The organism is Nostoc sp. NZL (assembly GCF_015714705.1).
Taxonomy (GTDB): Bacteria; Cyanobacteriota; Cyanobacteriia; order Cyanobacteriales; family Nostocaceae; genus Nostoc; species Nostoc foliaceum_A.
In genome coordinates this window covers 1-57,671 of sequence record NZ_WBKL01000024.1, presented here as the reverse complement: position 1 = coordinate 57,671, position 57,671 = coordinate 1, and the positions used below count along the sequence as shown (strand labels likewise).

General features: G+C 42.2%; 50 protein-coding genes and 1 pseudogene (1 of these 51 running past the window's edge). 26 read left to right on the top strand and 25 right to left on the bottom strand.

Going from position 1 to position 57,671, the window contains the following annotated elements:
• Positions 1 to 1,004, bottom strand: the 5' portion of a protein-coding gene (locus F8R90_RS02940) for a hypothetical protein (protein WP_196509483.1). Its footprint begins 319 nt before the window's first position; the window shows 1,004 of its 1,323 coding nt (coding positions 1–1,004); its start codon is at positions 1,002 to 1,004; its stop codon lies off the left edge, out of view.
• 333 nt (positions 1,005 to 1,337) lie between these two features.
• On the opposite strand from F8R90_RS02940, the gene F8R90_RS02935 reads away from it, so the two are divergent.
• The 3 genes from F8R90_RS02935 (at position 1,338) to F8R90_RS02925 (ending at position 4,839) form a co-directional block, all read left to right on the top strand.
• Positions 1,338 to 2,060 carry a carbonic anhydrase gene (locus F8R90_RS02935; RefSeq protein WP_196509482.1) on the top strand — a complete coding sequence of 241 codons (723 nt, stop codon included), beginning with the start codon at positions 1,338 to 1,340 and terminating at the stop codon, positions 2,058 to 2,060.
• Positions 2,061 to 2,696: 636 nt separating this feature from the next.
• The gene (locus tag F8R90_RS02930) at positions 2,697 to 4,205 is read left to right on the top strand and encodes a UbiD family decarboxylase (protein ID WP_196509481.1); all 1,509 of its coding nucleotides are present in this window, start codon (positions 2,697 to 2,699) and stop codon (positions 4,203 to 4,205) included.
• Positions 4,206 to 4,311: 106 nt separating this feature from the next.
• Entirely contained in the window at positions 4,312 to 4,839 is a 528-nt protein-coding gene (locus F8R90_RS02925) for an SH3 domain-containing protein (RefSeq protein ID WP_196509480.1), read from the top strand.
• A 205-nt stretch (positions 4,840 to 5,044) separates the two neighbouring features.
• Here the strand turns inward: F8R90_RS02925 and F8R90_RS02920 are convergent, their stop codons facing one another.
• From F8R90_RS02920 to F8R90_RS02910, 3 genes and pseudogenes are all read right to left on the bottom strand, one after another.
• Complete coding sequence (locus F8R90_RS02920; RefSeq protein ID WP_196509478.1) at positions 5,045 to 6,400, bottom strand: (Fe-S)-binding protein; 1,356 nt, start codon at positions 6,398 to 6,400, stop codon at positions 5,045 to 5,047.
• An 80-nt stretch (positions 6,401 to 6,480) separates the two neighbouring features.
• Complete coding sequence (locus F8R90_RS02915; protein ID WP_196509476.1) at positions 6,481 to 7,818, bottom strand: FAD-binding oxidoreductase; 1,338 nt, start codon at positions 7,816 to 7,818, stop codon at positions 6,481 to 6,483.
• A gap of 59 nt (positions 7,819 to 7,877) precedes the next feature.
• Positions 7,878 to 8,601, bottom strand: a pseudogene (locus F8R90_RS02910) (LLM class flavin-dependent oxidoreductase); the annotation flags it as partial.
• Between the two features lie 338 nt (positions 8,602 to 8,939).
• Between F8R90_RS02910 and F8R90_RS02905 the strand changes: the two are divergent.
• Positions 8,940 to 9,470 carry an MgtC/SapB family protein gene (locus F8R90_RS02905; protein ID WP_196509474.1) on the top strand — a complete coding sequence of 177 codons (531 nt, stop codon included), beginning with the start codon at positions 8,940 to 8,942 and terminating at the stop codon, positions 9,468 to 9,470.
• A 292-nt stretch (positions 9,471 to 9,762) separates the two neighbouring features.
• Positions 9,763 to 10,257 carry a peptide-methionine (R)-S-oxide reductase MsrB gene (gene msrB / locus F8R90_RS02900; RefSeq protein WP_190896668.1) on the top strand — a complete coding sequence of 165 codons (495 nt, stop codon included), beginning with the start codon at positions 9,763 to 9,765 and terminating at the stop codon, positions 10,255 to 10,257.
• A gap of 539 nt (positions 10,258 to 10,796) precedes the next feature.
• On the opposite strand, the gene mreD is transcribed toward msrB, so the two are convergent.
• The 3 genes from mreD to F8R90_RS02885 form a co-directional block, all read right to left on the bottom strand.
• A complete protein-coding gene (gene mreD / locus F8R90_RS02895) occupies positions 10,797 to 11,411 on the bottom strand; it encodes a rod shape-determining protein MreD (RefSeq protein ID WP_196509472.1) in 615 nt (204 codons plus the stop codon).
• A gap of 25 nt (positions 11,412 to 11,436) precedes the next feature.
• Positions 11,437 to 12,246: a rod shape-determining protein MreC gene (gene mreC, locus F8R90_RS02890; RefSeq protein ID WP_196509470.1), complete on the bottom strand. Its 810-nt coding sequence runs from the start codon at positions 12,244 to 12,246 to the stop codon at positions 11,437 to 11,439.
• 101 nt (positions 12,247 to 12,347) lie between these two features.
• On the bottom strand, positions 12,348 to 13,355 hold the full coding sequence (locus F8R90_RS02885; RefSeq protein ID WP_190896662.1) for a rod shape-determining protein: 1,008 nt from the start codon (positions 13,353 to 13,355) through the stop codon (positions 12,348 to 12,350).
• Positions 13,356 to 13,717: 362 nt separating this feature from the next.
• Between F8R90_RS02885 and F8R90_RS02880 the strand changes: the two genes are divergently transcribed.
• A complete protein-coding gene (locus F8R90_RS02880; protein ID WP_100900435.1) occupies positions 13,718 to 14,080 on the top strand; it encodes a single-stranded DNA-binding protein in 363 nt (120 codons plus the stop codon).
• A gap of 51 nt (positions 14,081 to 14,131) precedes the next feature.
• Here the strand turns inward: F8R90_RS02880 and F8R90_RS02875 are convergent, their stop codons facing one another.
• Positions 14,132 to 14,875: an SIMPL domain-containing protein gene (locus F8R90_RS02875; protein ID WP_196509468.1), complete on the bottom strand. Its 744-nt coding sequence runs from the start codon at positions 14,873 to 14,875 to the stop codon at positions 14,132 to 14,134.
• Positions 14,876 to 15,335: 460 nt separating this feature from the next.
• On the opposite strand from F8R90_RS02875, the gene F8R90_RS02870 reads away from it, so the two are divergent.
• From F8R90_RS02870 to murI, 4 genes are all read left to right on the top strand, one after another.
• Positions 15,336 to 16,814: a cation:proton antiporter gene (locus tag F8R90_RS02870; RefSeq protein ID WP_196509467.1), complete on the top strand. Its 1,479-nt coding sequence runs from the start codon at positions 15,336 to 15,338 to the stop codon at positions 16,812 to 16,814.
• Positions 16,815 to 17,396: 582 nt separating this feature from the next.
• Entirely contained in the window at positions 17,397 to 19,295 is a 1,899-nt protein-coding gene (locus tag F8R90_RS02865; protein WP_196509465.1) for an N-acetylmuramoyl-L-alanine amidase, read from the top strand.
• 311 nt (positions 19,296 to 19,606) lie between these two features.
• Positions 19,607 to 21,529 (top strand): N-acetylmuramoyl-L-alanine amidase, encoded by a 1,923-nt coding sequence (locus F8R90_RS02860; RefSeq protein WP_196509463.1) that lies wholly within the window; start codon positions 19,607 to 19,609, stop codon positions 21,527 to 21,529.
• 129 nt (positions 21,530 to 21,658) lie between these two features.
• The gene (gene murI, locus F8R90_RS02855; RefSeq protein ID WP_196509461.1) at positions 21,659 to 22,525 is read left to right on the top strand and encodes a glutamate racemase; all 867 of its coding nucleotides are present in this window, start codon (positions 21,659 to 21,661) and stop codon (positions 22,523 to 22,525) included.
• A 167-nt stretch (positions 22,526 to 22,692) separates the two neighbouring features.
• Here murI and F8R90_RS02850 read toward each other — a convergent pair whose 3' ends face one another.
• Positions 22,693 to 22,890, bottom strand: coding sequence for a hypothetical protein (locus F8R90_RS02850; protein ID WP_196509460.1), 198 nt, complete (start codon positions 22,888 to 22,890; stop codon positions 22,693 to 22,695).
• A gap of 946 nt (positions 22,891 to 23,836) precedes the next feature.
• On the opposite strand from F8R90_RS02850, the gene sds reads away from it, so the two are divergent.
• Positions 23,837 to 24,808 carry a solanesyl diphosphate synthase gene (sds, locus tag F8R90_RS02845; RefSeq protein ID WP_190896647.1) on the top strand — a complete coding sequence of 324 codons (972 nt, stop codon included), beginning with the start codon at positions 23,837 to 23,839 and terminating at the stop codon, positions 24,806 to 24,808.
• A gap of 303 nt (positions 24,809 to 25,111) precedes the next feature.
• Here the strand turns inward: sds and F8R90_RS02840 are convergent, their stop codons facing one another.
• A complete protein-coding gene (locus F8R90_RS02840; RefSeq protein ID WP_196509458.1) occupies positions 25,112 to 25,585 on the bottom strand; it encodes a hypothetical protein in 474 nt (157 codons plus the stop codon).
• Positions 25,586 to 25,789: 204 nt separating this feature from the next.
• Here F8R90_RS02840 and hetZ point away from each other — a divergent pair, with 204 nt between their 5' ends.
• From hetZ to F8R90_RS02825, 3 genes are all read left to right on the top strand, one after another.
• The gene (hetZ, locus tag F8R90_RS02835) at positions 25,790 to 26,995 is read left to right on the top strand and encodes a heterocyst differentiation protein HetZ (protein WP_196509456.1); all 1,206 of its coding nucleotides are present in this window, start codon (positions 25,790 to 25,792) and stop codon (positions 26,993 to 26,995) included.
• Complete coding sequence (locus F8R90_RS02830; protein WP_196509455.1) at positions 26,988 to 27,965, top strand: PatU; 978 nt, start codon at positions 26,988 to 26,990, stop codon at positions 27,963 to 27,965. The genes hetZ and F8R90_RS02830 overlap by 8 nt, the downstream gene beginning before the upstream one ends.
• 985 nt (positions 27,966 to 28,950) lie before the next feature.
• Positions 28,951 to 31,254, top strand: a complete 2,304-nt coding sequence (locus F8R90_RS02825) for a DUF3488 and transglutaminase-like domain-containing protein (protein ID WP_196509493.1) — start codon at positions 28,951 to 28,953, stop codon at positions 31,252 to 31,254.
• Positions 31,255 to 31,296: 42 nt separating this feature from the next.
• Here the strand turns inward: F8R90_RS02825 and F8R90_RS02820 are convergent, their stop codons facing one another.
• Together F8R90_RS02820 and F8R90_RS02815 are read right to left on the bottom strand one after the other, a co-directional pair.
• Positions 31,297 to 31,626 (bottom strand): DUF433 domain-containing protein, encoded by a 330-nt coding sequence (locus F8R90_RS02820; protein WP_196509453.1) that lies wholly within the window; start codon positions 31,624 to 31,626, stop codon positions 31,297 to 31,299.
• Positions 31,627 to 31,771: 145 nt separating this feature from the next.
• Entirely contained in the window at positions 31,772 to 32,452 is a 681-nt protein-coding gene (locus tag F8R90_RS02815) for a uracil-DNA glycosylase (RefSeq protein ID WP_196509452.1), read from the bottom strand.
• Positions 32,453 to 32,644: 192 nt separating this feature from the next.
• Here F8R90_RS02815 and F8R90_RS02810 point away from each other — a divergent pair, with 192 nt between their 5' ends.
• Positions 32,645 to 33,343 carry a phosphoribosyltransferase gene (locus F8R90_RS02810; protein ID WP_196509450.1) on the top strand — a complete coding sequence of 233 codons (699 nt, stop codon included), beginning with the start codon at positions 32,645 to 32,647 and terminating at the stop codon, positions 33,341 to 33,343.
• A gap of 27 nt (positions 33,344 to 33,370) precedes the next feature.
• On the opposite strand, the gene F8R90_RS02805 is transcribed toward F8R90_RS02810, so the two are convergent.
• From F8R90_RS02805 to F8R90_RS02790, 4 genes are all read right to left on the bottom strand, one after another.
• Entirely contained in the window at positions 33,371 to 34,471 is a 1,101-nt protein-coding gene (locus F8R90_RS02805) for a tetratricopeptide repeat protein (RefSeq protein WP_196509448.1), read from the bottom strand.
• Positions 34,472 to 34,951: 480 nt separating this feature from the next.
• Positions 34,952 to 35,422 (bottom strand): NADAR family protein, encoded by a 471-nt coding sequence (locus F8R90_RS02800; RefSeq protein WP_196509447.1) that lies wholly within the window; start codon positions 35,420 to 35,422, stop codon positions 34,952 to 34,954.
• A 349-nt stretch (positions 35,423 to 35,771) separates the two neighbouring features.
• Positions 35,772 to 36,614: a cyanophycinase gene (locus F8R90_RS02795; protein ID WP_196509445.1), complete on the bottom strand. Its 843-nt coding sequence runs from the start codon at positions 36,612 to 36,614 to the stop codon at positions 35,772 to 35,774.
• Positions 36,615 to 36,954: 340 nt separating this feature from the next.
• A complete protein-coding gene (locus F8R90_RS02790) occupies positions 36,955 to 37,158 on the bottom strand; it encodes a hypothetical protein (protein ID WP_196509443.1) in 204 nt (67 codons plus the stop codon).
• A gap of 306 nt (positions 37,159 to 37,464) precedes the next feature.
• On the opposite strand from F8R90_RS02790, the gene F8R90_RS02785 reads away from it, so the two are divergent.
• Positions 37,465 to 39,375 carry an ATP-binding protein gene (locus F8R90_RS02785; RefSeq protein ID WP_196509441.1) on the top strand — a complete coding sequence of 637 codons (1,911 nt, stop codon included), beginning with the start codon at positions 37,465 to 37,467 and terminating at the stop codon, positions 39,373 to 39,375.
• Between the two features lie 123 nt (positions 39,376 to 39,498).
• Positions 39,499 to 39,642 carry a hypothetical protein gene (locus tag F8R90_RS02780; protein WP_196509439.1) on the top strand — a complete coding sequence of 48 codons (144 nt, stop codon included), beginning with the start codon at positions 39,499 to 39,501 and terminating at the stop codon, positions 39,640 to 39,642.
• 185 nt (positions 39,643 to 39,827) lie between these two features.
• Here F8R90_RS02780 and F8R90_RS02775 read toward each other — a convergent pair whose 3' ends face one another.
• From F8R90_RS02775 to F8R90_RS02740, 8 genes are all read right to left on the bottom strand, one after another.
• Entirely contained in the window at positions 39,828 to 41,669 is a 1,842-nt protein-coding gene (locus F8R90_RS02775) for a tetratricopeptide repeat protein (protein WP_196509437.1), read from the bottom strand.
• A gap of 139 nt (positions 41,670 to 41,808) precedes the next feature.
• Positions 41,809 to 42,816, bottom strand: a complete 1,008-nt coding sequence (locus tag F8R90_RS02770) for a phycobilisome rod-core linker polypeptide (RefSeq protein ID WP_196509435.1) — start codon at positions 42,814 to 42,816, stop codon at positions 41,809 to 41,811.
• 556 nt (positions 42,817 to 43,372) lie between these two features.
• A complete protein-coding gene (locus F8R90_RS02765) occupies positions 43,373 to 43,711 on the bottom strand; it encodes a CpeR family transcriptional regulator (protein ID WP_196509433.1) in 339 nt (112 codons plus the stop codon).
• Positions 43,705 to 44,334: a chromophore lyase CpcT/CpeT gene (locus tag F8R90_RS02760; protein WP_196509431.1), complete on the bottom strand. Its 630-nt coding sequence runs from the start codon at positions 44,332 to 44,334 to the stop codon at positions 43,705 to 43,707. The genes F8R90_RS02765 and F8R90_RS02760 overlap by 7 nt, the downstream gene beginning before the upstream one ends.
• A 59-nt stretch (positions 44,335 to 44,393) precedes the next feature.
• Positions 44,394 to 44,930, bottom strand: a complete 537-nt coding sequence (locus F8R90_RS02755; protein WP_196509429.1) for a phycobiliprotein lyase — start codon at positions 44,928 to 44,930, stop codon at positions 44,394 to 44,396.
• Positions 44,931 to 45,095: 165 nt separating this feature from the next.
• Positions 45,096 to 45,854, bottom strand: a complete 759-nt coding sequence (locus F8R90_RS02750; protein WP_196509427.1) for a phycobilisome rod-core linker polypeptide — start codon at positions 45,852 to 45,854, stop codon at positions 45,096 to 45,098.
• Positions 45,855 to 46,244: 390 nt separating this feature from the next.
• The gene (locus tag F8R90_RS02745) at positions 46,245 to 47,108 is read right to left on the bottom strand and encodes a phycobilisome linker polypeptide (RefSeq protein ID WP_190899874.1); all 864 of its coding nucleotides are present in this window, start codon (positions 47,106 to 47,108) and stop codon (positions 46,245 to 46,247) included.
• A 445-nt stretch (positions 47,109 to 47,553) separates the two neighbouring features.
• The gene (locus F8R90_RS02740) at positions 47,554 to 48,174 is read right to left on the bottom strand and encodes a phycobilisome protein (protein ID WP_230966061.1); all 621 of its coding nucleotides are present in this window, start codon (positions 48,172 to 48,174) and stop codon (positions 47,554 to 47,556) included.
• Between the two features lie 101 nt (positions 48,175 to 48,275).
• On the opposite strand from F8R90_RS02740, the gene F8R90_RS02735 reads away from it, so the two are divergent.
• Together F8R90_RS02735 and F8R90_RS02730 are read left to right on the top strand one after the other, a co-directional pair.
• The gene (locus F8R90_RS02735; RefSeq protein WP_196509425.1) at positions 48,276 to 48,938 is read left to right on the top strand and encodes a HEAT repeat domain-containing protein; all 663 of its coding nucleotides are present in this window, start codon (positions 48,276 to 48,278) and stop codon (positions 48,936 to 48,938) included.
• A 146-nt stretch (positions 48,939 to 49,084) separates the two neighbouring features.
• Positions 49,085 to 49,285 carry a hypothetical protein gene (locus F8R90_RS02730; protein WP_196509424.1) on the top strand — a complete coding sequence of 67 codons (201 nt, stop codon included), beginning with the start codon at positions 49,085 to 49,087 and terminating at the stop codon, positions 49,283 to 49,285.
• Between the two features lie 120 nt (positions 49,286 to 49,405).
• Here F8R90_RS02730 and F8R90_RS02725 read toward each other — a convergent pair whose 3' ends face one another.
• The gene (locus F8R90_RS02725; protein WP_196509422.1) at positions 49,406 to 50,269 is read right to left on the bottom strand and encodes a pentapeptide repeat-containing protein; all 864 of its coding nucleotides are present in this window, start codon (positions 50,267 to 50,269) and stop codon (positions 49,406 to 49,408) included.
• A 117-nt stretch (positions 50,270 to 50,386) separates the two neighbouring features.
• On the opposite strand from F8R90_RS02725, the gene F8R90_RS02720 reads away from it, so the two are divergent.
• The 7 genes from F8R90_RS02720 to F8R90_RS02690 all read left to right on the top strand — a co-directional run bounded on the left by F8R90_RS02720 (position 50,387) and on the right by F8R90_RS02690 (position 57,601).
• The gene (locus tag F8R90_RS02720; RefSeq protein WP_196509419.1) at positions 50,387 to 50,962 is read left to right on the top strand and encodes a phycobiliprotein lyase; all 576 of its coding nucleotides are present in this window, start codon (positions 50,387 to 50,389) and stop codon (positions 50,960 to 50,962) included.
• A gap of 129 nt (positions 50,963 to 51,091) precedes the next feature.
• On the top strand, positions 51,092 to 51,826 hold the full coding sequence (locus tag F8R90_RS02715; protein ID WP_190899867.1) for a 15,16-dihydrobiliverdin:ferredoxin oxidoreductase: 735 nt from the start codon (positions 51,092 to 51,094) through the stop codon (positions 51,824 to 51,826).
• Positions 51,827 to 51,880: 54 nt separating this feature from the next.
• Positions 51,881 to 52,627: a phycoerythrobilin:ferredoxin oxidoreductase gene (locus F8R90_RS02710; protein WP_196509416.1), complete on the top strand. Its 747-nt coding sequence runs from the start codon at positions 51,881 to 51,883 to the stop codon at positions 52,625 to 52,627.
• 133 nt (positions 52,628 to 52,760) lie between these two features.
• Complete coding sequence (locus F8R90_RS02705) at positions 52,761 to 54,392, top strand: CocE/NonD family hydrolase (RefSeq protein ID WP_196509413.1); 1,632 nt, start codon at positions 52,761 to 52,763, stop codon at positions 54,390 to 54,392.
• A gap of 654 nt (positions 54,393 to 55,046) precedes the next feature.
• Entirely contained in the window at positions 55,047 to 55,193 is a 147-nt protein-coding gene (locus tag F8R90_RS02700) for a hypothetical protein (protein ID WP_196509409.1), read from the top strand.
• A 340-nt stretch (positions 55,194 to 55,533) separates the two neighbouring features.
• Entirely contained in the window at positions 55,534 to 56,763 is a 1,230-nt protein-coding gene (locus tag F8R90_RS02695; RefSeq protein WP_196509406.1) for a sedoheptulose 7-phosphate cyclase, read from the top strand.
• Between the two features lie 4 nt (positions 56,764 to 56,767).
• The gene (locus tag F8R90_RS02690) at positions 56,768 to 57,601 is read left to right on the top strand and encodes an O-methyltransferase (RefSeq protein ID WP_196509403.1); all 834 of its coding nucleotides are present in this window, start codon (positions 56,768 to 56,770) and stop codon (positions 57,599 to 57,601) included.
• The last annotated feature ends 70 nt before the right edge of the window (positions 57,602 to 57,671 follow it).

Genomic DNA, 57,671 nt, shown 5'->3' with positions numbered 1-57,671 from the left:
GGAATATATTTGAGCCGCTCAATTGCCTCTATCCACAAATTTTCTATCTGTCGCCATTCAGTTACAGTGTGCGGCGGATTTTGACCAGCTTTGGCAGCTTGCCAGGAAAATTGCCGCGCTGCGGTGATTAAGGCACTGATGCGATCGTTCCCAGCAGCCAATCCAACAACTTCCTGAAACTCACGTTTATAATTATCTAGTTGATTTTGTACAGTTTTTCCTGCCAGGGTTTGACCAGGAATCTGCTCGAATTGATTAAGCGCCGTTTGCCAAGCTGCTGTTGCAGTCTGTTTATCAGTTACTGTTGTAGCTCGTTCATATTGCTGTTTTGCATTTAAAAAGGTCTGCATATTATCGGTAAGCAAAGACTGAGCATTCTTTTCCTGAAAAACCTGAGCTTCTAGCTGCCCAACTTTAGTCCGAAATGCATTAAAACCGTAGATGCTAAAGCGCGAGTCATACCACCAATATCTGTATTGTGACCAATCGTTAACAAAGGAAGTTGGTAACTGATCTAGATGTTGTTGTGTTTCTTGTAGCTTCTGTTCTCCCAAAGCCAAATCAGCGGGACTAGTAGCTTTTTCAATCAACTGTTCAGCTTGCTCGACTGATACCAACGCCTGCCGATAGTGATTATCCATGCTGATGTAGCTGGGTAGCAACAAAAAAGGTGCATGGAGCATTACCGGACGGCGAATCACCGGATAAGGCTGGTTTGCAACCCAAATTACACCAACGGGAATGCCTATAAGTATTACTATCCAAATAAGTCTACTACCTGTACCCCACTTGGCTTTGCTATGCAGTTGCTGAGGGGATGTTTTGAGAACCCGCCTTTGTAACTCGATTTCATGCTCTAATTCAGCCAGGTTTTTGGGGGTTGATGGTGTTGCAGGTTTCTTCTGCACCACAGGTTGAAGGCTTGGAACAGACGGATCTATGCCAGAGCTATTTGGAGTATTTTTACGTAAGAAATTCCAGTTCATTTTGTTTAAAAAAGTCATATCTATAGCCAGTACTGAGTTAAGTATTCCCAAAAAACACAGTAAATACAAACAATAGATTTTTTTAGCTTTTGACACAAACTCTACTCTTTCGTAACCAGAATATTATGTATTGAAAAAGCTTCTTGGTTATGGCTAACCCTGGCTTTAAATTTTACAAATGACATCGAATTTACTTGAGGTACAGAATAGAGAATCTTTACAGATATAAGTTATAAATTATGATGAGAAGTGAAGATTAAATGACTCTTAAACCGTGTAATAAAATACTCTTGCATATTGCTCAAATCTGATATCTTCCTAAGAACAGCTTTGTTGTTGTTAGGTAGATTGATGAGCCGAATTAACGGATTTGTAGGGCGACGTGATTTCTTAAAATTTGCCAGTGTGGTAGGTATTGCGGCTACTGCTTTTGGTGATAGCTTTTGGAATCCAGAGCAAACTGCTGTTGCTGACATTCACCCAGTTAACCCTAATCCAATCAGTCCAAATGAAGCCGTCAGACGCTTGCTGGATGGTAATCAAAGATTTATCCATCAAAAACGCAAATATCCAGATCAATCATTAGAACGTCTACGATTAGTTGCTAAAGCTCAGTATCCCTTTGCCGCCATATTGGGCTGTGCAGATTCTAGAGTACCTGCGGAAATCGTCTTTGATCAAGGACTTGGAGATTTATTTGTCGTGCGAGTTGCTGGTAATGTCGTCAGTGATACGGTTATAGGTAGCCTCGAATATTCTACAGCAGTGTTGGGTTCGCAGTTGATTATGGTTTTGGGTCATAGAAGATGCGGTGCAGTCGCAGAAGCAATCAAAAACGAACCACTTCCTGGCAGAATTGGTTTGATTATTGAGGGCATCAAACCATCTGTAGAAAGGGTAAAATTAAGAACGGGTGATAATATGCAGAATGCAGTTATTGCCAATATTCAATATCAAGCTGAAAAATTGCAGGAAAGTTCAACAATTTTAGCTAAATTACTCCGTGAAGGTAAACTAAAAATTGTTGGTGCTTGTTACGATATTGATACTGGTAAAGTCAACATTATTACTTAAAAATCTCACACCTTTTAGGCGTAGGATTATTGTTTTAATGATGTTGCAAAAAAATATTAGTGATAAAATATTTTTTATTGATCATCTTGAAAATTAATCAAATTCATTGCTCAACTTCAAAAAATATTCCTTATACTATTTAACAAAATAACTGTTACATATACATTGTTAGGGGTGGCGATGCCTGTATTGGTCTACGCTAACGCTAACTTACAAAAATTTCGAAAAACTTGAAAGCAAGGCACAGTCCAAGCTTCTAACAAATAAACCCAGCAGGGGCCATATAACAAGGCCTCCTGCCAGGAAGGTATAGTATATTTTGGCCATGTTTGATTAGGTTAGCGCTTATTTATAAAAAATAATTGCGTATCCCTAGATACAATAACTAAATGCTTTGGAAAACACAGTTAAGAAAAGTTACTAAACAGGTTAATTTCCAATTAAAACTAACAATTTTCCGAATGGAGAGATAAGGGATAAGTAGGGAAGCAGGGACAAGAGAGAATTATTGAACAAGTTTTTTCTTTGTCTTGCTTGTCTCTTTGCAATGCCCAGTGCCCTGTTTGGCCAATACCCAATGCCCCATAATATAAGAAAGCGCTTCACACTTCTTAAATAATCAGCTTTATTAGAACAATGGCGAGAGACTTGCGGGGATTCATTAAAATTTTGGAAGACAAAGGACAATTACGGCGAATTTCAGCCTTAGTTGACCCAGATTTAGAAATTGCTGAGATTTCCAACCGGATGCTGCAAAAAGGTGGGCCAGGGTTGTTGTTTGAAAACGTCAAAGGCGCTTCCTTCCCGGTGGCGGTGAATTTGATGGGAACTGTGGAAAGGATTTGCTGGGCGATGAATATGCAGCATCCAGAAGAGTTAGAAACTCTGGGGAAAAAATTGAGTATGCTGCAACAGCCAAAACCGCCGAAGAAGATTTCCCAGGCGATAGATTTTGGGAAAGTGCTGTTTGATGTGGTGAAGGCGAAACCAGGGCGTGACTTTTTTCCTGCTTGTCAGCAAGTTGTGCTGCAAGGCAATGATTTAGATTTACATAAGTTGCCCTTGATACGTCCTTATACTGGTGATGCTGGCAAGATTATCACGCTGGGACTGGTAATTACCAAAGATTGTGAGACGGGTACACCAAATGTAGGCGTGTATCGTTTGCAACTGCAATCTAAGAATACGATGACGGTTCACTGGTTATCGGTGCGGGGTGGGGCGAGGCATTTGCGAAAAGCGGCCGAATGTGGGAAAAAATTAGAAGTTGCGATCGCACTTGGTGTAGATCCTCTAATTATCATGGCAGCTGCCACACCTATACCTGTAGATTTATCAGAATGGCTGTTTGCTGGACTGTACGGCGGTTCTGGTGTGCAGTTGGCAAAGTGTAAAACTGTAGATTTGGAAGTTCCCGCAGATTCAGAATTTGTTTTGGAAGGAACGATTACACCAGGAGAAGTTTTACCAGATGGGCCTTTTGGCGACCATATGGGTTATTACGGCGGTGTGGAAGATTCGCCGTTGGTACGCTTTGAGTGTATAACGCACCGGAAAAATCCGATTTACTTAACAACATTTAGCGGTCGTCCACCTAAAGAAGAAGCGATGATGGCGATCGCACTAAATCGCATTTATACGCCCATACTGCGGCAACAAGTATCAGAAATTGTCGATTTCTTCTTACCAATGGAAGCTTTGAGTTACAAAGCGGCGATTATTTCCATTGATAAAGCATATCCTGGACAAGCGCGACGGGCGGCTTTAGCGTTTTGGAGTGCTTTACCACAATTTACGTACACTAAATTTGTAATTGTTGTGGATAAAGACATAAATATTCGCGATCCGCGTCAAGTGGTCTGGGCGATTAGTTCCAAAGTTGATCCAGTGCGAGATGTATTTATTCTGCCGAATACACCTTTTGATACGTTGGATTTTGCCAGTGAGAAAATTGGCTTAGGTGGACGCATGGGAATTGATGCGACTACTAAAATTCCGCCGGAAACAGACCATGAATGGGGTTCGCCTTTGGAGTCTGACCCAGATGTGGCGGCGATGGTAGAAAGACGATGGGCGGAGTATGGTTTAGCAGAGTTGCAGTTAGGAGAAGTAGACCCAAATTTGTTTGGCTATGATATGAGGTAATACCATTTCACGAAATACTTGATAAAGATACATAGGTAGGGGCGTACAGCTAGCTGTACGCCCCTACATCTGATGCCATAAAATTGAAGAAATCATAACAAAAAAAGTGAAAAGTCCAGCATCAAAGTTAGTCATAGGATTGGCATTCAGTTGTATTAGTGCGATTTTCAATACTGGTATAGTTGATCAAATAGCTTTAGCTAAATCAACTAATCCAGAAAAGTGCGATATTCTTGCCTACGTCATTGATACAGATCCGCAAGGTTTAAATGTGCGGAGTAATGCAAGTACCAAAAGCACAATTTTGGGGCAAATACCCATCAACGAAACAGTTCAGGTTGTTGCTGCTGCTGGAAATTGGGTGCAGATTACTAATGCTAGTGATGGTTTTGAAGGAACTGGGTGGGTATTCGTGCCAAAGATAGGCTTAACAACGCAAGGCTACGGTACTAATGGCGTGGATTTATATGCTAATACCAGTGAACAAAGCCAAAAAGTGGGAAGAATTCCTGCTAATACGGCTGTCAAATTGTTAGGCTGTCAGGGAGATTGGGCGCAGGTGGAATATCAAGGTGTTAAGGGGTGGTTGGCAAGGGAAGATCAATGTGGTGCAGCCCTTACTAGTTGTTCTTAAAATTTCATATCTAAACACGAATCAAGGAAGGGGTATTAAGCAGCAGCCCAATGAAGTGCATTTCCAGCCTCAGGCTGGAAACGAGGTTTTAAAGGAGTTTTAGCTTAAGTTCGCACCAATGGACAATGCCGTGTCCCTAACTGTGTACCTCATTTAAATGAGATCGCTATAAAATAAATTTATGATTCATTGTCTAGAATCATGTCTACAATTCCAACTTTTCACCGCGAATCGAATAATCCAACAACTCCATCGGGTGAATAACTGAAATCTTCTTACCTTGCAACTGTAAATGCTTCGTAATTTGCAAAGTACACCCCGGATTAGCAGAAGCAATTAACTCAGCACCAGTATTCAACAAATTCTGCACTTTTTGCCGACCCAATTCCTCAGAAACTTCCGGTTGCAGCATATTATAAACCCCAGCGCTGCCACAACATAAAGCCGCGTCTATTGGTTCTCTCAACTTCACTCCTGGAATTTGTCGCAACACCTGACGCGGTTGCACGCTAATCTTTTGTCCATGCAATAAATGACAAGCATCTTGATAAACTAAACTCAAGGGTTTATCAGTCAGTGGCGAAAGTTTTGCTGTTAACCCAACAGTTGCCAAAAACTCTTGAGCATCTTTAACCTTAGTCGCAAAATTATTCGCTTTTTCCCGATACTCTGGGTCATCTTCTAAAATATGACCGTATTCCTTCAAAGTATGACCACAACCAGCAGCATTGATAATCACAAAATCTACATTAGTGTTAGCAAAACTATCAATCATCTGCCTTGCTAAAGCTTTCGCCTGTTCTGTTTGTCCTTGGTGTTCGGGAAGCGCTGCACAACATCCTTGAGATTTTGGAATCACAACTTCACAACCATTCGCTGTTAAAACCCGCACTGTTGCTTCATTCACAGGAGAGAAAAATAGCCGTTGCACGCATCCCAAAATTACCCCGACTCGGTAGCGCTTCTCACCTTGGGCCCGAATTACAGTAGGCAAATTATCTTGAAAGGATTTAAGTGTAATTTCTGGCAGAATTGATTCCATTGCTGCCAAACGAGGGGATATTTTATTGAGTAAACCTGTAGCCCGAAAGAATTTAGCAAATCCCAACTTTTGATAAACCAACAACGGAACTAATAAAACCCGTAAAAGGTTGGGATAAGGAAACAAAGAAAATATCAATTGACGAAAAAATTGATCTGGCAAACTGCGAGGATAATTTCGTTCAACTTGGTGACGAGTTGCAGAAATCAACTTGTCATACTGCACACCCGAAGGACAAGTACTCACACAAGCAAGACAGCCTAAACAAGAATCAAAATGTTCTACAGTTGCCGTATTTAAAGCAATCTCACCCTCATTAATTGCATCCATTAAATAGATGCGTCCTCTAGGTGAATCCATCTCCTTACCTAGCACCCGATAACTGGGACAAGTCGAAAGACAAAATCCACAATGTACACAACTATCAATCAACTTTGGGTCAGGCGGATGATTCTCATCAAACCCCTTCAAATTCTTTAAACTAGCCGTATTATTAACAGAATTTTCTGAAACTTGCATAATTTTTTCCCCTCTCTATCTCAGCGTCCTCAGTGTCTCTGCGGTAGCCTGCGGCAAGCCTCTGCGAGTCTACGTTAAAACTAAATCCCACCCAAAAACCTACCAGGACTTAAAATTTTCTTACTATCAAACTGTTCCTTAATACGGCGCATCAATGGCAAAGCATTCCCCGTGTAGCCCCAAACATCTATTTGTTCTTTAACCGCCACTGGTGCTTCCAGAATTGTTAAAAAACCTCTATTAGCTTGAGTGCGATTGCCTCCAGCGGAGCATAACTCATCGCGTATTTTCAATACTTGATTTTTATCCTCTAATTGTAACAAACCTAAACCACTACCAATATGAATTAAACCCAACTCTACCTGATTCAAAATCTCCATAGCAGCAGTAGGTAACACTCCTATTTTGCAGGTAATTACAGATTCTGTAGCAGTAGTATGGATTTGTTCTTGCAATCTCTGCCATAGATTGGCTTCATCATCATCTGCAAAAATTGCCCCATTTAAACCTAACTTTTGCCCTACTTCCAAAACTCGGTTTGACTGTTCTTTAACACTCTCACTAATACTTTGAAAACGGGCAATTAACCCCAATCCTTGACCCAAACCTAAACTAGACACCAATTTAGTTGATAGCAAATCAGCTTGGACTGGTGTTAACGCCGAACCTCGAAGAATATCAGCCGCTTGAGATACAGTCTCAGCTTTACCAGTTAGTACCACCGTCCCCGATGCCTCTGGTAGCGGATAAACCCTAAAAGTTAGTTGACTAATAAAGCCTAATGTGCCGTAAGACCCAGTAAACAACTTCATCAAGTCATATCCAGCGACATTTTTGACTACTCTTCCGCCAGCTTTGGCGATTTGTCCATCAGCACGCACAAAGGTAATACCTAGCAACTGGTCGCGCACACTACCATAACGTTGTCGCAGAGAACCTGTATCACCTGTGGCAACAATACCGCCAATAGTTGCCAATTCTGATGCTGTGGGGTCAAGGGCGAGAAATTGCCGCGACTTTGCCAAAAGTGCTTGCAGATCAGAGAATTTCATCCCAGCTTGTACAGTGACAGTTAGATCGCCAACGGCGTGTTCAATCACTTGGTTGATGCATTCTGTACTAACTACAATATCAACGCCCTTGGCTAAACCACCCCAGCTGAGTTTACTACCACTACCACAGGGGAGGACACGCCAGTTATTTGTGTGAGCTGTGGCAATGACTGCGGCTAGCTGTTCTTGGGTACGAGGATAGACAATACAACTGGGAAGCTTTCCAGAAGCTATAGCCTTTTGAATAAGTTTTTGCTGACCGAGTTCGATTTTTTCCCAAAGGCAAACAGCATTTTCTTCGCCGACGATAGATGCAAGTTCAGAAGCGCAGACGCCTTTCGGCCTGTCGTTAGACATCGCTTTCATTAAGTTTATTTTTTGACACCCTACATCTAATTTACTGGCTAACCTGACCAAAAAAGCGATTAATACACGGTGGCTTCAATATGGGGAGCGATGCCTACGGCGGGTTGCGCCAACGCCAGCTTGTAATCAGCTGCCACAATCTCGCCAAATGGACTCAAGACATGTTGCTTCTCCACTGTCGGCAGATTCTTTAAAGGCAAATGGGGAAATAGAAGTTCTGCGACTCGATAAGCTTCTTCTAGGTGGGGATAGCCAGAGAGGATAAAGGACTCAATGCCTAAATCTGCATATTCCAATATCCTGTCCGCTACGGTTTGAGGATCACCTACTAAGGCTGTTCCCGCACCACCCCGTACCAAACCGACTCCCGCCCACAGGTTCTGGCTTATCTCTAATGCCTCACGATTACCGTGGTTTAATTGAGTCATCCGGCGTTGTCCAACTGAATCCATCCGAGCATAAGCTTTTTGGGCTTTAGCGATCGCTTCGTCATCTACATACTTAATCAATTGATTCGCCGCATCCAAGCTTCACTCTCGGTTTCGCGCACAATCACATGTAGGCGAATGCCAAATCGCAAAGTCCGGCCTTCTGTTTCTGCAAGTCTCCGAACTGATGCAACCTTCTCACCTATTTGCACCGATGGTTCCCCCCAAGTTAGATAGACATCTACATGCTTGGCAGCAATTTTTTGAGCGATGGGAGAAGAACTGCCAAACCACAAGGGCGGATATGGCTTCTGAACGGTGGAAACAGCAGCTTACCATCCTGAATGTTGAGATAGTACCTTGGAGATTGGCTTGTTGACCACTAGCGTAGGCGTAGCCCGCCGTAGGCATCGCTCTACTGTTCATCTTCCCTACGGGACGCTACGCGTAGCGTCCCGTAGGGAAGGGAGCCGAAGTGCTGCTTCCTTCTATCTCTAGGAGGAATACAGCAATGGCAGCTTTGTGTATATTAGTTTACTTATCCATAACCTTCTGTTAAATTAATCTTAATATACGTCAAACCTATTGATTTGCTGTACTTAGGTTTAGGTTTTTGGCTACGAAGGTGGGTAACTATCCAGCCCACTGGCAATAAGTGCAAAATTCCGTTCTGTCTCTAGGAGAAATAAGGCAATGGGGCCGATGTTTATTACTGCCAACGATTGGCCACATATAGCATTGAGATTATCTTTGGCACTCCTGGTTGGTTGCTTGATTGGATTTAACCGTCAGCAAGGGGGTAGACCAGCAGGGATGAGAACATTCATGCTTGTGAGTATGGGAGCAGCACTATTCGTGATGATTCCTTTACAGGCTGAGGGAGGCAGTGTTTATGATGCCACCAATGCACTGAGTCGTACAATTCAAGGTGTAGCTACCGGGATAGGATTTCTCGGAGCCGGATTGATTTTACAAGAGTCTCCTAGAAAATCTGCTGCGCCAAAAGTAAAAAATTTAACTACTGCTGCCTGTGTCTGGACAGCGGCCGGGTTGGGGGCTGCGATCGGTTGTGGTCTATGGCAAATGGGATTATTGGGAGGGCTACTGACCCTGATTACCCTAAGTGGTGTAAAGCGTCTCAATCGCGCATTTGTATTTTTGACGAATCGGGGTAAACAGGGGACTACTCAGAATCTGACAACCACTGATGAAGATGATGATTAAGCATCACTACACTAGATCCATGAGTTAGCCAACACTTCTAATCAGAACCTGATCATTCTGCAATCTATGCAGAATATCTAGATGTACCGTCCAACATTAGGTCAATTTGATCTGAACATTGGATAATATTTTGTTGTTTCTTAGCTAATTTTAATGAGTTTATCAGGGCTAATGCAGAGCGTAGATGCAAAGCGGCTTGTCGTCAGACATCGCTGATTATAGTTATTGATGTAGGGAATCCCGTACTGGAGTTGATTGGCCAGTAAAGCAGAAAATAGAAAATAATAGATATATGGACAAACGGTATTTTTTACAGGCTAGTGCAGTAATAGTCGGCACAGCATTGTTATCAAGGTATATCAAATGGGGGCCAGAAGCGATGACAACTTCTAAGAGTGGATTTGAAATTACTAAACCTGAAGAAGAATGGCGCACGATTTTAACGCCAGAACAGTTTCGTGTATTGCGTAAACACGGAACTGAACGCCCTCACACCAGCCCATTGGATAAGGAATACAACAATGGTACTTATTATTGTGCTGCGTGTGAACAGCCACTGTTTACATCTGATACCAAATTTAACAGTGGTACTGGCTGGCCTAGCTTTTTTAACCCGATTGAAGGTGCGATCGCTATGACTGTAGATCGGTCGTTATTTATGACCAGAACTGAAGTGCATTGTAGTCGTTGTGGTGGTCATCTGGGTCACGTTTTTGATGACGGCCCTGCACCTACTGGCAAGCGCTATTGCATGAATGGGGTTTCGTTAAAGTTTACTCCTGCCTAATTTAGTTGCAATCGCACGTTCTAACCTAAATTATCAAATTTTGAGGCTTGACCAAGGGTGAATAAATTTTTGACAATAATTTCTCCTATTCAAGGCTACTGGACAAAGTATTGTCAATTTAAAGAAATGCAACTCTTGGTCTTCGCTAAAGGTATTTACCTAAATCGTCCTATTTGTTTGGGTCTTTTTTCTCCTTTTTGTCTTTGGGATCTTTTTTAGGTTTTTTAGCTTCTTTATTACTTTTTCTTTCCTTTGACATCAGCGTTCTCCAACTAGGTTAATCAGTGAAAGCTTCCATATTCTGCCATCAGGAAATCAAAAGATGACTTACCTGATATTTTTGAAGGCAAAAAAAGAAAGCATCAAACATAGATGCTACCAACTACCATGATACGGTGTTGTTTGATTCAATGTAGCTTGAATCTATATTGCTGGAGCCTGCCCAAATTCCATAAAAATTTAGATTACAGGGTAAAGAGGATAATTTTCTTTACTGTCACCTGTAACTTATCCCCTTCTTAACTCCTAACTCGCTTTTTTTATTGCTCCAACAATTTCATCCGCTGCCACCAACGATTTAGGGGATAATAGACTACTGGTGCCCACAGACTACTAAGAATGGCAGAAGCTAGGGCAACACGCTGGTAATATGTCCAAATATCTGTGACCTTGCGATCGCCTATCAAAGTTAATTGCAACCCAAAGATAGTTTCTGCCAAAACTGCCATACCAAAAACAATTACAGCAATCGAAATAAAATCTTCTTCGATAAAACGCTGCTTTTGGAGCAGACCAGTTAAGATTCCCACTATACCTAAACTGAGAGCATGAGTAGGATTAGGTGATGTCATTGAATCTTGAAGTAGCCCCAGAACTATACCTGCCAATGCTCCGGCAAACACCGTGCGCTTCACACTCCAAACTACCACCCAAATTAACAGCCAGTTAGGGCCAATTCCCAATAATTCCATACCTGGTAAGCGGGTTGGCAATAACAGTAAACATAACAGTACAGAACTAGCCGTTACTATCCAACCCAACAACTGACGGACACCGGGATGCCAACGAGAAAGCGGCTGGATTTGGAATTTCGATTTTCGCTCTGACGATTTTGGCTTTTTCTGCCTGCTACCACCAAATGCAGGAATCTTCATTTTTCTATGGATTTTCTCAAAGAATTTACTTAGACTTTTGCGGCACTTGATTTGCCGACTTTTGAGTTTCCAACTCTTGGTTGTCTAGCTTTGGATAAACAGCTACCCAATCCAGAGACCGGATTGGCGGAAAAAGCTCAATTTTCGCCACTGATGCGGGAAGTTTCTTTAAATCCAGTGACTTGATTCGTCCAACTGCCAAGCCAGATGGAAATTTCTGACTATAAGTAGATGTGGAAACTAAATCTCCTACTTTGACATTTGGGACTTTTTCATAAAACTCCAGCACAGCTTCCGCAGAAGAATCTCCTCGCAAAACACCTTTAGCTGCTGTGCGGCTAACTGATACACCCACTTGACTCTTGAGGTCACTGATTAACAACACGCGGCTAGTATTGGGAGTTACACTTTCCACCAGACCCACCAATCCGCCATCTGCCTTGACTATAAAGCCTTCCTGAATACCTGCATTTGCACCGCGATTCAGAGTAACTTGTTGCCACCACTGGTCAGCACTACGTCCTACCACCCGTGCTGGAATTGGCCGTGATGCCAGTGGTTCTTTTTCTACATAGCCTAATAAATCTTGTAGCTTTGTCTTTTGACTTTCCAAATCTACTATACGGGTTTGCAATTCCAATATTCGGGCATCTCTGAGACGTTCTTCTCGAGTTGGCCCTGACTGCAACATCTCTAAAGGACGGGTAATTGCATGGTATGTTTCAAGCACTAGTTCACCTTGAGTCTGTCGCAATATCCAAGCACTACCAACTATTAGAGCTAACAACCCGATTTGCAACCCTTTACGATCCCACCAACGCCGTATTGTTACCATATATACCTTTGCATACTTATATAAATTAAGTTCTACTTGGATTCTATTTATATAAAACCCAAATAGAACTCAAATAGAACTCAAGTCTGATATTTTTTTTGTTACATATTACGAGAGCTTTCCGTGACAACTCGTTCCAACTGTTTAAAGTTTTCTAACACACGACCTGTTCCCAGCACAACACAGCAGAGAGGATCAGCGGCAATGTGGGTGACAATCCCTGTTTCATGGCTAATTAAGGTATCTATGCCTTTGAGCAAAGCACCACCACCAGCTAACATAATACCTCTGTCAATGATGTCTGCTGCCAATTCTGGAGGTGTACGTTCCAGTGTCCGCTTCACAGCTTCTATAATTACTGATAGTGGTTCCAACATGCTTTCACGGATTTCTGGCCCTTTGATCGTTACAGTTCGCGGTAGACCAGAAAGCAGGTGTAAGCCTCGGACTTCCATCATGGCATCATTATCATCATTGGTAGGATAAGCAGAACCCATCCGAATCTTGATATCCTCGGCAGTTCGTTCACCAATGACTAAGTTATGAACTTTTTTAATATACTGAATGATCGATTCAGTTAGTTCATCTCCAGCAATGCGTACTGATTCGCTGATTACCGTACCCTGAAGGCTCAGCACTGCAACTTCTGTTGTCCCACCACCAATATCGATGATCATGTTGCCAGTTGCTTCGGCAACAGGTAGTCCTGCACCAATGGCCGCAGCTACAGGTTCATCAATTAAATAAACTTTTCTTGCTCCTGCTTGGTGAGCTGCATCCATTACAGCTCGCCTTTCTACTCCTGTGACACCACTGGGAATACCAATGACAATCCGGGGTAAAATTAAGGATTTACCTTCATTTACACGCTGAATAAAGCTTTTCAGCATCAGCTCGGCTATATCGAAATCAGCGATTACACCATCGCGCAAGGGGCGGAGGGCAATCACGTTTCCAGGTGTGCGACCGAGCATTTTTTTGGCTTCTTCTCCTACTGCTAGTGCTACCTTTTCGTTGACATCAATAGCAACTACAGAAGGCTCTTGCAGTACAATACCTTTACCAGATACATAAACCAGGGTGTTAGCAGTACCGAGGTCGATACCCATATCCCATGATGTGCGAAAGTTCCTAAAAATACCCACGCGTCTCTAAGCCCCCTATGTGCGATACTTCTTGACTACAACGGTAAGAGTTGATTCGATTAAGTTTGTATCCTGAGTTGAGTAAACTAGACTATATTTTTATATGATTCCCAGGAATATTTACTATGTCTCAGGCCTCTATTTTTTGATATTCTCTGGTTAGCTTAGTATATCCGTATACTTTTATGTGTTTCTCCAAGTAGTATGTATAAATTTTCAAGTCCACTATATTGTTAACTGTTTAACACATTATTTTCAAGTGTTTCACAATTCGCTATGATGAAAGTCTAAATTACTAAGTACGCATGTACTAAGAGGTAACGCATATGAGTATCAATATTGTCACCCTTGTTGGTCGTGTAGGCAGCGACCCTGATATAAAATATTTTGAATCTGGTAGCGTTAAGTGTAGATTGACACTAGCGGTGAAAAGACGATCGCGCAACAGCGATGAACCTGACTGGTTCACTCTGGAATTATGGGATAAGACGGCTGAGGTAGCAGGTAATTATGTGCGTAAGGGAAGCCTAATTGGCATAAAAGGTTCCTTGAAGTTTGACACATGGAGCGATCGCCAAACAGGAGCAAACCGTTCTACACCCATTATTAGAGTAGACCAACTAGATTTATTAGGCTCTAAGCGCGATGGAGAGGGCGGTACAGGAGATATGTCTTCAGAACATTTTTAATTGGTCATTGGTCATTAGTTCTTAGTAATGCTAATGACCAATGACTAATGACTAATAACTAATTTGCAGCGTCACCGATGCTTCTACTTCCTGTTCACCACCAACAACAGGGGTGGAAGCATCAGCTACCTTTGCAGCCTCAGCCCGTAAAAACATGGGTGGTGGTGGAGGCGGAGTAGCATTATTAACTTGAATGCTCACCACTTCTTTGGGTTTTAAACCCAAGGCACTAAAAACAGCATCAGCTTGCTGCTGGGCATCTTGGGTAGCTTCTTTTAATGCTTGTTTTTGAGCAGCAGCGATCGCTTCATCATTCGCAACAAAACTAATGCCGTTAATTTGTGTCGCACCCGCTTTCACTGCATCATCCAATAATGTCCCAGCTTGCTCAACAGGAATACTAAAACTTACGGTGTTATTGGCAGCATAGCCCGTAATCTTCTGCACATTATTGGTATAGCTGTAAACTGGGTTGAGCCGGATACCAGTAGTTTGTAATTTTTCAACATTTTTGCTCTTGAGGAACGCAACTACAGCCGATGACCTGCGAGCGGCTTCTTGCTGTACCTCCTGTGCTGTTTTCCCCTGAATTTCTACTCCTAAACTGATTTGTGCCAGGGTTGTAGGAATTGTTTCCACTCCGCGACCACTGACACTAAGGGTTCGCCACAATTTTTGTTTTTCTTGTGCCAATGCAGGTAGTGTAAAATTTATACATAAAAGCATTGCTAAAGGCAGTATTTTCCACAAGTTTCCATTGGGAAACTTAGAACCGGATAAAGCGGCTCTAGTCATAAAATTTGCACTCCTCAAAGTATCCACAGATGTTTTTATTAAGCGTATGTAGCAATCTTCTGGTGGCTGTTAAGAGTTAACAGCCACTACAAGTTTTTCATAACTCAAGTGCGATCGCTAGATACGATTTGTATGTTCTTACTTTGACACTGCCATAGTCAAAAGCTAAAATGGTTACATTTTTTGAAACTAAAAAAATTACACTAACCTTTTTGGAGATTACGAAGAATACACCAACCCATCACACGAGTTCAAATCAAACAGGACAATAAATTCACAGAATTTGAATTGCTAGGCTTCCTAGACTGTCTGTAGTCCCGGTTTGGGAAGTTTTCTGGCAGCGCTTGATTGAGTTGACAAATGGTACAAATTATTTTGACTAAGCTGCCAATAGCGTCTCCATAGATAGACGTTTTTCAGAAACGCGTCAAAATCAAAGAGAAGGATTTTCACAGAACCCATGCATTTGTTAGATCCAATCAACTTCTCTTTTCCTCTGCTGGCTACTGCAACAGAAGCCGTAGACAGTTCAATGGTAGTAGCAGCAGTGCTACTAAGCTTAGTAGTCATTTATCTCGCCAGCAAAGTTGGTGGAGAGTTATCAAATAAAGTGGGTTTGCCGCCCGTTTTAGGCGAACTAGTAGGTGGTGTGGTAGTTGGCATCTCTGTTTTCCACCTTTTAGTGTTTCCAGAAGGCAGCACAGACAGTTCTAACTCTTTGATCATGTCCTTCCTTCAAATCACTGCTGGTTTAACTCCTGAAGCCACACCATCTGTGTTTGCAGCCCAGTCTGAGGTCGTTTCTGTTTTGGCAGAATTGGGTGTGATCATCCTGCTGTTTGAAATCGGCTTGGAGTCGAACTTAAAAGATTTAATGGCAGTTGGTATCCAAGCCACAGTTGTCGCAATAGTCGGGGTAGTAGTACCCTTTGCCGCTGGTACTGTGGGACTGATGACTTTGTTTGGTATTAGTGCTGTACCTGCAATTTTTGCCGGGGCGGCTTTGACTGCCACTAGTATTGGAATTACTTCTAAGGTGCTGTCAGAGTTGGGGCGACTCAATTCTAAAGAAGGGCAGATTATTTTGGGTGCTGCCGTAATTGACGATGTATTAGGAATCATCGTTTTAGCGGTAGTTGCTAGTCTAGCTAAAGATGGCGTGGTGGATGTAAGCAAAGTCATTTATTTGATTATCAGCGCCACTGGTTTTATTTTGGGAGCAATCTTACTAGGCAATGTTTTCAATAAGTCCTTTGTGGCGATCGCGGATCAACTCAAAACACGCGGTGGGCTGGTAATACCAGCATTCATCTTTGCTTTTGCTATGGCATATCTTGCTGCTGTCATCCACTTAGAAGCAATTCTAGGAGCTTTTGCGGCGGGTTTAGTCTTGGAAGAGACAGATAAACGCAAAGAACTGCAAAGGCAAGTCTGTCCCATTGCCGATATGTTAGTGCCAATTTTCTTTGTGACTGTTGGGGCAAAAACCGATTTGGGAGTTTTAAACCCAGCAATTCCCGACAATCGAGAAGGTCTAATTATGGCAACTTTCCTGATCATAGTAGCCATTCTCGGTAAAGTAATCACAGGCTTAAGCGTGTTTGGTCAACCGGGAATCAACCGTTTAGCGATTGGTGTGGGGATGATTCCCAGAGGGGAAGTTGGATTAGTATTTGCTGGTGTCGGTGCTGCTAGTGGCGCTCTCTCAAAACCACTAGGGGCAGCAATCATCATGATGGTTATCTTGACAACCTTTTTAGCCCCTCCTTTGTTACGATTTGTATTTCCAGACCCAAAAACTGTGGATGCAGGCTCAGAGCAACTGGTTTTAGATGGTTCCTCTGGAACTTCGTTGGTAATTGAACCACCTCAGTTGAGGGTACCAGCATCAAATGACAGTGGCAATTTGGAAGTAACCCCAGAATCTAGCGATCGCTAATCAAAGTCTTGGGTAATTATTACTGAGTTCTGAGTAATTTTCGCTCAGAACTCAGGACTCTGAAGTAAGTACTATCACTAAGCTTTGAAGATTTGACGATTGTGCAGTGGAAACTTCTCTCCCCAAATTTCCGTCCCGTGTGATTGTAGAATAATCGTTTGTTTATAATTTCTACCAGCATTCGGAATGTTACTTATTTCCAGTCTCCCTTGGCTTGTGGGCCTTTATCTGAATATTTTCTAGGTAATTGGGGAGTAACACCCATAAATCTTGCTAGATCATCTGACAGTAATGGGAATTATTTATTTAGTGCATTGATGGCAAAAAACAAAAAACAGTTATCAGTGAACGGTTATCAGTTATTAGTTTTCTAGCTTCCTTATGAGTAAGAGTTCCTACCTCTAAAGGTGGAAGATTTCACATGGAGATTTAATCCCAATATGAAACCTGATAACTGATTTATACCAACTTAAAAAATCACAAAAGGCATCAAAGTTTAAGTTTAGGTGGCGACGGTGTGATGATTTACCAATGAGTTGAGATATTGACGGCTCCCATGAACGTGAATTAGGAGAAAGGACTGTGAAATTACACTGGCTACTACCCAGCACTATTGGAACTATCTTCATGCTATCGTCGCCTGCAATGGCCGCGAGACTAGAATCTTGGCGCTTTGATGCCAATCAAAACAGGCTGGAAATTAATACTGTGGGAGCAGTTCAACCCCAGGCACAACTAATTTTTAACCCGACTCGGCTGGTAATTGATTTACCAGGAACCACATTTGGGCGTCCACAAATAACCCAACAGGTGGGCGGTGGAATTCGTTCGATCCGTGTTGGGCAGTTTGATACAGAAACAACACGTATAGTTGTCGAACTGACACCTGGTTATACTTTAGACCCCAAACGAGTGCAATTTGTTGGTACAACTGGCGATCGCTGGACGGTGCAATTACCTAGACCAGAAGTTGATAGAGTAGCCTCACCTGCCACCTCATCTCCCACCTCATCTCCTAGAAGTGCTTACACTGTTGTTACCCCAGACTCTGAGCCGCAACCTAATATTTCAAGGGTTGCCACTACTACACGAGGGGCGACTCAACTTGAGAGCTTACAAGTAACAGGCGATGGGTTGTTCATCCGCACTAGTGGTAGCAATCCTCCGATTCAGGTAATTCGCAGTCGCGATCGCGCTACCATCTTCATGGATATCTCTAGCGCATCTTTATCACCACGTCTTGCGAATAATATACCCGTTAACAAACATGGTATTAGCCGCGTCGAATTCACCCGATTACAAACCCAACCTCCTGGTGTCCGTTTGACTTTACGGGTAGATAAAAATAGCCCAGACTGGCGAGCAACTAATAGTAACGGTGGTGGTTTGGTGGTTCTGCCCAGTCGCGTTGTCAGATTGCCTGGAAGTAATAATTTTGACAATCAGTCAGAACCTGTTTCCCTTCCCAGCAGAGCATCTGCGAACAACTCGCCAGCTACAATTGAGTCTGTGCAACTGGCTGATAATGGCACACAACTGCTAATTAGAGGCGACCAAACTTTATCTGCCACAGGAAGTTGGGATAGATCATCAGGTCTGTTCCGCGTCACAATTACCAATGCAAAGTTAGCTCCCAGAGTTACAGGCCCTACTTTTGCTCCCAATAGCCCCATTCTCCGGGTACGTCTGCAACCCCAAGAACCTAATACAGTCGTTGTCTTAGTTCAACCAGCAGCCGGAGTGCAACTTGGGCAACCCCAGAAAATTAGCGACCAGCTTTTGGCTTTACCAATACAAGGCTCTCGTCGAATCGTTGCAACCCCCCCCGGCAGACCCCCCTTTGCTTTACCTCCGCTACCACCACCAAACCGGGGCCCATTCCCAGACCCAAACAATCCCAATCCCCAGCCTCCAACACAACCACAGCGCCGAGTTAGCAATGGGCGAGTGGTGGTTCTCATTGACCCCGGACATGGCGGTAAAGACCCTGGAGCAGTAGGTCTTGGAGGATTACGAGAAAAAGATGTAATACTGCCTATTAGCAAAAGAATAGCTCAGGTCTTGCAGCAAAATGGCGTACAAGTAGTTATGACGCGGGATTCTGACTATTTCGTTACCCTTCCGGGACGCGTGCAATTAGCAGAGCGGGCGAATGCTGATGTCTTTGTTAGTATTCACGCTAATGCAGTTGGCCCAGGCCGTTCTGATGTCAGTGGCTTAGAAACATATTATTACGATAGTGGTTTGGGTCTAGCTCGCACTGTCCATAACAGTATTCTCCAAAATATAAATGTCAGAGATAGGGGAGTGCGGCGAGCCAGATTTTTTGTTCTCAGAAAAAGTTCTATGCCTTCGATTCTCGTAGAAACAGGTTATTTGACCGGTCGAGATGATAACGCGAAACTCAGAAGCTCCGCTTACCAAAATCAAATGGCAGATGCGATCGCTCGTGGCATCCTTCAGTATCTAAAGAGAAGATAAGTAATTTAGTCTAAATTATTGAGTAAATACATCTAATCTTGACCATTTTTATCCAATTTAGTAGTAAAACAATTTAAGTATTCTTGCGGCGGGACAGGAGTAGCTTCTTTGTTATTGTCATCTGATGCTTTGCAAGTCAAACTTATCTAAGCTAATGGCATGGCAAAATCAGAGGAGCGTGCTATATTTTACGCCATTAGCTGTGTCTTAATAACAGCGCAAAACTCAAGTGTGCGCGGTGACGGTGTGAGGATTTGCCAATATGTTGAGATATTAACGGCTCCCATGAATGTGAATTAGGAGAAAAGACTGTGAAATTACGCTGGTTACTATCCAGTACTATTGGGACTATCTTCATGTTATCGTCGCCGGCAATGGCCGCGAAACTGGAATCTTGGCGTTTTGATGCCAATCAAAACAGGCTGGAAATTAATACATTAGGGAATGTTCAACCCCAAGCACAATTAATTTTTAACCCCACTCGTTTGGTAATAGATTTGCCAGGAACCACATTTGAGCGTACGCAGCTAACCCAACAGGTGGGCGGTGCAATTCGCGCTATCCGTGTTGGGCAATTTGACGAACAAACAACACGCATAGTCGTTGAACTAACTCCTGGTTATACTTTTGACCCTAAGAGAGTACAATTTGTTGGCAGAACTGGCGAATCCCCTGCGGGGACACTTCGTGAACGCTGGATGGTGCAATTACCTACGCCAGAAGCTGAAAATGTACCCTCAATAAATACTGGTGGGCAACAAGAGCAAGCTATAGCAACAGAAACTTCACCGAGAACATCTCCACCAGTCTTCTCACCAAGAAATATTTACAACGTGGTGACAACAAGTCCTGTCAATCCACCTAAAAATGGAATGGTTGCCGCCAGGGTTACTCAAATTGATAACTTACAAGTCACAGGTGATGGTTTTTTCATCCGCACCAATGGTGGTAATCCTCAGATTCAGGTAAATCGTAGCAACGATCAAAGGGCAATTAACATCGATATTGCTGACGCTACTTTATCACCAAGTCTAGAACAGCGCGATTTGTCGATTAATCGCTATGGTGTCAGCCGCATTCAGTTTAGCCAACTGCAAACAAGCCCATCTGTTGTTCGCATGACTTTACAGGTGGACGAAAATAGTCAAAATTGGCGAGCAACTACTAGCAGTGTTGGTGGTTTTGTGGTTTTGCCCAGTCGTGGCGTTGCCCAGTTTCCTGGAGGTAATAGTCCACGCCCTATATCATCTACTAACACCTCACCTGCTACCATTCAGTCTGTGGAACTGGCTAATAATGGTACACAACTGTTGATTAGATCCGACCAAGCTTTATCTGCTATAGGAGGTTGGGATAGAACTTCGGGTCTGTACCGCATTTCCATCAACAATGCTCAGTTAGCTCCCAAAGTTACAGGCCCGACTTTTAATGCTAATAGCCCTATCCTGCGAGTCCGCCTGCAACCACAACAGTCCAATACTGTCACTGTCTTGGTTCAACCAGCAGCTGGAGTACAAATTGGGGAACTCAACCAGCTTGGTGACCAGCTTTTGGCTTTACAATTACAACGCTCTGCTAGTGTCACACCCCCTATTGCTTTACCTCCTCTGCCATCGTCTAACCAAGGCCAATTCCCAAACCCCATAGATAATCCCCGTCCTATCTCTCAACCACAGCCGCGCCCCTCGGTTCCCAGAGGCAAATTACTAGTTGTGATTGACCCAGGACATGGTGGAAAAGACTCAGGTGCTCCTGGTCTGGGCGGACTGTTAGAAAAGGATGTAATCCTGCCTATTGGTAAAAGGGTAGCAGCCATTTTAGAGCAAAATGGTGTACAAGCAGTGCTAACGCGGGATGCTGACTTTTTCGTAGAACTTCAGGGACGGGTAGACATCGCCGAGCGAGTTAATGCGACTTTGTTTGTCAGTATTCACGCTAATTCGGTTGATCGTCGTCCTGATGTGAATGGGTTAGAAGTGTATTATTACGAAAGTGGTTATGCTTTGGCTGAAGTAGTTCGCAATTCCATTCTCCAAGACATCCCTACCATTAAAGACCGGGGAACCCGCAAAGCTAGATTCTATGTTCTCAGAAAAAGCTCTATGCCCTCAATTTTAGTGGAAACAGGCTATATGAGTGGTTACGAGGATAATCCCAGATTGGGAACACCAGAGTATCAAAATCGTATGGCAGAAGCGATCGCTCGTGGCATTCTAAAATACTTACAGCGCTAATATAGTACAAATTACTAATTAAAAAGGTGGTATTTAGACTCCTTTGGCATTCAGAATTTAGTGGTCAATTAGCAAATTGTCTGCTAAATTCTGTATTTTAAATCCCAAAACCTAAATTAATATCTGCCTGTGTATTCATCTTCGATCTTTGAAGCTAATCTTGATGATTTTTCTGCTCAAGAACCCCAACGTGCCCCAATAGGTATTTTTGACAGTGGTGTGGGTGGACTGACGGTACTGCGACAACTATATCGGCAACTCCCCAATGAATCAATTATTTACTTTGGGGATACAGCTCGACTTCCTTATGGAATTCGTTCACAAGCAGAAATTTTACAATTTACGCGTGAAATTCTTACCTGGCTACAACAGCAGCAGGTAAAAATGGTAATTATGGCTTGCAACACCAGTTCTGCCCTAGCCCTAGAAACCGTGCGTCAGGAATTCAACATACCTATTTTGGGAGTAATTCTACCAGGTGCAAAAGCTGCGGTGCAGCAAGGAAAGCGGATTGGTGTAATTGCTACTCCAGCTACGGCTAAGAGTAATGCTTATAAGCACGCCATACTCGAAATTGCTCCTGATGTCCAAGTCTGGCAAGTTGGATGCCCAGAGTTTGTGCCACTCATCGAACAAAACCGCATTCACGACCCCTATACTGCTGAAGTCGCACGAGCCTATCTAGAGCCTTTACTAGAACAGGAAATTGACACTTTAGTTCATGGCTGTACCCATTATCCCCACCTTACACCAGTATTGCGATCGCTCCTCCCCTCTCAAGTCCAACTAGTTGATCCAGCTGTTCATGTTGTGGCAGCTTGTGCCCAAGAGCTAGACTTATTAAGCTTAAAAAATACCCACTTACCACTGCCAACTCGCTTCGCCGTCAGCGGGTGTCCGCAACAGTTTTCTCAGTCAGGAGTGCAATGGCTAGGCTATACCCCAATGGTTGAAGAGGTTTGCTTCACCGATACCGCTATTTCCCAACTCCAATAAAACTAATTTGTCCTTATACCAATTCTTTGTGAAACTGTACAAAATTAGGCTTAGTGAGACAAGGGGCTTAAGCCCCTTGTTCTATGCGACCTCACAGGTAATCGGTGTTAGTTCTTAGTCCTTTAATCAAAACAAATGATAAATGACGAAGAATGAAGGACAAATGACTATTGACTATTAACTGCTTCAGTCACTTTTGCCCTTACTGATATCTCTTGCTTGTGTTTTCCTTCGGCAGATGAAGGGAAAATTGTAGGAACATTCTTTGTACCCGTTCGCTTTGCCAGCGCTAATAACAGGTAGACCGTGAACAAATATCCAGACGCTAAAATAAAAATCATCATAGGTATACTTCCGTAAATCATTGTTCTACTAGCAGCTTTTCAAACGAATACAAAATTCCATAAAATTAGTAGAACCTCAGCCAACCAAGTGCATTCTTGATCGCTGTAGTTTCCTATGGTAAAATTACCTATAGAGATGAAATTCTCTACGGACAAAGAATTTATTGTTTGATGCGACTTCTTGCAGACCATAGATCCCACAGCAGTTAGATTGCCATTTAGCAATCTAAAACTACGATTCTCAGCGGTCTACTTGATCTGCGTTATTTTTGCTCACACTGCTGTGAAAAGAGCAATGCTTGCGCTCAACGTGCACTGAAGACGTGTAGCGGCTCCCATATGGGTATCGCATAGCTCCAAACCAGGAGTTTTGCATATCGTAGGAAAAATCAAAGGAATAATTCCTTTAATCTAAGCTACGACTAATTATTTTAGACTCACACCACTGATGCAGTAAAATCACTTAGCAAGTGACTTACTTTTGGGGTGTGAATATCTGAAAAATTTATAATTCCTATATTTTAGCGTAACACAACAACCCTGAATTTGAAGCCCATTCGACTACTAAATTTCAATTTTTTTGAATAGCTACACTTCAGTCCTGAAGAAATTTAGTCTTACCTAATTGGTAAATATTTAAATAGCATCTATTTTGTCAATAAGCAATATTACTCAAATCGTCCTTTGAACTGTAGCGATAAATATATACTAGGAAACTACTTAATATAATTTAAGCTGATATTTATTTTCATATACTGAGGATTCATATTTTAAGTTAGATTAAAACCTGAGTTACCAAAAATTAAGCGTAATTGCTTATTGACAAACTCACTATTAACCTTAATTATCACCAATAAACTTATGAAAATGGAATTACCTGATGAAAACTTTGCGCTGGCACAGGGTTATCTTAAAATGAGTGTAGGATATGTAAACTTTCGTAACCTAAGTCAGAGTCCGCCCATCCATGACCCCAGCCACCTCCCTGTTTACCCCTGTGGAAGCAGACCTGCGACTACTAGCAGATAACCTAAAACAGCTAGTTGGAAACCGCCACCCCATTCTGTTTGCAGCAGCCGAACATTTATTCGGAGCTGGGGGAAAGCGTATCAGACCAGCAATTGTCCTGCTAATATCGCGGGCAACAATGTTAGATCAAGACATTACACCCCGTCATCGCCGCCTAGCTGAGATTACAGAAATGATTCATACAGCAAGCTTGGTACATGACGATGTGGTAGATGAATCAGACGTGCGGCGAGGCGTTCCTACCGTTCATAGTTTGTTCGGTAATCGCATTGCCATATTAGCAGGAGATTTTCTTTTTGCCCAATCGTCCTGGTATTTAGCAAACTTGGACAACTTGGAGGTGGTGAAACTGCTCTCAGAAGTCATTATGGATCTGGCTACTGGAGAGATCCAGCAGGGGCTGAATCGTTTTGATGCTGGCATCTCTATTGAAACTTACCTCCAAAAGAGTTATTACAAAACGGCTTCATTAATAGCCAACAGTTCTAAAGCTGCTGGGTTACTCAGTGAAGTCTCCCGTGAAACTGTTGAGCACATGTATAGCTACGGTCGTCATTTTGGTATAGCATTTCAAATTGTTGACGATATTCTAGATTTCACCAGTACAACAGATACCTTGGGTAAACCAGTGGGGTCGGATCTTAAAAGTGGTAATCTGACTGCACCCGTTTTATTTGCTTTAGCAGAAAAACCATCCTTGGAAGTGCTGATTGATCGAGAGTTTGCTCAAGAAGGGGATTTAGAGCAAGCACTGGAACTAATTCAAGATAGTCAAGGTATACAGCAGGCGCGAGAGTTAGCTGCTCACCATGCTAAGTTAGCAATTGAACATCTTGCAGTTCTGCCACCCTCAGAATCCCACCAGGCATTGATTAACATAGCTGAGTACACACTGAGTCGCCTATATTAAATCACTTAGCAGTTAACAGGTACAAAATGGGGCTTTAGACCCCAAGCGAAACCTTCTACCTGTTCTTAGGTGGGAAAAATTGGCTTAATGGTAAGCTAAAATTTGAAAAATGTTCACAGATAACTGTTTGTTAACTAATTTTAGATTAGGCGGAAAATTAAGCCGATAGCCTGGTTCTTTAAATAACTAAAAGCTTAGTGATCGGCATTAATTTCTCTTTATCAAAAACTTTTTCAAAAAAATTTGAGATTTAAAATTTTGGATGTGGGATTGTATCTAAAAAATCCCACATCCAAAATTTTTCTATGCAATATCAGGGGGTATCTGTTTAGGTGATCGCTGTTGTCGCAGCTGTTGCTGCATAAGTTTTTCCAGATCAATTCGCCGAATTTCAACGGTATGAGTGGTCTGACCCGGCGTTTCCAAAAAAATGATGCTATCTACGGGTTCCAATGCCACCAATTGGAACAAAATATGGGTGACAGGAATAATTTTAGCTAGCATTTGAGGGTCAAGCCCAGCAGGGGAAATTAGAGAGACATCCTGTATGGTAGGGAAAGCGTAAATCACACGCTTTTCCAATCCTGGATTAGCACGATTGCTCAATGTAGTTAAAACCCAGCTTGACTCAGAATTTTGGAGAATATAGTACTGGGAGTAACGTAATTTTTGAGCGATCGCTCTAAGGGCAGGAGCAATTGCTGCAATCAGATGTGGTGTTATACCATCGCGGGGTGCATTGTCAATCAGCAATTGAATTTGTGCTTCTAAATCCATAATGACTTGTATACGGCTCCTGGGTAATGGCAATAACATCTATCAAAGTGTGAACAATCCCATCGAAGTTGGGAATAATAAAATCAGCCACATTCTCAATGTAGGATTGGTCTGCGTTTAGCTTATACGTAAAACTGAAAAAGCCAATACCCACAGTCGTACAGGTTGTATTTAAATACTTAGGGTCTTTTGAAAACCGAGACTATGAATTCAGCCGCAACCGCAACTATTCCATCTGCAACTATTCTGGGAGAAAATTCTAAAGGCGTGGAGGTGATCTTTCAACTCCTGTCCAGGGAGTTTCAACAATCAACCAAAGCTTCGGAACAGAATTGCCACGACGTAGCAACACGTATTACCACCGAAGTATATCGGATTTGCCATGAAAGCAAACGTATCCAAGCTTCTGGAACTGTAGAAAGCTCGGCGATGACCCTGGCTCGGCATCGGCTACAGCAGTGTCTCAGGTACTATCAGTTGGGTTCAAATCGGGGCAGGGTAGAATTACACAGTACTTTGAGTGCAATTATTTATCGATACATTAATCCGCCTCAGAAGCAATTGAGTTATCAAGGGCGACTGACTATAATTGAAGATTTCTTACAGAGTTTTTATCTGGAGGCATTAAACGCTTTCCGGCGAGAAAATCAACTCGGTGCTACTTATCGCCCTCAGACGCTTCTAGAATTGTCCGAGTACATGGCATTTACTGAACGCTACGGCAAACGACGCATTCCTTTACCAGGCCGTCAGCAGCAGCTAATTATCCTGCGGGCGCAAACTTTTTCTCAACAGCAGCCCCCAGAAACCAGCGTAGATATAGAACAAGCCGCAGAAGGCAGCAATAGTGAAGCCGATGGTTCTTGGGAAGAACCAGCAGTGCATCAATTGCGCTCCACAATGGCAACGCAAGCCGAACCTGAACCTGAAGAAGATACCTTGCGCTCCGTTGTGGTTACAGAATTAATGAATTATCTCGAGGAACGGCAACAATCTGACTGTGCTGATTACTTTTCGCTCCGCCTCCAGGATCTATCAGCGCAGGAAATTGAGTCGGTTTTAGGTTTAACCCCTCGACAGAGAGATTACTTACAGCAGCGCTTCAAGTATCATTTGATTCGGTTTGCATTGTTACACCGTTGGGAATTAGTTCACGAGTGGCTGGAAGCCTCTCTGTACACCAATTTGGGCTTAACTCCCCAGCAATGGCAAGTATACACAGCACAGCTGGACAATAAGCAACGGTCTTTATTAGAGTTGAAGCAACAAGGACAAGCCGATGAAAAAATCGCAAAAACTTTAGGGCTGTCAATGGCACAACTTCAAAAACGATGGTTTAAGATTCTTGAGCAAGCTTGGGAAATTCGTAACTCATTAGTGTCCGGATCAGGTGCATCTACTCATGAATAGTGACTCAGAATCCTTACAATCTCAGTGTCTCGGTTGGTTATTGACAGATAATGTCAAAAATACCGAGCGATCTGTAGAATGTGAGGAAAATGACGGGGTAAAAAACCTCCACAATGAAGCCACTGCTTCAACAAGCAATGAGCCAAAGTTGGGAGGAACGCCCCAGGCCTTTCAATTGGGAGAAATTCCTACTGTGCAAGATCGTTTTCAAGCCGTCCTTAAGCGTCGGTTACAAATCCAAGCCCAAGACCACCCACCTTTGTTTCCCTGGGAAACACAATTAATCGACTATCCCGATTTTGTTGATGAGCCGTCGATGACGCTCGTTCCTGCCTGGGGGTGGATGGTACAACAGTCAAAGCTGAACCTGCCGCGTCCCTTACCGGAGAGAGTTTTCCAGCAATTGCTGGAAAAATGTCAGGCGATGGTGACATCTTCGGTACCGCTGGGAGCAAAATTAGTTCAAGTGGTGGAGAACTTTTTTCCCAACGAGTCTCAAGCACTAAACGATATCGCGGGATTGGTGCTAAGAAGTACCTATCGGTCTGTAAATACTCTGGAGACAATTCCCAATATTCAGAGCGATTACTCAGATTTACAACCGCGTCAACAGATGGCTTTATCGTTGCTAGCAGCTAAACAACTGCTGGAAAATCTGACTCTACCACTTTCAGCAACTAGTCCAGTGGTAGAAAGAGAATGGCTAACCAGTGTCGGTACTTTAAATATCAGAGTAGAGTATCAGTCTGTAGGTAAACTTACTAAGTTACTTGTCCAGGCTGAATTACCCGTTAAAGGAACTTTGACACTTCGGGGAAGTGGCACTTTAGCAATGGCAACATCTACGACTTCGGAGTACTTAAGTGTAGAGTTAGGCTGCGAGCAACTTAACCCAACTTATACTCTGGAAGTTGAGTTTCCAGAAATAGACCAACAGCCGCTCTTATTTGTCATTAATCCCACTGTGTAACCTTAATTGCCACCGCTAGTACGTAATACTAAATATCTTAAGGTAACCTTTTCTAGCTGTTGCCTTGGGGCTTTGTCGTCTTATCGACATTACTAGCAACAGGGTGCTTACTTGTATCGTTTGCGGAACTTAAGGCGTGGAATTAACCAGTGGGTGTAGACTTACCCTCCACCCCATAACTGATTTTTTGTGGGTACTCGTCAGTACACTCGGTTACTAGCAAAGCCTGAGAAACGAGTTAGTTTCTTGTGTTCTGCTGATTTTGCCTCGCCTCTATTTTACCAAGCCACCAATTTTCCAAAACGAAATTTATTCGCTGGCATTGTTTTTTATACAAAATTATGTTCTCTCTTGGTATCAATACGGTTCAGTTAAGGGCTACTGGCAAAAATTTTGGGTTTTTGAGACGCGATAAATCGCCGTCTCTACAAGTTTTTTGTTCTTATCTGAACTGTATTGCTCTTGGTATTACAGTTCGTGGTAACTTCATATACCAATGCACTTGGGTTAAGGCTAAAACTCTTTATCAAAGTCAATTTATTTAACTTTGACGCATTCACGGAGCTTCTTTCTGCGACACGCTGCGCGTACCCCTCCGGGGAAGCAAGCTGCGCGTAAGTGTCCCGCAGGGAACGTAGAGAAGCAGCTACCGCAGAGGCGCAGAGAACGCAGAGAGAAAAAAGAAATGCTTAACCCAAGCGTATCGCGTTATATACCTCTAAGGGAAAGTAAGCTACATCTGTTCCTTGTGATTCCCTTGTCCACCAGGAGAAGGGAAACATAAGGAAAGGATAACAACAGAGTTTTCAAACTCCAACGAGGGGTTTTAATTTGTAAAATACGCGCTAAACCTTCATAGTTGCTTAAAGGCAGGATAAGAAAGCTTCTTCTAAGGGGAATACTTTAAAGTAGGGCGAACAGTTTCGTCCTCAGCATAGTTTCCGTGGCATCTACACTTAGACTCGAAATGCTCAACTTATCCAAGATGAATCGGTTTTGGCGTGTCCCTGTAGGTAATTTCTGGCGGCAAAATCCGCAGGGGTCGCCTTTGATAGAAGTGGAAGATTCAATTTCCTTGCGGGTGCTGGTGCTAGCGTTGGTTATTTTGGGAATTGGGGCGACAGATATCGCGGCTGAAACTTCATTCAGTTTTTGGGCGTTACCTTTGAGTGTATTAGGTGCGATTTGGAGTTACTATCGTCGCCGCGATGCCAATGTTGCAGTTAAGTTTTGTATCGCTATAGGAATGTTAGTAGCACTGGGTGCTTTCTTTGGGCGGTTGGTGGGGGAGTTGAATGATACGCGGTTGAGTTTAGCTGAGTTATTAATTCAACTCCAGGTGTTGCACAGCTTTGATACACCCCGCCGGAAAAATTTGGGTTATTCGATTGTTATAGGACTAATTTTATTGGGTGTGGCGGCAACGCTAAGTCAAACTTTAGCATTTGCACCTGTGTTGCTGTTATTTTTAGCGATCACTCTCCCAACTTTAATATTAGACTATCGCTCACGCTTGGGTTTGCAGCCCTTAACAACTCAAAAGGAAAAATTCAATCAGAAGAATTCCTCAACTCTTAATTTTAAATTTTTAATTCTGACTTTTTTGCTAATTGTCAGTCTGGGGCTGGCAATTTTTGCTGTTTTACCCAGATTCCCTGGCTATCAGTTACGGAATTTTCCTGTAAGTTCTGCTATTCAAGTAAAAGGCAGTTTCACAGGACGTAGTATCATCAATCCCGGTTATGTCCGCCAAGGTAATGGTAATAATCAAGGCAGTGGTAGCGGTGGTACAGGACAAAACCGAACTGGTCAACCAGGTAAAGTAGATAATAACTTTTATTACGGTTTTAATAGCCAGATTAACCAAAACTTGCGGGGCGAGATGAAACCTAAAATTGTGATGCGGGTGCGATCGCAAGTTGAGGGTTTTTGGCGAGTACTAGGATTTGACCGTTATACAGGTAAGGGATGGGAAGTTTCCCGTAATGAAAATGTTACGACCATCAAGCGATCGCCTTGGTCTTACCAAATTTTCCTGAACCCACCTTTGATTACTGGTAAAACCCAAGATATAGTGCAAACTTATACAGTGGTGGCGGATTTGCCTAACCTAATTCCGGCGATGGCTTATCCCAAAGAGATTTACTTTCCGACACCAATGATCGCGGTTGATACAGAAAATGGATTGCGATCGCCTGTGGAATTATCAGAAGGACTCACCTACACAGTAATTTCTGAAGTACCATACCGCGATCGCACTTTATTAGGTCAAGCTTCTAGTAATTATCCGCAACAGATTAAAAAGCATTATCTGCAAATTCCTCCTGAAATTGCTGAAAAAGTTCGGCAACGCACCGAAGAAATTCTCACTAACTACAATCGGGAACGAGTCGCAAAGTCTTCTAAAAGCCTAGATTCACCCTATGAAAAAACTCTCTACCTAGCTCAATACCTCAAGCAAAACTACTCTCTTCCCCAAAATCCCTTAGATTTGCCTTATTTGGGAGAAAAAGATGACTTAGTAGAAGCTTTTTTATTCAAATATAAAGGTGGTTATCCAGACCACTTCTCAACAGTTCTCACGGTAATGCTACGTTCTATTGGTATCCCAGCGCGGTTGGTAGCAGGGTTTAGTGCAGGACAATTTAATCCATTTACAGGGCTATATATTGTGCGTAATACTGACGCTTATGCGATGACGGAAGTATATTTTCCCAAATATGGCTGGTTTGCATTTGACCCCATTCCCAATCATCCTCTAATACCACCTTCAATCGAGGACACTCAGACTTTTAGTGTTCTGCGCCAGTTGTGGCATTGGGTTGCTGGGTGGCTACCTTCTCCGGTGACAGGTTTGTTGAATAATGTATTTGGGACAATATTGAGGTGGGTGATTAGAGCGATCGCTTGGTTTTTAGCTTTATTCTCCCAAGGTTGGTTCGGCGTATTGACTGGCTTAATTGTGGGTACTACAACAGCTTTCTTAAGTTGGCTGGCTTGGGGACAGTGGCGAGAGTGGCGCAATCGCCGATGGTTAAAGAAATTGCCAGCGATGGAGAGCCTTTATCAACAAATGCTGCAATGGACAACCCAAAAAGGTTTAGGTAAGCATCCAGCACAAACACCTTTAGAGTATGCCAGAGGATCATACCAGCATCATGCCCCAGCAACTGCTGAGGTAATAGATGAGATTAGCCAAGCCTATGTTGGCTGGCGTTATGGTGGTCATACTCCTAACTTGAAGCGACTGCGACAAAGATGGCAGGAACTGAAAAAGACTGCTAAGTAATTCAAGACTTCGTATAAATTACTCATAAAGGTAGATAGATTTTTAAGATTTTTGTTGAGCCAATAAGCGAGAACGAATGAGACTCAAATCAGGTTGAACACTGGACAAACGTTGCTGTACAGATTCAGCTAACTGTTCTCTGTGATTAAGGTAGGATTTTACAGCGTCTTGATGCCGAAGATAGTAACCAATGGTGCTGTAAACATCTGACAATGATAGAGTCGAGTACCTTTGGACAATAGACTCAGGGGATGCGCCATCCTGAAAAGCTCGGATTACGACCTCTAGCAAAACTCTTGAATTGCCAACTCGAATTGCTCCAGTTTCATCTTCTCGCAGAGGAGGTGTCTCACACTCTAAAACGAAGCTCATGGGCTAATTTTCCTGAATGACTGGATGTAATGGTAACTTAACTCAGGTGCGTAGGCGTAGCCCGCCGTAGGCATCGCTTCCACTTCAATCAAAGCAGGTGATCGCAATTAGTGAAATACAATATAATTTAAGCGAATTTACCAAATTAGCTGTGATTTTGAATTTCGTCTAACTTGGCACGCACTGCCTGAATATCCTGCCACATCAACCATTTTGGCGCACCTCTTTCTTTAGAAGGATTACGCAGCAAGTAGGAAGGATGAAAAATTGGCATACATAAACGCCCTTCCCACTCCAGCCACTGTCCGCGAATTTTCGTAATCCCCCGCTTATCGCCAGTGATCCCTTTGACAGCAGTTGCACCTGTTAACAGGATTATTTTGGGGTCAACTAAACGAATTTGTTCTAGTAAGTAGGGTAGACAAGCTGCCACTTCCACAGGAGTGGGAACTCTATTATCTGGTGGACGACATTTATTGATATTGGCAATGTATACATCTTGCTCAGTAGTCAGATTCACAGATGCCAGAATTTTCTCCAGCAACTGTCCCGATCTGCCTACAAATGGTAAGCCGGTTTCATCTTCATTTTGACCAGGCGCTTCCCCTATAACCATAATTGGTGCTTTGAGATTACCGCGTCCAACAACAGCATGAGTCCGAGTGTCTCCCAATGCACAACGGTGGCAGCTATTGCAATGTTGTGCCAACTCCGTCATGGCAGAATAAGTTCCGGGAGCGATCGGAATTTTCGCGTCTGTAGGAATCAGTTCTCGTTGGTTAAGGGTTGAGTCGTCGAAGAGGCTGAGTTGGGTTTCGCTGCTCATGAAAATTAGGATTTTGGCATCAGCACCATCTGTCTTATCTGAGTTAAATACTGCTTTGGTTGGAGATTTATCAGAATAAATAGACTTTTGCTGAATACTTAATTATTTATACAAATCTTATTGTATCAGTTAATTTGAGACAAAATTCAGTCATGATAAAAGCAATCCCGTCCTAACATGCTGGGGGAAACCATGTCACATACCCCATTTTTCGTCGATCGCACCCATGCAGGTGAGGAATTGGCGCAAGTGATTCATGATGTTTTGACTCAGCAAGCTATTGATTCTGGGGTAAAGCCTGTACCAATTGTTTATGCTTTGCCAAGAGGGGGTGTACCAGTAGCAGCACCAATAGCACGTCTTTTGGATTGTCCGTTGACAATTGTTGTGGCAAAAAAGATTACCCATCCAGAAAACCCAGAGTTAGCAATTGGTGCAATTACTACTTTTGGAAATGTGCTTTGGACTGATCAAAAGCTATTTCGCCTTAAACATGATGCGCGGTGGCGGGAAGTAGCTTTAAATAAAGCGATCGACCAAGCTAAATCTCTTGAGGCTCAATTAATTCCTGCTTGTCCGCAGGTGAATACAGAGAATGCTACGCTCATCTTAGTTGATGATGGCATTGCTACGGGTATGACAATAGCGGTAGCGGCAGTTGCTATCAAAACGCTTTCTCCAGCAGCAGTTTGGCTATGTACTCCAGTAGCGCCACAAACATTGCTACCCTGGTTAGAACAGTGGGGCGATCGCACAATTGTTTTGGAAACACCAGAACCTTTTAGGAGTGTGAGTAATTTTTACGCCCAATTTCCCCAAGTAGATACATTAGAAGTTCTCGTATACCTCCAGCAACAAAAGACAATAGGGGAAATGGATCTGTGTGAGTAATTTTAAATTGTTTCCCTGTCTTGCTTTTTAACTATTTGGAGATGTTCCTTGCTGGTATTGCATAGCTTTGGCATAATCGCCCAAGGCGTAGCAAGCAGCTTTCAGGCTCGCAAGAGCTTGTTCTTCACTGCGCCGATCTTTAATCTTCCTAGCTAATAGCAAACGTTCTTCATAATACTTAATGGCTTTAGCATAATCACCCAAAGCTTCACAGGCAACTCCTAAACTACCTAAAGACTGTTCCTCGCTACGCTTGTCTTGAATTTCTTTGGCTAATTGCAAACGTTCTTCATAATACTTAATAGCTTTAGCATAATCGCCTAAGGCATAACAAGCATTCCCCAGGTTCTTTAGCACTTGAGAAGCACTGCGAACATTTTTTAATGAGCGCGCTATCACTACACATTGCTCATAATAAGCGATCGCTTTTGGGTAATTGTCCAAAGCATACCAAGCATTACCCAAATTCTTGAGTACCTGTTCCTCTCCCCAATTATCTTTGAGTTCGCGCACAATCTCTAGGCTTTGCTGCTGATACTCAATTGCTTTTGTAAAGTTGCCTAAAGCTTTATACACCAATCCCAAATTATTCAGTGCCGCCACTTGACTTCGTTTGTCTTGCAACTGTTGCGTTATTTTCAAACACTTTTCCAGAAACTCAATAGCCTTGTTATGGTCATTCAGGTGACGATATGCATTGCCTAAATGGGAAAGTGCTTGCATTTGCACTGCTAAATCTGAGGTGTTCTTGAGCAAAGACAGACACTGTTGTGAGTAGGAGATAGCACCTTTGTAATCTCCAGCGCTGTAAGTTACCAATCCTAAAAAAGAAAGTGCCTGTGCTTGTTTTTGCAAATCCCCAACTGCCTGAAACAGTCCCAAGGATTGTTGTAAAGACTTCAGTGCTGCTATTAATTCACCAGTTTGCTGCTGTTGAACTCCTTGGCGTAGTAGATTGGATGCTTCTGATAAATTTTCGTCACTTTCCTGTAAAGGTAATATTTCTGCTTGTGAACCAGAATCAAATTCATGAGTAATTGTATTACGCTTCACTGGTTTTAAGTATGTTATGGGTAATTGCAGGGGAACTGTATTTTTCGATCTGTTATTCCATTCGTCTTTAGACATCAACCCTTACCTGTTAAGTCTGTTGGTAAATCTAGTGTTCCCAAAACCAGAAGGTATCTTTCATCAGGTTGGTTTACCACAGCCTACGTTTAGCAGGGGTGAGAGTTCATCATAAGCGATCGCTTCGTTATTGAATAGTTGATCGAGGCTTTCAGATTACCACTCATGAAGAGTAATAACTATAGTTGTTACTTAGCCAATAGGAAACTTTCAAATATAAAAACGTCTTTAAAGCGCAGAGTGTCAATCCTGGGAAGAATTGCTGCTTTTAACCTACTCAACAAGAATGTAAATTTCAGAAGTTTAGGCGAGTGTGTTTTTAGTGTATTTAAAACTAGAAAATATAAAAATATTGTTCAAGGCAATGTATTACTAGAAGTTTGAGCCTAGTAATCTTAGTTTCACGCCTTTAATTGCCTGTCTCTCCTTCAATATCGATGATAAAAGTCGATATTGGAGCAAGCATTCATAGCAAGAATGTTATTTAACATTTCTATTATCAATATCTGCGCTATATGTATGCTGCAATATCTCTCGCACCTCCATTAAAATTTTTCCTAGCATATTTTTACCACTACCATCGGCTCCGCAACCCCAGTAAAAATCGATGGGCGAGTTTTCAACAATTTCTGCATTGCCTGTGGAAAGTAAGATATCCCTGATATCTGTATGAATTTGAAATTTACATAGCACAGCTTGCGGCATGATGTCGTCTTTAACTTGTTCCCAATCTTGACGTAGAGGACGGGTTCTTTCACGCCCCATTCTTGCCGCATCTTTAGGTGTTTTGACTAGGCAGATTTGTTTTACATGATGTGTACCTACAAACTTTTGCGCTTGAAAGTAGTGTTCACTAGTTGGCCAATACAATCCATCTAATTGAAAACCGTGCGGCGAAAAGTTAGAGAAACAGCCATATTCTTCACGAGTGCTATAAAAGTAGATTGTCATAGAAGTTGATAAGCTGTTCTATATATAATGTGCATATCTAAATTTAATCAAAGTCTTGTGAGATGGGCATCTTACCCACTCTAATTATCCAAGTTAAAGGTGGAACAGCTTTTTAAATTGTGTAACATAGTTTTGTTAATTCTTGCCTACTTACTTAGTTGTAGGAGTTTGCTAAAGTTAAGATAAATAATATCAATAATTAATCCCCCCTTTCCTCTTGAAAATGCGGGGCTGTGTCCGCTATTTCTAAGAGTATTTGGGAGGATGTTCAAGAGATAAATGTCACTAATCTTTTAAGTATTAATTATTGACTCAATTTAAACGCACCTGTTAAAAGTTAGGTGTTGATTCAACCAACAGGTACTGAAACATTTGGCACAGAGACATTATTTAGGATAGGCTGGCGGGTTTTCAGATCAAACTTGAAGCCATGTGGCAAAATATGAAGCTTTGCTCCGCAAATTGCCAAAGGTTCATCCTTCAATATTTCGCCCATATTGTTGTATGTAGCCTCTGATTCATCAACAATCGTAACCGCACCTTCACCAATCACTTCAATTTGGTTATCTGTAACTACCATAGCGGTATTCTCGTCAATACCAAATCCCAAAACAGCAGGTTCTAGTATTAAAGCTGAAATTAAGCGTCCCAAGCGTCCACGCTGAGAAAAATGCTGGTCAATTACCACTCCTGGTAAAAAGCCTAAACCGGGGCCCATTTCGACGGTTTCAATGCGAGGATGTGTCTGTGAATCACCTTCCACTATCATTTTATCTGGCATCACGGCTGCTCCAGCGCTTGTGCCTGCAATAACTATACCTTCAGAGAACCGTTGATGAATCGCCTTATCTATTTCGGTACCCTTAAGGATGCTGGTGATGCGAGCTTGGTCTCCCCCAGTAAAAAATACCCCAGTTGCTTTACTAATTGCTTCTAATGCGGTAGATGAAGATGCATCTTCGCGGGTTTCTGTATCAAGGATGCGAACATTCTCGGCTCCCAATCGCTCAAAAACTCTAATATAATTTTCTCCGACTTCTCTTGGTAATTCTGTCGCTGCCGTCATAATTACAATGTACGCCTTCGTACCGCCAGCGCGTCGCACAAAGTCCCGCAGAATTTGGGAATCTCCATCCTTGTCTTCAGCTCCGCCAATAATTACCAACTGCCGTTTGGGATTACTTTCCACCATGATGGCTCCTGATGTGAGTTAATAAATTTCACTAAATCATGACAATTAAACTATCAAATCATCCCTTTGGTAGATCACCTGATAGAAGGTAGTATTAAAATTTGTTTGCGATCGCATCGCAATGGGATCAACAGATTTTTCCGAAAAATTGCATAAAAATAGCTATCCTCATTAATTTTCGTTGACTTAAAAAATCTATAACACTAACTGCCTCTAGAGGTATTTTCTAGAGGCATTGTTGACTATGTTCTTGCTAATTGCCGATTAAAAATTTATCGTGCAATCGTTAAATAACTGGTATTAACTCTAGCCAAGTAAATGAAATGTTTGATGGTAATTCCTAATGAATACGACTTCTGTAAAGCAAGTTAGTTAAGAAAAAACGTGCTTGTTCTAGTGGCAGATGCCTAGGTTTACCTTGGTAGACAATTTGATACTCATTCATGTCCGGGCCATCACCATGCCCAGAGATCAGCTTTTGGTGAAAAGCTTCCTCAGCAAGTTGCCGAATTTCATCTCTTAGAGCAGCTTCTGTGCTATTCATGCTTTGCTGTCTTTTCAATACCGCACATTTATTTATACAAATTATTGGGTGAGTCTTGTACCCTTCAAAAGTTATATCTTTGACTATTCATGAGGATGAATTGGCTTTGCTGAGGAAGGGGTGATTTAATTATGCCTTGAGATAGTTGAAAATAGTTACTATTAAAGTTAATGTTAGTTCTGATTAGATCAATGGCTGTTGCCATCACTCTCCAAAAATAATGTGAATCAATCTACAATCAATAAGTCTGAGTAACCATAACTCAGTATCTAAATTTCAGGGTGTTTAGCCAAAGGTTCGTAATCAATGGTTCTACAAAAAAGCAGTGATTTAGTCCGCATTAATGCTAGAAGAACGGATGTATTCGACATTTTCAACTTCAAGCATTATGTTGGGCCCAACCCCTATTTAGATATAGGGGCGCTAGTATTTGACTTTGCTCTAGTTGACTCTAGAGAGCCTTTGCCTGTTGAAGATTATATTGCAAGCATTGGCGATCGCTATCCACAACTGGGCAGCCAAAGCTACGAATCTTATGCTCATCTTTTTGCCCAAGTTGTATCCGAAGTCGGAAAGCTGGACATGGATTTGCACCTTAATCGTTGGAGTGTTAAGCCATATCCTGATTTCGTGCGGATTAGCGTCCAGTCACTACATGAACGCACAACTAGAGAGGTAGTTTATTTTGTTTGGGATTGGTTTGAAGCTATTACCCAAGACGAAGATTTTACCTTTGATGAACAGTTGGTGAGGCTGCAAAATAAATTCCGCGCATCTGTCTATGGTGGCCCCACGGTTTACGCCCTATTGCGAACAGCCTACGAAAAAGGTATCCCCGCGTTTTATTTGTGGGAAGAAGGATTAATGCAATACGGCTTGGGAAAAAAACATGTCCGGGGGGTAGCCACAACATTTAACTGTGATAGTCATCTAGATTCGGAGTTTACCACCCGCAAAGATGACTGTAAGGCATTTTTAAAAACGTTGGGTTTCCCAGTCCCTGAAGGTGATATCGTCTTCTCTGAAAAGGAAGCCTTGATCACAGCCAGAAAAATTGGCTATCCAGTGGCAGTTAAGCCAGTGGTAGGTCACAAAGGAATTGGTGTCACGGCTGACGTGCAAGACTCAAAAGAACTGGAATCTGCTTATAATAGGGCGCTGGCAGCGATTCCCGAAGATCAGCTAACTCGGATAATTGTTGAGAAAAGTATTTCTGGATCAGATTTTCGCTTGTTGTGTGTTGATGGCAGATTTGTCGCCGCCACAGAACGCCGTCCAGCATCGGTTGTTGGTGATGGCTACTTAACGCTTGCAGAGTTAATCCGTCTAGAGAACCGCAAACCTGCACGGCTAGACACACCTACCTCGCCAATGAGTAAAATTCAGATTGATGAAGCGATGGAACTCTACTTAGATGAACAGCGCTTATCATTAGACAGCGTTATTGAGAAGGGGCGCACTGTTTACCTCCGTAAAGTTGCCAATCTTTCCGCTGGCGGTATGAGCATCGATGCAACGCACACGGTTCATGATGACAATATTATCTTGGCGCAAGATATTGCCCAACACTTCCAGCTGACTTGCCTTGGTATTGATGTCATCACCAAAAGTCTCTCGGAATCTTGGAAATCCAGCAACTTTGCTATCTTAGAAATCAACGCTGCACCAGGCGTTTTAATGCATCTTAAACCTTCTGTTGGTGAAAGCGTTGATGTGCCTTCTCATATTTTAGAAACCTTTTTTGAGTCGGGTACAGATGCTAGGATACCGATTATTACCTTTAATAAAATATCAGTTGAAGAACTGCAAGTAACGATTGACCATATCCTTTTACAACATCCCAACTGGACAATAGGCGCTGTTTGTCGTGATGCAGTTTTTGTGAACCGGGCGAAAAAAGTATTAAGTAAAGATTACAACAGCAATGTCCAAACTTTGCTGCGTCATCCAAAACTTGATTTGCTGATTGCCGAGTATGCGGAAGACATCCTAGATGAAGAGGGCATGTTTTACCGGAGTAGCAATATGGTAGTTTTGGATAATCCCACCGAAACTGAGATGATGTTAGTCCGGGATGTTTTCGATGGTTCTACTGTGGTGATTAGAAAAGGCAACGATATTTCTATTCGTCGCAAAGGGTTGATTGAAGATTATACTTTGGGTGAAGATGAACCATTTACACGGGTTTTTTTGAAAGAAACGGGAACGATTTTGTGAGCGAAGTAAATAGGTGCTTAATTGCTTTCTCGTTTGAATGAGATGTAAGGTTTTGTGATTACCACATTTTTGTAATAGTCAAATTTTCACCATCGCCCAATACGGTTCGGATAAGGTTTTTTGATGAAAATTACAGATCACAAAGACGCGATAAATCGCCGTCTTTACAATAATCAGTCCTTTGTAGAGACGGCGATTTATCGCGTCTCTTCCCTTAACCGAACCGTATTGCACCATCGCCCGCCAGGAAATAAATTTCCTGGCTAGTAGCCCAATTCCATTGAAATTGAGTGAAATCTTTTCTCAGTCTTCTTTAAAATACTTTCGCTATTAGTTTAGTAATGAATTGCTAGACTGTTGTTAGAACTGATGCAAGATTTCCGTTTTGGCTGACTTTAACTAACTCAATTTAGTCTTTTGAAATGGACTATTTATCCGAATTAATCTATTTTTTAGAAGTTTAAAATATCTAATGATTCTTCTATTTCTAAATCTAATATTCTTTCTCGTGTATCTTTAAGCGCTTCTAGCTTACCTTCTTTACGATAGATATCTGCTGCTTTTTGAAAATCTTGAATTGCTCCATGCTTATCTGCTGTTTCTAAACGGATATTACCACGGTTATAATAAGCATCTGCATAATTTGAATTAATCTGTATTGCTTGAGTATAATCTTCAATTGCTCCTTCCAAATCTTCTAAGTCAGAACGAGCATTGCCACGGTTGTAATAAGCATCTGCATAATTTGAATTAATCTGTATTGCTTGAGTATAATCTTCAATTGCTCCTTCCAAATCTTCTAAGTCAGAACGAGCATTGCCACGGTTGTAATAAGCATCTGCATAATTTGAATTAATCTGTATTGCTTGAGTATAATCTTCAATTGCTCCTTCCAAATCTTCTAAGTCAGAACGAGCATTGCCACGGTTGTAATAAGCATCTGCATAATTTGAATTAATCTGTATTGCCTGAGTGTAATCTTCAATTGCTCCTTCCAAATCCCCTAAGTCAGAACGAGCATTGCCCCGTTTTTTATAAGCGATCGCATCTTGAGGATTAATCTTAATTGCTTGGGGAAATCCCGGTTTAGATCCTAATAAATAACGAGCTATCCCACGGTTTTTATAAGCATCAGCATAATCAGGGTTAATTTTAATAGCCTGGGTATAATCTTCAATCGCTCCTTGATTATCTCCGACATGAGAACGAGCTTCAGCCCGGTTTTTATAGGCTACAGCAACATTAGGATTAATTCTAATAGCTTGCGTATAATCATTAATCGCTTCTTCTAGTCGTCCCATTTGATATAGAGCTAAACCTCGTTTATTATAAGATGTAGCATCATTAAGATTCATTTGGATTGCCTGAGAATAATCTGCGATCGCAGCTTCATAATCTCCTATTTGATAGTGAGCCAAACCTCGTTTATAATATAAATCAATATCGCTATTTTTTCCTTGTACGGCTTGATTATAGTTGGTGATTGCATTTGTGTATTCTCCTTTCTCAAAACATTCATCGCCCAATCTTACATAAAGTATATTTAAATCTTCATTCCGATATTGTAAATAGTTTTCTACTTCATGTTTAAAATAAGATTTGCTCAACTGATTATTAGTTGGCTTAGATTGAATTTCCTGCTTGGGAAGATATTTGTAAGTTGATGGTTTTTGTCTAGAAGAATTATTTATAGAAGATTGTAACTGTTCTAAATAGCACCATAAACCACCACCATACAATAATTGATCTATACCAAATGAAATTTTACCGGTTTTCAGCTTAATCATCCGGGTTGGCAGAAAGCCAGCTAAGAAAAGGTGATACTCAGATTGTGCTTCACTTACATCTTCTTGAATCAAAATGCAAACTACAACTGCATTTTTTTCAACTTCTTCAGAACTAATTGACCATCTAACTCTATCAATACTACCGTGACGAGATTTAACCTCGATACCAATAGATGGGTCAGAAGTCAAAGTAAAATCTATATTGCCATCGCCGCCGAATCGCTTTTCATAATCGACTTCGGTAATAAAATCAGCTAAACGTTCTTTGACTACTTCCTCACCCAACTTCCCTTTAAGATAACTAATAAAAACGTCACGGACTGGCGAAACACGTTTATATTTTTCAGCCATCAACCAGCAAAATTCCCGTAGTGCCTTTAATCTCTCTCCAGAGATTATAGTTAATTCACTATGTTGACCTTCTGTTTCACAATGAAGCAGAGAACCAGATGTTAACCTTTTAATAAAATCAGACTGTAGCGATCGCAGTAGGGTAATCCAGTCCATTTATGTTTCTGCGAATCTTTTGATGAGATTATTCTAAGCTGTTACGCATTTAATTTGTACATTTACCTAATGACTGTTGACGGTTAACAGTCAACAGTCAACAGTTAAACGCATCCTACGAAGCTAAACAGTAGAGAAATTAGCCATTAAAAACGCGACTGCGCCACTTATTCAATCGGGCTTCCCCAATTGTGGCAGACCGACGGGCATCAGCAACTTGCTCTTGCAAACCTGCAATCTGTTTTGCCTGCGCGTCAGCTTGCTGTTGCAAAGATGTATATTCGTCTGTGCTGCTTACGTAACTGGAAGTCTGCCAACTACTACTAAATTTTGTTGCACCGATGCTGGCAAAGGGTCTTAAGTCTGCTAGTTGTTGTTGCAAAGTTGCAATCTGGCTATCTTGCTCTTGAACCTTTTGCCGCAAGTCTTGTTCGGCTGCTGTGGGAACTGCAAAAAATGTATGAAATGGAGCAGCAGTTTCTGGCTTGGGTTTGAATATTTCAGCAAATATTGCACTAACATCCGTGGGTTTCAATTGACCATAAGGAGTGTTGGTAATTAGCGATCGCACCAGTTGAGGTTTATTATTCGTTACTAGGTTCTTATCGCTGCTGGAATTGCTCCGCAGCAATTGCAGCATATTGCTAAATTCCAATATCTTTTTGCCTGTTTGAGTTTTATAACCCCGGTAATATGGCACGATATTATCCCCAAAGGCATCTAGATACTCGTCGCTATCAAGATAAGAATCAATATCCGCCTCAAAACCCTTCTCATCTAGAATGTTGCTGTGATGTATCGTCTCAGAGTAGTCATCGGGAGCGCGGCCGAGCAGGTGCTTGAAGTTCAGTTCAATAGCCCGATAGCGGTAAACGTTATCAAAAAATCTGGAGCGATACAACTCTGATTTGGCAACCTGACGCACAAACTCACGAACATCGATTATCTCTTGTTTGAGTTGGGATTCTGGAACGATCAGCCGCTCACTTTCCATAATGTAGGCATTACCCAACACTTGCCGATAAACTGCCCGAATTACAATTTCAATGTCATCAATTGAAGCATTAGCCCACAGTTCGATGGGTTCGGTTTGGGGAAATGCTTGATATTGGCTTTGTCTGGTTCCGTTGTCTATGAAAGTCTGCATAGGGTTAATGTCGGTAAAAGTGACTAATGGTTATTTTTAAAGGTAATGGGAGCTAGTACCGCTTCTCTTACGAGACGCTACGCGATCGCAGAACTCAAAAAGAGCTAGTGCGTTGGGTTAAGAGACTTGTACTCCTTTGGAGAACTCGTAGAGTAACAACTGGTTCTCAAAAGCCAAAAGTCTAAAAACCCTTTTGCCTATAGCTTTCAACCTGTTCTCATCTGGCTGGTTACTTCTGCCCAACAATACTAAATGGTTGTTAGTTATTAGTTATTAGTGCTTAGTTTTACCAATAACCACTAACGACTAAGCTTTACTAATTCCCTTTACAGTCATGATTAATTTATCAAGTTTTGGGGAGTTTTTTAGTTACATTTTCTAACAAACTGAGACGGCTAACTGTTAATCAGTAACAGCTAATCATTGTAAATAATTAGCAATTAAACATTAACAATTAGCCGTCAACCCCTTTAAGGAGTATTTAAAATTCAAAACTTAACTTTGAATTGGAATGTAGACAATTCTTGTCGGAAGGATTTCCGCAGAATAGCGACTCTCAAGGACGCTCATCAAATCTAGTGTAGAAACCACCGTATTTTATCCAGTATTGTTTCAAAGTATGATGAGGCGTATGTAAACTGGCTTTTGCCTGATATAAAATTACTTGGCGATGATCGCCCATCCAGACTTTATTAATGGGGTCAACGGATATTACTGTTCCTCCTAAAGAAGCGACACATTGAGAGAATCTTTCAATGGTCGTATATTCTAATGTCTCGAATATAAAAAAGTTACCCGAACAAATCAAGTGGCGACTGCGAATCCAGCAGCGCATCTTTTTTTCAGCCTGTGGAGGTAACATTTTAGATTTAATAGACTCAAGCTGAATCAACATAATGCGTTCACTGCAAGTAATTCATCAGCGAAACTTGCCCGTTTTTCAAACCGCAAAGGGCCAGCAGTTGACCCCCATATTTGCTTGTGGGTCTCAATATCCATACCTTTATCTAGACTTATCCAAGTATGCTCGGTTACTTCTACTTCGCTGACAAGATATGTCTGGCATCCATTGCGTTTAATCAGACATTGATTGCCCGGCTCTACACTCCCTCTAAACATTTCACCTTCTCGTTGGAAAACCATCGAACAGTGATAACGCCGTTCGATGCTCTCTGGGGTGATGGTTTTGAGGATATCTAATTCACGAGCAGCACCTGCATAAAGCATAGGGTCTTTCAAGCTGTAATTTTCGATATAAATGCGATCGCCCAAATCGACTAATCTATGTACTCCCTGGCGATAGGGTGTCCATAAATCGTGGTCATATGCTTGTTCAGAATAAAAACCGATGGCAGAAAAAAATTCAATCGGTAAAGGACGAAAAAAAATGTGAATGTGAGCGTAAAGTTGCGGATTGGCAAAAGATTGTTTGTAGTTGCTAAAATCTCCTGCCATCCAACAGGCTAAGGTGAGCAAATCGCTAGCGTTGGTGCTAGATTCACTGGGCGCTATCGTCATATTCAACCTCAGGAGTGACAAAACTAGATGATTCCTTTTATGTTTTAACCTGATATTTGCTAACTGGTTGAACTTGACAAAGAACGAATTTCTGAAGAAAAGGAAGCTGTTGTCACGCCTTTACCATCACTGGTTTTAATTGTCGCTACCCGAAATCGCAGATTTGGGTTAGCAAACCAAATGCGTTCCTCAGCAGCAGCGAGTTCATACTCTGTCAGCAGGGTAAAAATCCCATCATCACTTAGATGATATTTAGCGACTGCTGGGATTGTTTCGGCGTATCCCTTGTCCCGCAAGAGTTTGCCGCTAGAAGGATTTTCGACATTGGGAATTGGCACCAGCACGGTACTGCCAGAGATTGGTTTATCGTCCCAGTCTGACTCACCCTCCCAAGTCATCCGAAAGGGGTGGGTGATACTGCCGGGGTCAGTGTTATACAATTGACAGATTGCTAGTACCGCCGGATCATCGGTGGATAAAGACTCAATGTTAATGTCAGACAACACTTGTTCAAAGTGGGCGAATGCTAAATGATGACCGCTACGCTGCGATCGCCATCGTCCAATTGAAAGTTCAAAGAATTCAGTAATTTCCATTAGAAAAATGATTTTAAAAAGTAGCTTAAAATCCAAGATATATCTTGGATTTTAAGTTATTCTCCCAGTCTATATGCTAGCCTCCTTGACCACAACTGCATTTAGGAGTGCTGAGTGCTGGGTTATTATTCTCTCCCCAGTCCCCAGCCTCCTACTTAGATAAATCTAAGCAACTTCAGTGATACTGATGATTTTGCCGCCCGTTCTATGAATGTTTTGCACTTGCCCAGACAGTTGGTTGTAATTAACTACATATTCGAGGTTGCCCAGACGAGTACGCAGATTAGCTGAACCTTTAACCGCCTTAATCAAGAAGCGTTTGCTGGTGCTGCTGACACTAGAACCAGCGGCGGGTGCCTTGATGGATGTGGGTAAGTTTGAACCTATATCGCTGATTAGCTTGGCTTTGCGATCGCTATCGCTGCTAGCTACACCTCTGAGCAAAGTAAAGGTGCGGTTAAAACTAACATTCTTAATCCCTATTTGGGAGCTAGTAGTGCGAGGATAAGGAACAATATTCTCGCCAAAATTCTGCTGATATTCGTCGCTATCGATATAGGATTCGATCTCAGCATCATAGCCCTGTTCGTTGTAGATGCGGACGTGTTCGGAAATTTCTGCCTGATCGGCAGGAGGACGACCTAGCAGGTGTTTGAAGTTCAGTTCAATAAACCGATACTGAGATGAAGAGTTGAAAAACAGGGATTGGTAGAGTTCTGATTTCGCAATGATGTTGACGAATTCACGGATGCTGATTTTGCGATCGCGCAATTGCGATTCAGCAGTAGCTAGTCGCTCACTTTCCAACAAGTGAGCATTGCCTAAAACCTGTTTGTAAACTGCCCGAATCAGTGTTTGTAATTCACTTTCGCTGGTGTTGGGACGCAGCTCAACATTAGGTGAATCAATAACCCAAAGTGACATTGAAGTATCTCCTGAAAAACGTGAATTAAATGAATTTTTTGAGCATCCTACCCCTTATGGAGGTAGAATTTCGCATCAGTTGTCAGTTATTTTTGCTACTGACTAGCATTTGTAAAACTTTAGTTTTTTAAACTGGATTAGATATCTTCGTATATGACAACTGACAGCGGAATCGATCAAACTTCAGATCAGCGATCGCTTTGGCTAACTTTTACTGAATGATGAACACTGAGGATTAGTGACTGGAGACCGAGTACGGCGGAAATTCTTCCCCAATCTCTAATCTCTAATCCCCATTTTCTATTTTTTTTCAGTAGGGCTAGTCTGCAATAGCTCCATTCTCAGCTTCTGATTTATCTTTTTCGCAAGCTCAGTTTGTGGATAGATTGTCTAGTTGACAGGAGTAATACTAGCAATCACACCGCCTTGCTTGTGAATCCGTTGATACTCTTGTGAAAGCTGATCGTATGGTACGAAATAGACCTGGTTACTGCGGCGAAACTTGGAAATGTTATTTACCACATTTGCTTTGTAGCCAGTGACTTCAACCCGGTAGGTTTTACCGCCCTCACCAGATCCCACGCCTTGACGAGTGCGAGGAGTAGATGTTGGGTTACGGAATGCAGCACCCTTGCTGGCTGGTGAAATCACAACGCTGGGCGTACTTTGAATTACCAAACTATTCAATTTTGGCTGTTTACCGGCTAAGTCACCTTTCAGGCTGCTGCTAGAAGAACCACGTACCAATTGAAACAAGTGGGTAAACTGAACCAAACCCTGGATAGCTTCGGTTTTGTAGCCGCGAATATAAGGCACAATGTTTTCGCCAAAGGTCTCTTGGTATTCGTCGCTATCTAGATATGAATCAATCTCAGCTTCAAAACCTTTTGTATCCAGAATAGTGCTGTGTGTACGCGTTTCTTCCAGATCCAATGGGGCACGACCAAGAAAATGTCTGAAATTTAATTCAATCGCCCGATAGCGAGGGACGCTATCAAAAAACCGCGATCGGTAAAGTTCCGACTTTCCGACTTGACGCACAAACTCGCGGACGCTAATTTCACGCCCTTTGAGTTGGGATTCAGGAACGGTAAGCCGTTCGCTCTCCATTACATAAGCATTGCCTAGAACTTGCTTGTAGACGGATCTAATTACGGTTTCAACTTCCTCATTAGAGCGACTTGGCCACAGATCAATGGGATCGGTATCTTCAAACAGAGCAACCCCTAATCGTGATGCTGGTCCAAAAGCCATTCAAACTATCTCCCAGTTAACAACTAAATTTTATGAGAAGAATATTCAGCAGATGTTAAAAAACTTTACATCTTTGTGACAAAGGAGAGGCCATTGCGACTTTTAATCCTTATTAGTCTTGATGATTTAAGTTTTTACATCGTTTGCCTTTACACATTCTGATACGATGCCGAAGCCATATGTATTAAAATTTGTTAAGTTAAATAATAGTTTAGAGAAATTTCAGCTTTTTTTTAGTATCTGATTTGCGATTGGAATACAAGTGATGATATTGTGTTTTACCTTGACCAAGAGTATTAATAGTGCCGAGTTACGGAAGTTTATCTTGGTAAGTGGGCAAGAATAAATCAAACTATGTTACGCAATGTAAAATTAATTAAATTAGCTCGTAGTAAACGGTTCTAGCGCTTACTACGAGCCAATTTGATTATTCACGCCCACTTACTTACTGAATTTGGAAAGTAGCTAGTTGGATAATTAAGTGGTCAAAATAGGGAGCAAGAGTTTCCTGCTGATTGGCTTGGCAGCGTTTCAAACTAGCAGCCTTGATGCTTTTTAAGCCTAAGACCATTGCTTCTATTGGAACTTGTAATTCTTGATAGAGCAAATTCATATAGTGCAGTCCTGTGGGATTGGTATACTCAGCGTGCCCACCTGCTATGCCATAGGTAATACAACGGAGAAAATGCCAAAAATCTCGCCAGCAAGCTTGGGCGCGTTCAGGCGGATAAAGTCCACCTCCAGGTTGGGTAATTTCAGGATAGATTGCTAAAACCTGCTCTCTAGCTTCATCCACAATTTCGGCGGCGCGATCGCGTAACAACTGAGCAACAGGAATCAAGGCTGAATTATCGGGTGACAAGGTTTTAATCTGCAATAAATCTTCGTCGCTCAAATAGTAGCGGGCATCATCCGCAGTTTGGAATATGGCGATTCCTGCTTTTGAATGGGATTGTTCCCACTCAGCAAAGCTGACAATTCTAGCTTTAGTGATTAATTCTTTGACGGTTTCGCTTAATTGAGTCATTGGTGGGTAGCGGGGAGTAGGAAGTGAGGGGAATGACATAAAGCAATGCCTAATGCCCTTGGTTCAATCTTCTGAGAATGCGATCGCTATTTTTTGACATCTGTAAAATAAAGTAAAGAATAGCTCTACCAAATGCACCTATGGAAATCCATAAAATCCAAGCTGAACTGAAGAACCCAGATTTTCACTATCGGCTAAAGGCGATCGCAGCCCTCAATAATTATGAATCAGAAGTTGCAGTTCCTCTGCTAACAAGTAAACTTCATGACTCAGAATTTTTGGTGCGTTCATTTGTAGCCAGGGGTTTGGGTAACCAACAATCAGCGGAATCCTTTGCTGCTTTGATGCAAATTATGAAATTCGATGATACCCCCAACGTGCGAGCTGAGGCGGCAAATTCTTTATCGTTATTTGGCAGAGTCGCAGTTTCTCACCTAGTTGTGGCATTTTATCAGGATGACCACTGGCTAGTTAAGCGGAGCATTTTGGCTGCGATCGCTGAAATGGATTGCCCTGAAGAACTATTTGACATCTGCGTTCAGGGTTTAAAAGATGAAGATTTCACAGTTCAGGAATCTTCTGTTGATGCACTCGGCTTACTAGCTGATTCTGCCCAACATGCTGCGGCATTATCCCAAATACTAATGTTAGTGAATGATAAATCTTGGCGGATGCGCGTGCGAGTTAGCTATGCCCTCAAACGATTTAATGAGCCGGAAGCCAAAGCAGCGCTGAACCAACTCAGACAAGATGAGGATCACCGAGTTGTTGGATCTGCTTTAGAAGACTTGTTGCCACAATAGCGGTATGAGCTTATTTGGAATATTGTAATAAAACTTCTTTTCACAACAGCCAATATATTATTTTACCTTAAATTTGACCAAAATATCCGGCTAATCTGCCAAAATCTGGAAGAAAAGATCAACTTTTTCGAGATTAGGAGACATTTGTGACTGATATACCAACTGGCCAAATGACTTGGCGATTACCAGGTTCCTCAGAATGTGCTTTACATTTGCGGCATAATGCTTCAGAACCCTGGCGATCGTATAAAGAATTTCCAGAATATGTTCTACCTGATCCGCCCGGTTTTTCCGAAGGATACGCTACATTTTTAGCGCTCCTGAAAAAGAACTGGCAGCCGTTGTAAACTCCCTACAGAACATCAGATCAAACAATTTTGGATTTTGGGTCACCTTTGGTGCGCTTCCAGCCCAACTTGAATTTTGGATTTCTTTCGCCGACAAGAAGCGTAGTCTGCATCTAAAATCTAAAATTGGCACGGTAAAGAACTCAAACTCTCACGAGTTGTTGTGCGGGTGTAGGCATTCCAAACGTCGAGTTCTGAATATGGACGGCTGGAAAGCATAGCTTTAGTTGCTTCTGTGAGTCCTTGAGCAAGAGTAAAATCTGCCCCAGCAATACTTTGAAGATGCTCCATCTCTGCGTCCTTGAGGTCAGTTGCTCGCAGGTCTGTATTCCGCAAATCGGCTCCAGTCAATCGCGCATTCCGCAAGCAAGCCCCTGTCAAATAAGCTTTCGTCAAGTCAGCGCCGCTCAAAGCCGCACCTTGCAAATTAGCTCCTGTCAAGTCAGCGCCACTCAAGTAGGCTCCACGCAGATTAGCACCTTGTAAATCTGCGTTTCGTAAAGAAGCTGTATTGAGAAAAGCACCATTGAGATTAGCACCCGGCCCCACCGCTCCTGAAGCTTTGTAGTTATATTCTTGGGGCCATTTTGTATGTGCATCATAACGCGCTACTTGGAGTTTAGCTCCCTCCAAATTTGCACCACTGAGATTTGCTTGTTGGAGGTTAGCACGGTTTAAATAGGCTCCCTGCAAATTAGCCCCACTCAAATCGGCTCCTTGCAGATTAGCGCCTCGCAAATCTGCCCCACTTAAATCGGCATTACTCAACACTACCTCACTGAGGTTGGCTCCTAGTAGCTTGGCTTTGCTCAAGTTAGCTTGTCCTAAATCGACTTCCCTTAGATTGAATTGGTACAAATCGACCCCATCCAGAGGGATTCCTTTTTTCAGGGCTGTTAAGATTTCTGGAGTTGGACTGGGGCGTTCGGCAAAGCCATTGCCGTAGGGATCGCTAGTAATAAGTTGAATTTCAGTATTTGTCATCAGCTGATTAAAATATAACTTTTGGAGTTAATCTACACTTTAGCTAAATCGGGACTTCATCTCATCACTCAGTATTCAATAACGCCAAAATTTTGATAAAACGAGGTTTCAAAACAGATGTATCTAATACCGCCCTTGACAATGATCGACTTCTTCCGTAAAAGTGAGGGAACATGGTTTACGGAACGCTCCGTTCATCATTTTGACTCGGCGGCAGATGAGTCGGGGGAGTCGAATTTGATCATTAAAGTCATGGAAAAGGATGATCCTAAAGTCCAAGAAGTCTGTACAGCGCAAGGGATAGACCCTAATAAAGCAACAGGCGGTGCTAGTTTTGCATGGCAGGCTAATTTAGACACCAGGTTACCTAATACCGATAATGCTGCCATTTTGGTTGATGTTCCCAATGAAACAGGGCGTTCTGGAAAACTGATCCGCAACCAAGGCTATGTTGAGAGCATTCCGGTTGTGAGCCGATATCAGTTTGCCGATGATGGAGTGCTGACGATTGATACTGACTATGACAATAATCAAGGCCAGGAACGTTGTTGGTTTGTTACGGATGATTTTCGTGTCAGGGTGAGTACGGTACGAATGATGAACGGAGTCAACTTGATGACTTATTGTTCTGAGCGTCGTTGTGTTTCCCAAGAACTGCTGGAGCAAATGATCAGTCGGAATCATGCTAGGTAGGAAACAGAGAATACGGAATAGGGAATAGTTTTCCCATACCTATTAAGGAATGTTGCTTTGTTTCTCATAAATGAGACGTGCATGATTGTCATCACTTATTTTCATGCAAGGGTTAACAAATCATGCTCCATGTATAAGCCTTTCCTGGAATTTTTAGAAAAAGAGCTATTTCAGCGGTTTGATTTACAAAGTAGGGTCATTCCCCCTGGTTTGGAATTCAAAGTTAGCGATCGCGGCAGAAACCCAGCAACTATTCGCAGTTGGTGTTACCAATGTCAAGAGTTGCGGAAAATCCGTTATACCTACATTGATGCCGGGGAGAGTGCCCAAATTTTTAACAGCGTGGTTTATCCTAGTCATGGCTACGATCTACCTCTGTTAGGGATTGATTTTTTATCCTTTGGTAAAGTCAAAAATCTGATTGTGCTTGACTTTCAGCCTTTATTTCAGGATGAAGAATATCAAAAAAAATATATAGTTCCGCTGAAATCTCTTCATGATAAATACCCTGATTTGGCGCAAAACTTAGAAATGAAGTTTTACGATGCCAATCAGTATTTTTCTAAGTATTTATTGTTTGCCAAAACTGACCCGGAAACAGTAGCAACGCGAGTCTTTGAAGCGTTTCAGGATTATTTAAACTTGTATTGGCAAATGTTAGCAGATGCAAAACCGCTCCAAGATCCTGAAGATATCCAACGGATTGTCAAAGCCCAAAAAGACTATGACCAATATAGTGCAGACCGCGATCCAGCATCTGGTTTGTTTAGCAGTTACTTTGGTCATGAATGGGCAGAGCGCTTTCTCCATGAATTCTTATTTGAAGATGCTGTTCCCCTAGCAGTCGGTGCCAGCAAAAGATGAAGGCAGGAGGCAGAAGTTTTTTAATTTTGAATTTTTAATTCGGAGCGAAGCGACGTGACACTCTATCAACCGTTTCTCGATTATGCGATCGCCTACATGCGATCGCGCTTGGATTTACAACCCTATCCTATTCCCACTGGGTTTGAGTCTAAGAGCGCAGTTGTGGGCAAGGGCAAAAATCAGGAAGAGGTTGTAACTACTAGTTATGCTTTTCAAACCGCAAAATTGCGGCAAATTCGTGCAGCTCACGTACAGGGTGGCAATTCGCTGCAAGTGCTGAATTTTGTGATTTTCCCCCGCCTCAACTACGATTTACCGTTTTTTGGGGCAGATTTGGTGACATTGCCAGGAGGACATCTAATTGCTTTGGATATGCAGCCTTTATTTCGGGATGATCCAGCATATCAGGCAAAATATACTGAGCCAATTCTGCCCATTTTCCACAGCCATCAACAGCATCTATCTTGGGGAGGAGATTTTCCAGAAGAAGCTCAACCTTTTTTCTCTCCGGCTTTTCTGTGGACTCGTCCCCAAGAAACGACTGTAGTAGAAACTCAGGTGTTTGACGCTTTTAAAGACTATTTGAAAGCTTATCTGGATTTCGTCGAGCAGGCAGAAGCTGTAACAGATTCCCAAAATTTAGCAGCCATTGAGCAAGCCCAACTGCGATACCTACGATATCGGGCTGAAAAAGACCCAGCACGAGGGATGTTCAAACGCTTCTATGGTGCCGAATGGACTGAGGAATATATCCACGGCTTTTTATTTGACCTAGAGAGAAAATTAACAGCTATCAACTAAACAATACTGCTTGGTTAAGAAATTGATCTGGTGAGGGGAGCAGGGGAGGAAAAAACGCTTATCCGAGTAGTGCCCAAGCAACAGCGATCGCTACATAGTTTACCTGTTTTTGAAATTCCCCCGATCTTGTTCTATGCTCAAAGTCCTTCCTAAACAAACCGCCTCCATGCAAACACGCGATGGAGTCCGCTTGGATGCAGACATCTATCGCCCCGATGGTGATGGTGAGTTTCCTGTATTATTGATGCGACAACCCTACGGACGAGCGATCGCATCTACTGTTGTCTATGCCCATCCTACTTGGTATGCTTCCCACGGCTACATCATAGTAATTCAGGATGTCCGAGGACGTGGCACTTCTGAAGGCGAATTCCAGCTATTTACTCACGAAATTACAGATGGCGAAGATGCTGTAAATTGGGCAGCAAGTCTACCTTCTAGCAACGGCAAAGTTGGCATGTATGGTTTTTCTTATCAAGGAATGACTCAGCTATATGCCGCAGTTAATCAGCCCAGTGCCCTGACAGCAATTTGCCCTGCGATGATTGGCTATGATTTGTACACAGATTGGGCTTATGAAGGAGATGCATTCTGTTTACAAACTAATCTCGCTTGGGCAATTCAATTAGCTACAGAAAACGCCCGTTTGCGAGGGGATAAAACAGCCTATCAAGCCTTATTTGCCGCTTCTCGGAATCTGCCTTTGACTAATCCAGAAACTCTCCAGCAACTTGCCCCTGATTCCTTTTATCATGAGTGGCTGACACATTCCCAAGCAGATGCATACTGGGAAAAACTTTCGCCTAAGCAGCACTTGCAAGCTGTTGATTTGCCCATGTTCCACATCGGAGGATGGTTTGACACCTACCTGCGCGGCACTTTGCATTTATATAAGGATATGGCAGCTCGTAGCAATACACCTCAACATTTGTTAGTCGGGCCTTGGGCGCATTTGCCTTGGGGTCGCAAAGTTGGTGAAATTGACTTTGGTATCAAAGCGGCGAGTCCGGTAGATCAGATGCAAGTCCGCTGGTTTGATCAGTTTCTCAAAGGTGTAGAGACAGGATTGCTTCAGGAATCGCCTGTTTGCCTATTTGAGATGGGAAGTAATATCTGGCGCACTTTCCCCAATTTACCTACACCAACCCATAAATTCTATTTTTTGTCAACAACTGGACTTGCCGGCATCCGTGAAGACTCTGGAACCCTTTCCAATGCCCCATGCCCCATGTCCTCAGATGTATTAGTTCATGATCCTTGGCGGCCAGTTCCATCTGTGGGTGGTCATGCAGCAATTCCTGCGGGTGTATTTGAGCGATCGCATATTGATTGCCGTTCCGATGTCTTAACTTACACTAGTGAACCTTTGGTAGAAAATTTACATTTGGCAGGAGATGTGATGGCAAAAATCTCATGTACAGCCGACCAACCTAGCTATGATTTGTGTGCGGTGCTATCAGAAGTCTATCCTGATGGGCGCGTGTATAATTTGACCCAAGGTTATGTACATTGTAGAGATGGTGCAAGTAATGTCTCCACAAAAATTCAACTGCAACCGACTTGTGCGCGAATTACTAAAGGTAACGCCTTGCGTCTAAGTTTAAGTGCGGCGTGCTTTCCAGCCTATGCGATGAATTCTGGAAACGGTGCAGTCATAAGTAGCGACAATTTACGAGATGCCGAAATTATCACGTTGACTGTGAATTGTGGAGGTGAGGGTAATTCTCAGGTTGTATTACCTAACCTTTCCAGCTATAGAACCTAAAAAAGGTCAATTCGGTAAGTTTATTGTGGCAAAAGCTTTGGAATCGAGAGCTAAAACAGAAACTACCAAAAGATGAAACCCCGACACCAATGAAAAAACGGCAAGCGGTAGCCAGAAACCCCCTCAAAGAATCTTACTCTGTTATATTTCGGTACTTTCGCAAGAGAGGGTTTTCACCGACGGTGGGGCATTTTATTACTGGTAAGTCCCCTAAATATGACTAGTATATATATCTATCTTTAGACATATTTTATTAAAAATACCTGCTTACTCAATACACTTCGCATGGTGGATTGACTTAAATTCATTTACTTATGTTATGATTTGTATAGTTCTAGTGTTATGATTTGTGTTGTGCTTTTAAGTTACTAACCAGAGAATTATTTGCTAGTTTAAGCTAAAATAACTTAATTTAGAACTTTAAAGCCAGTTCAAGCAAACTTAGAAATTTTTTAACACCCAACCATTCCTTAATAAAATCTAAAGTTTTGTTACTAGTAACTCAGATATATCTAAATTCTCTGAGTTTTCAAGAATTACTGAGGTAGGTATGTTGAATACTGGGCATTGACTTGACTGAATGAAAGAGGGATTCTACTTTCATTTTGAAGCAAATAGAATGTAGCGATTTTAGTGATATAAGGTTTGATACTAATGCAAAAGAACAGCGAACTAACGATTAATCAGGGTTCTAATCTCAAATTGAAGCTTGGAGATCAACGATACGAGCAGTTTTCTAGAGTAGAAGTTTTGCGGAATCGTACAGTTGGAAAGCCATTAGACTTAAACATAGTGGAATAAATCTTAATTTAAGATGAATTTCCCAAATTTAAAGTCAACAATCTCGGAAGATATAGGCAAGTAATATACCAATATATTGCTAGTGAGACTAGTTGACTAGTTTGAGGTTAAGCCGAATTAAAGGTTAACCCACATACAGAATTTACTCAAATGAATGGTGTTGTTTAAAAACATTGCCAGTCAGCAATAAGTGTTAGCTTTTTTTGAAAGCTAATTTTGTCATGACTTTGAATCTAAAACGATAAAAAGCATAATTTGTTGCTGATGTGCATTAGGGTAAATCGGAATCATTACCGAAATCTGCCAATTTTTTAGTTGCAATAAATAAAGGTCAACAGACATGAATAAAGTTCAAGCATCCTTTGAAGCTACGGAAGCTGCATTTCACGTGCAAGGTTACGAAAAAATCGATTTTAGCCTTGTCTATGTGAACGGTGCATTTGATATTAAAAATAGAGAAATTGCAGAAAGCTATGCGAAATTTGGTCGTTGTCTGACTGTAATTGATGCGAATGTTTATGAACTTTATGGAAAGCAGATAAAGTCATATTTTAGACACTATGACATTGATCTCACAGTATTTCCCATCATTATTACAGAGCCAGCTAAAACCCTTGCAAGCTTTGAGAAAATTGTTGACGCTTTTTCGGACTTTGGCTTAGTTCGTAAGGAACCAGTCTTAGTCGTCGGTGGTGGTCTAATTACTGATGTAGCTGGGTTTGCTTGCGCTTCTTACCGTCGCAAGAGTAACTATATTCGCATTCCTACCACATTGATTGGTTTAATCGATGCAGGTGTAGCGATTAAGGTAGCAGTTAATCATCGCAAGTTGAAAAATCGCTTGGGAGCATATCATGCACCTTTGAAAGTGATCCTCGATTTCTCATTCTTGAAAACTTTGCCAACGGCTCAAGTTCGTAATGGGATGGCAGAGTTAGTCAAAATTGCTGTAGTTTCTAACTCTGAAGTCTTTGAACTGTTATACGAATATGGCGAAGAACTGCTTTCCACTCACTTTGGACATGTGAATGGGACACCGGAACTCAAAGAGATTGCCCATAAACTCAACTACGAGGCAATCAAAACCATGTTGGAGTTAGAGACTCCAAACTTGCATGAAATAGACCTCGATCGCGTCATTGCTTACGGTCACACTTGGAGTCCTACCCTAGAATTAGCGCCTCGCGTACCCCTATATCATGGTCACGCGGTCAATATAGATATGGCTTTGTCTGCAACTATTGCAGCACAACGGGGCTATATTCCAACTCAAGAGCGCGATCGCATCCTAAACTTGATGAGTCGTATAGGTTTATCACTCGATCATCCTCTACTAGATGGGGATTTATTGTGGGATGCAACCCAGTCTATAAGCTTGACACGAGATGGCAAACTACGTGCAGCCATGCCTTGTCCGATTGGTGAGTGCTTCTTTGTCAACGATCTGACTCGTGAAGAACTAGATGCTGCCTTAGCTGAACATAAACGTCTTTGTGCTAGATACCCTCGTGGCGGAGAAGGCGTTGACGCATACATTGAAAGTCAAGAAGCCAAGCTATTGGGAGTGTGAAGACATGACGAGTGTTTTAGGACGAGAAACAGCTAGACCAATAACGCCACACAGCATCTTAGTAGCCCAGCTACAGCAAACCCTCAAATTAGCAGAAGAGAGCAACATTCCCGTAGAGATATTAGATTCTCTGCGTCAGGGAGTTCAATTAGCCGCAGGTTTAGATCCCTATCTGGATGATTACACCACCCCGGAATCGAGTGCATTGACAGCATTGGCACAAAAAACCAGTAAAGAAGACTGGAGCAAACGTTTCAGCGATGGTGAAACAGTGCGTCAACTAGAACAAGAGATGCTGTCAGGACATCTGGAAGGACAGACATTGAAAATGTTTGTTCACATGACCAAGGCAAAGCGCATTCTAGAAGTAGGAATGTTCACAGGATATTCAGCCTTGGCAATGGCAGAGGCACTACCAAGCGATGGGCAACTCATAGGTTGTGAAGTTGACTCCTATGTAGCTCAATTTGCTCAAGCTTGCTTTAGTGAGTCTCCCCACGGTAACAAAATCGTTGTGGAAGTAGCGCCTGCTTTAGAGACAATCCACAAGCTCGCAGCAAGAAAAGAATCATTTGATCTGATATTCATCGATGCGGATAAAAAGGAGTATGTAGAGTACTTCCAGACCATCTTGGATAGTGGCTTGCTGGCTCCTGACGGGTTAATCTGCGTGGATAACACTTTGTTGCAGGGACAAGTATACCTACCACCCGAACAACGCACCGCCAATGGTGAAGCGATCGCTCAGTTCAACCGTGTTGTCGCCGCCGATCCTCGTGTAGAGCAAGTTCTGTTACCCATACGAGATGGTGTCACCCTGATTAGACGCGTGGCGTAATCAGGAGACAAGGGGAAAAGGGCACAAGGGGACAAATTCTTTCTCCCCCTGCCCTCTGCCCCCTGCCCCC

Bases quoted from the DNA above. Each gene is read 5' to 3' on its own strand.
- F8R90_RS02930 (WP_196509481.1), top strand. From the start codon at position 2,697: ATGGCGAGAGACTTGCGGGGATTCATTAAAATTTTGGAAGACAAAGGA.
- F8R90_RS02840 (WP_196509458.1), bottom strand. From the start codon at position 25,585: ATGGATTTAGAAGCACAAATTCAATTGCTGATTGACAATGCACCCCGC.
- F8R90_RS02795 (WP_196509445.1), bottom strand. From the start codon at position 36,614: ATGGTGGAAAGTAATCCCAAACGGCAGTTGGTAATTATTGGCGGAGCT.
- F8R90_RS02775 (WP_196509437.1), bottom strand. From the start codon at position 41,669: ATGGACTGGATTACCCTACTGCGATCGCTACAGTCTGATTTTATTAAA.
- F8R90_RS02785 (WP_196509441.1), top strand. From the start codon at position 37,465: ATGGTTCTACAAAAAAGCAGTGATTTAGTCCGCATTAATGCTAGAAGA.
- F8R90_RS02880 (WP_100900435.1), top strand. From the start codon at position 13,718: ATGAGTATCAATATTGTCACCCTTGTTGGTCGTGTAGGCAGCGACCCT.
- F8R90_RS02700 (WP_196509409.1), top strand. From the start codon at position 55,047: ATGCAAAAGAACAGCGAACTAACGATTAATCAGGGTTCTAATCTCAAA.
- F8R90_RS02765 (WP_196509433.1), bottom strand. From the start codon at position 43,711: ATGTTGATTCAGCTTGAGTCTATTAAATCTAAAATGTTACCTCCACAG.
- F8R90_RS02705 (WP_196509413.1), top strand. From the start codon at position 52,761: ATGCTCAAAGTCCTTCCTAAACAAACCGCCTCCATGCAAACACGCGAT.
- mreD (WP_196509472.1), bottom strand. From the start codon at position 11,411: ATGAAGATTCCTGCATTTGGTGGTAGCAGGCAGAAAAAGCCAAAATCG.
- F8R90_RS02875 (WP_196509468.1), bottom strand. From the start codon at position 14,875: ATGACTAGAGCCGCTTTATCCGGTTCTAAGTTTCCCAATGGAAACTTG.
- F8R90_RS02790 (WP_196509443.1), bottom strand. From the start codon at position 37,158: ATGAATAGCACAGAAGCTGCTCTAAGAGATGAAATTCGGCAACTTGCT.
- F8R90_RS02830 (WP_196509455.1), top strand. From the start codon at position 26,988: ATGAATAGTGACTCAGAATCCTTACAATCTCAGTGTCTCGGTTGGTTA.
- sds (WP_190896647.1), top strand. From the start codon at position 23,837: ATGACCCCAGCCACCTCCCTGTTTACCCCTGTGGAAGCAGACCTGCGA.
- F8R90_RS02820 (WP_196509453.1), bottom strand. From the start codon at position 31,626: ATGAGCTTCGTTTTAGAGTGTGAGACACCTCCTCTGCGAGAAGATGAA.
- F8R90_RS02935 (WP_196509482.1), top strand. From the start codon at position 1,338: ATGAGCCGAATTAACGGATTTGTAGGGCGACGTGATTTCTTAAAATTT.
- F8R90_RS02815 (WP_196509452.1), bottom strand. From the start codon at position 32,452: ATGAGCAGCGAAACCCAACTCAGCCTCTTCGACGACTCAACCCTTAAC.
- F8R90_RS02805 (WP_196509448.1), bottom strand. From the start codon at position 34,471: ATGTCTAAAGACGAATGGAATAACAGATCGAAAAATACAGTTCCCCTG.
- F8R90_RS02690 (WP_196509403.1), top strand. From the start codon at position 56,768: ATGACGAGTGTTTTAGGACGAGAAACAGCTAGACCAATAACGCCACAC.
- F8R90_RS02740 (WP_230966061.1), bottom strand. From the start codon at position 48,174: ATGTCATTCCCCTCACTTCCTACTCCCCGCTACCCACCAATGACTCAA.
- F8R90_RS02825 (WP_196509493.1), top strand. From the start codon at position 28,951: ATGAATCGGTTTTGGCGTGTCCCTGTAGGTAATTTCTGGCGGCAAAAT.
- F8R90_RS02850 (WP_196509460.1), bottom strand. From the start codon at position 22,890: ATGATTTACGGAAGTATACCTATGATGATTTTTATTTTAGCGTCTGGA.
- F8R90_RS02695 (WP_196509406.1), top strand. From the start codon at position 55,534: ATGAATAAAGTTCAAGCATCCTTTGAAGCTACGGAAGCTGCATTTCAC.
- F8R90_RS02915 (WP_196509476.1), bottom strand. From the start codon at position 7,818: ATGAAAGCGATGTCTAACGACAGGCCGAAAGGCGTCTGCGCTTCTGAA.
- F8R90_RS02770 (WP_196509435.1), bottom strand. From the start codon at position 42,816: ATGCAGACTTTCATAGACAACGGAACCAGACAAAGCCAATATCAAGCA.
- F8R90_RS02750 (WP_196509427.1), bottom strand. From the start codon at position 45,854: ATGTCACTTTGGGTTATTGATTCACCTAATGTTGAGCTGCGTCCCAAC.
- F8R90_RS02810 (WP_196509450.1), top strand. From the start codon at position 32,645: ATGTCACATACCCCATTTTTCGTCGATCGCACCCATGCAGGTGAGGAA.
- F8R90_RS02885 (WP_190896662.1), bottom strand. From the start codon at position 13,355: ATGGGTATCGACCTCGGTACTGCTAACACCCTGGTTTATGTATCTGGT.
- msrB (WP_190896668.1), top strand. From the start codon at position 9,763: ATGGACAAACGGTATTTTTTACAGGCTAGTGCAGTAATAGTCGGCACA.
- F8R90_RS02760 (WP_196509431.1), bottom strand. From the start codon at position 44,334: ATGACGATAGCGCCCAGTGAATCTAGCACCAACGCTAGCGATTTGCTC.
- F8R90_RS02780 (WP_196509439.1), top strand. From the start codon at position 39,499: ATGAAAATTACAGATCACAAAGACGCGATAAATCGCCGTCTTTACAAT.
- F8R90_RS02800 (WP_196509447.1), bottom strand. From the start codon at position 35,422: ATGACAATCTACTTTTATAGCACTCGTGAAGAATATGGCTGTTTCTCT.
- hetZ (WP_196509456.1), top strand. From the start codon at position 25,790: ATGAATTCAGCCGCAACCGCAACTATTCCATCTGCAACTATTCTGGGA.
- F8R90_RS02905 (WP_196509474.1), top strand. From the start codon at position 8,940: ATGGGGCCGATGTTTATTACTGCCAACGATTGGCCACATATAGCATTG.
- F8R90_RS02745 (WP_190899874.1), bottom strand. From the start codon at position 47,108: ATGGCTTTTGGACCAGCATCACGATTAGGGGTTGCTCTGTTTGAAGAT.
- F8R90_RS02725 (WP_196509422.1), bottom strand. From the start codon at position 50,269: ATGACAAATACTGAAATTCAACTTATTACTAGCGATCCCTACGGCAAT.
- F8R90_RS02920 (WP_196509478.1), bottom strand. From the start codon at position 6,400: ATGCAAGTTTCAGAAAATTCTGTTAATAATACGGCTAGTTTAAAGAAT.
- F8R90_RS02735 (WP_196509425.1), top strand. From the start codon at position 48,276: ATGGAAATCCATAAAATCCAAGCTGAACTGAAGAACCCAGATTTTCAC.
- F8R90_RS02715 (WP_190899867.1), top strand. From the start codon at position 51,092: ATGTATAAGCCTTTCCTGGAATTTTTAGAAAAAGAGCTATTTCAGCGG.
- mreC (WP_196509470.1), bottom strand. From the start codon at position 12,246: ATGGTAACAATACGGCGTTGGTGGGATCGTAAAGGGTTGCAAATCGGG.
- F8R90_RS02720 (WP_196509419.1), top strand. From the start codon at position 50,387: ATGTATCTAATACCGCCCTTGACAATGATCGACTTCTTCCGTAAAAGT.
- F8R90_RS02755 (WP_196509429.1), bottom strand. From the start codon at position 44,930: ATGGAAATTACTGAATTCTTTGAACTTTCAATTGGACGATGGCGATCG.
- F8R90_RS02870 (WP_196509467.1), top strand. From the start codon at position 15,336: ATGCATTTGTTAGATCCAATCAACTTCTCTTTTCCTCTGCTGGCTACT.